General features: G+C 71.2%; 54 protein-coding genes and 1 riboswitch (1 of these 55 cut by a window edge). Of the genes, 25 read left to right on the top strand and 29 right to left on the bottom strand.

Annotated features, from left to right (window positions below):
* Positions 1-81: 81 nt before the first annotated feature.
* Together AC3EO4_RS47480 and AC3EO4_RS47485 are read right to left on the bottom strand one after the other, a co-directional pair.
* On the bottom strand, positions 82-1,206 hold the full coding sequence (locus AC3EO4_RS47480; protein ID WP_379573996.1) for an ATP-dependent DNA ligase: 1,125 nt from the start codon (positions 1,204-1,206) through the stop codon (positions 82-84).
* Between the two features lie 5 nt (positions 1,207-1,211).
* Positions 1,212-1,931, bottom strand: coding sequence for a pyrimidine reductase family protein (locus tag AC3EO4_RS47485; protein WP_431902621.1), 720 nt, complete (start codon positions 1,929-1,931; stop codon positions 1,212-1,214).
* Between the two features lie 130 nt (positions 1,932-2,061).
* On the opposite strand from AC3EO4_RS47485, the gene AC3EO4_RS47490 reads away from it, so the two are divergent.
* Entirely contained in the window at positions 2,062-2,460 is a 399-nt protein-coding gene (locus tag AC3EO4_RS47490) for a hypothetical protein (RefSeq protein ID WP_431902622.1), read from the top strand.
* Here the strand turns inward: AC3EO4_RS47490 and AC3EO4_RS47495 are convergent.
* Complete coding sequence (locus tag AC3EO4_RS47495) at positions 2,453-3,340, bottom strand: LysR family transcriptional regulator (RefSeq protein WP_431902624.1); 888 nt, start codon at positions 3,338-3,340, stop codon at positions 2,453-2,455. The two genes, AC3EO4_RS47490 and AC3EO4_RS47495, sit on opposite strands and share 8 nt — an antisense overlap.
* Positions 3,341-3,413: 73 nt before the next feature.
* Here AC3EO4_RS47495 and AC3EO4_RS47500 point away from each other — a divergent pair, with 73 nt between their 5' ends.
* Positions 3,414-3,797: a RidA family protein gene (locus tag AC3EO4_RS47500; RefSeq protein WP_379574000.1), complete on the top strand. Its 384-nt coding sequence runs from the start codon at positions 3,414-3,416 to the stop codon at positions 3,795-3,797.
* Here the strand turns inward: AC3EO4_RS47500 and glgX are convergent.
* From glgX to AC3EO4_RS47520, 4 genes are all read right to left on the bottom strand, one after another.
* Entirely contained in the window at positions 3,794-5,935 is a 2,142-nt protein-coding gene (gene glgX, locus AC3EO4_RS47505; protein ID WP_431902626.1) for a glycogen debranching protein GlgX, read from the bottom strand. The genes AC3EO4_RS47500 and glgX overlap by 4 nt on opposite strands.
* Positions 5,936-6,110: 175 nt before the next feature.
* On the bottom strand, positions 6,111-6,539 hold the full coding sequence (locus tag AC3EO4_RS47510; RefSeq protein WP_379574003.1) for an OsmC family protein: 429 nt from the start codon (positions 6,537-6,539) through the stop codon (positions 6,111-6,113).
* 100 nt (positions 6,540-6,639) lie between these two features.
* On the bottom strand, positions 6,640-7,167 hold the full coding sequence (locus AC3EO4_RS47515) for a hypothetical protein (RefSeq protein WP_379574004.1): 528 nt from the start codon (positions 7,165-7,167) through the stop codon (positions 6,640-6,642).
* A gap of 163 nt (positions 7,168-7,330) precedes the next feature.
* On the bottom strand, positions 7,331-8,737 hold the full coding sequence (locus tag AC3EO4_RS47520) for an ankyrin repeat domain-containing protein (RefSeq protein ID WP_431902629.1): 1,407 nt from the start codon (positions 8,735-8,737) through the stop codon (positions 7,331-7,333).
* Between the two features lie 95 nt (positions 8,738-8,832).
* Between AC3EO4_RS47520 and AC3EO4_RS47525 the strand changes: the two genes are divergently transcribed.
* Entirely contained in the window at positions 8,833-9,492 is a 660-nt protein-coding gene (locus AC3EO4_RS47525) for a DUF1707 SHOCT-like domain-containing protein (RefSeq protein ID WP_431902630.1), read from the top strand.
* 85 nt (positions 9,493-9,577) lie between these two features.
* Here the strand turns inward: AC3EO4_RS47525 and AC3EO4_RS47530 are convergent, their stop codons facing one another.
* From AC3EO4_RS47530 to AC3EO4_RS47550, 5 genes are all read right to left on the bottom strand, one after another.
* Positions 9,578-10,384, bottom strand: coding sequence for a sirohydrochlorin chelatase (locus AC3EO4_RS47530; RefSeq protein WP_431902631.1), 807 nt, complete (start codon positions 10,382-10,384; stop codon positions 9,578-9,580).
* Positions 10,366-11,094, bottom strand: a complete 729-nt coding sequence (locus AC3EO4_RS47535; protein ID WP_379574008.1) for a phosphoadenylyl-sulfate reductase — start codon at positions 11,092-11,094, stop codon at positions 10,366-10,368. Before AC3EO4_RS47535 ends, AC3EO4_RS47530 begins: the two co-directional genes overlap by 19 nt.
* 64 nt (positions 11,095-11,158) lie before the next feature.
* The gene (locus AC3EO4_RS47540) at positions 11,159-11,302 is read right to left on the bottom strand and encodes an Insertion element protein (RefSeq protein WP_185077756.1); all 144 of its coding nucleotides are present in this window, start codon (positions 11,300-11,302) and stop codon (positions 11,159-11,161) included.
* A complete protein-coding gene (locus AC3EO4_RS47545; RefSeq protein ID WP_379574009.1) occupies positions 11,299-12,972 on the bottom strand; it encodes a nitrite/sulfite reductase in 1,674 nt (557 codons plus the stop codon). The genes AC3EO4_RS47540 and AC3EO4_RS47545 overlap by 4 nt, the downstream gene beginning before the upstream one ends.
* Positions 12,973-13,086: 114 nt before the next feature.
* The gene (locus AC3EO4_RS47550) at positions 13,087-13,200 is read right to left on the bottom strand and encodes a putative leader peptide (RefSeq protein ID WP_379574563.1); all 114 of its coding nucleotides are present in this window, start codon (positions 13,198-13,200) and stop codon (positions 13,087-13,089) included.
* Between the two features lie 172 nt (positions 13,201-13,372).
* On the opposite strand from AC3EO4_RS47550, the gene AC3EO4_RS47555 reads away from it, so the two are divergent.
* The 4 genes from AC3EO4_RS47555 (at position 13,373) to glyA (ending at position 16,954) form a co-directional block, all read left to right on the top strand.
* Positions 13,373-14,152 (top strand): TIGR03084 family metal-binding protein, encoded by a 780-nt coding sequence (locus AC3EO4_RS47555; RefSeq protein ID WP_431902633.1) that lies wholly within the window; start codon positions 13,373-13,375, stop codon positions 14,150-14,152.
* A gap of 33 nt (positions 14,153-14,185) precedes the next feature.
* Positions 14,186-14,557, top strand: coding sequence for a YccF domain-containing protein (locus AC3EO4_RS47560; RefSeq protein WP_379574011.1), 372 nt, complete (start codon positions 14,186-14,188; stop codon positions 14,555-14,557).
* A 67-nt stretch (positions 14,558-14,624) separates the two neighbouring features.
* The gene (locus AC3EO4_RS47565; protein WP_379574012.1) at positions 14,625-15,581 is read left to right on the top strand and encodes a YihY/virulence factor BrkB family protein; all 957 of its coding nucleotides are present in this window, start codon (positions 14,625-14,627) and stop codon (positions 15,579-15,581) included.
* A gap of 13 nt (positions 15,582-15,594) precedes the next feature.
* Positions 15,595-15,675: riboswitch (ZMP/ZTP riboswitch) on the top strand.
* A gap of 25 nt (positions 15,676-15,700) precedes the next feature.
* A complete protein-coding gene (gene glyA, locus AC3EO4_RS47570; RefSeq protein ID WP_379574013.1) occupies positions 15,701-16,954 on the top strand; it encodes a serine hydroxymethyltransferase in 1,254 nt (417 codons plus the stop codon).
* A 60-nt stretch (positions 16,955-17,014) separates the two neighbouring features.
* On the opposite strand, the gene AC3EO4_RS47575 is transcribed toward glyA, so the two are convergent.
* The gene (locus tag AC3EO4_RS47575) at positions 17,015-18,010 is read right to left on the bottom strand and encodes a LacI family DNA-binding transcriptional regulator (protein WP_431902635.1); all 996 of its coding nucleotides are present in this window, start codon (positions 18,008-18,010) and stop codon (positions 17,015-17,017) included.
* 106 nt (positions 18,011-18,116) lie between these two features.
* Between AC3EO4_RS47575 and AC3EO4_RS47580 the strand changes: the two genes are divergently transcribed.
* From AC3EO4_RS47580 to AC3EO4_RS47595, 4 genes are read left to right on the top strand one after another with little or no spacing between them, the layout of a single operon-like run.
* On the top strand, positions 18,117-18,992 hold the full coding sequence (locus AC3EO4_RS47580) for an ABC transporter substrate-binding protein (RefSeq protein WP_431902637.1): 876 nt from the start codon (positions 18,117-18,119) through the stop codon (positions 18,990-18,992).
* On the top strand, positions 18,989-20,089 hold the full coding sequence (locus tag AC3EO4_RS47585) for an amino acid ABC transporter permease (RefSeq protein WP_431902638.1): 1,101 nt from the start codon (positions 18,989-18,991) through the stop codon (positions 20,087-20,089). Before AC3EO4_RS47580 ends, AC3EO4_RS47585 begins: the two co-directional genes overlap by 4 nt.
* Entirely contained in the window at positions 20,089-20,832 is a 744-nt protein-coding gene (locus AC3EO4_RS47590) for an amino acid ABC transporter ATP-binding protein (RefSeq protein ID WP_431902639.1), read from the top strand. The genes AC3EO4_RS47585 and AC3EO4_RS47590 overlap by 1 nt, the downstream gene beginning before the upstream one ends.
* On the top strand, positions 20,829-21,536 hold the full coding sequence (locus tag AC3EO4_RS47595) for a type 1 glutamine amidotransferase (protein ID WP_431902641.1): 708 nt from the start codon (positions 20,829-20,831) through the stop codon (positions 21,534-21,536). Before AC3EO4_RS47590 ends, AC3EO4_RS47595 begins: the two co-directional genes overlap by 4 nt.
* 119 nt (positions 21,537-21,655) lie before the next feature.
* Here the strand turns inward: AC3EO4_RS47595 and AC3EO4_RS47600 are convergent, their stop codons facing one another.
* The 4 genes from AC3EO4_RS47600 to AC3EO4_RS47615 form a co-directional block, all read right to left on the bottom strand.
* Positions 21,656-22,966: a CHRD domain-containing protein gene (locus AC3EO4_RS47600; RefSeq protein WP_431902643.1), complete on the bottom strand. Its 1,311-nt coding sequence runs from the start codon at positions 22,964-22,966 to the stop codon at positions 21,656-21,658.
* 168 nt (positions 22,967-23,134) lie between these two features.
* On the bottom strand, positions 23,135-23,533 hold the full coding sequence (locus AC3EO4_RS47605; protein WP_431902645.1) for a hypothetical protein: 399 nt from the start codon (positions 23,531-23,533) through the stop codon (positions 23,135-23,137).
* A gap of 2 nt (positions 23,534-23,535) precedes the next feature.
* On the bottom strand, positions 23,536-23,835 hold the full coding sequence (locus AC3EO4_RS47610; protein ID WP_431902646.1) for an anti-sigma factor family protein: 300 nt from the start codon (positions 23,833-23,835) through the stop codon (positions 23,536-23,538).
* A complete protein-coding gene (locus tag AC3EO4_RS47615) occupies positions 23,832-24,386 on the bottom strand; it encodes a sigma-70 family RNA polymerase sigma factor (RefSeq protein WP_431902648.1) in 555 nt (184 codons plus the stop codon). The genes AC3EO4_RS47610 and AC3EO4_RS47615 overlap by 4 nt, the downstream gene beginning before the upstream one ends.
* 461 nt (positions 24,387-24,847) lie before the next feature.
* Here AC3EO4_RS47615 and rsgA point away from each other — a divergent pair, with 461 nt between their 5' ends.
* Positions 24,848-25,948 (top strand): ribosome small subunit-dependent GTPase A, encoded by a 1,101-nt coding sequence (rsgA, locus tag AC3EO4_RS47620; protein ID WP_379574021.1) that lies wholly within the window; start codon positions 24,848-24,850, stop codon positions 25,946-25,948.
* Between the two features lie 58 nt (positions 25,949-26,006).
* Positions 26,007-26,636 carry a phosphoribosyltransferase gene (locus tag AC3EO4_RS47625; RefSeq protein ID WP_379574022.1) on the top strand — a complete coding sequence of 210 codons (630 nt, stop codon included), beginning with the start codon at positions 26,007-26,009 and terminating at the stop codon, positions 26,634-26,636.
* Positions 26,637-26,647: 11 nt separating this feature from the next.
* Here AC3EO4_RS47625 and AC3EO4_RS47630 read toward each other — a convergent pair whose 3' ends face one another.
* Complete coding sequence (locus tag AC3EO4_RS47630; protein WP_431902650.1) at positions 26,648-27,112, bottom strand: ATP-binding protein; 465 nt, start codon at positions 27,110-27,112, stop codon at positions 26,648-26,650.
* Between the two features lie 178 nt (positions 27,113-27,290).
* On the opposite strand from AC3EO4_RS47630, the gene AC3EO4_RS47635 reads away from it, so the two are divergent.
* Positions 27,291-28,181 carry a helix-turn-helix domain-containing protein gene (locus tag AC3EO4_RS47635; RefSeq protein ID WP_431902652.1) on the top strand — a complete coding sequence of 297 codons (891 nt, stop codon included), beginning with the start codon at positions 27,291-27,293 and terminating at the stop codon, positions 28,179-28,181.
* Between the two features lie 64 nt (positions 28,182-28,245).
* On the top strand, positions 28,246-28,479 hold the full coding sequence (locus AC3EO4_RS47640) for a DUF397 domain-containing protein (RefSeq protein WP_192773818.1): 234 nt from the start codon (positions 28,246-28,248) through the stop codon (positions 28,477-28,479).
* Between the two features lie 152 nt (positions 28,480-28,631).
* On the opposite strand, the gene AC3EO4_RS47645 is transcribed toward AC3EO4_RS47640, so the two are convergent.
* From AC3EO4_RS47645 to AC3EO4_RS47660, 4 genes are all read right to left on the bottom strand, one after another.
* Complete coding sequence (locus AC3EO4_RS47645; RefSeq protein ID WP_192773819.1) at positions 28,632-28,943, bottom strand: WhiB family transcriptional regulator; 312 nt, start codon at positions 28,941-28,943, stop codon at positions 28,632-28,634.
* A gap of 101 nt (positions 28,944-29,044) precedes the next feature.
* Positions 29,045-29,959: a sucrase ferredoxin gene (locus AC3EO4_RS47650; protein WP_379574025.1), complete on the bottom strand. Its 915-nt coding sequence runs from the start codon at positions 29,957-29,959 to the stop codon at positions 29,045-29,047.
* A gap of 78 nt (positions 29,960-30,037) precedes the next feature.
* Positions 30,038-31,519, bottom strand: a complete 1,482-nt coding sequence (locus AC3EO4_RS47655) for a glycerol-3-phosphate dehydrogenase/oxidase (protein WP_431902654.1) — start codon at positions 31,517-31,519, stop codon at positions 30,038-30,040.
* On the bottom strand, positions 31,516-32,013 hold the full coding sequence (locus AC3EO4_RS47660; protein WP_431902656.1) for a TetR/AcrR family transcriptional regulator: 498 nt from the start codon (positions 32,011-32,013) through the stop codon (positions 31,516-31,518). The genes AC3EO4_RS47655 and AC3EO4_RS47660 overlap by 4 nt, the downstream gene beginning before the upstream one ends.
* Positions 32,014-32,045: 32 nt before the next feature.
* Here AC3EO4_RS47660 and AC3EO4_RS47665 point away from each other — a divergent pair, with 32 nt between their 5' ends.
* A complete protein-coding gene (locus AC3EO4_RS47665) occupies positions 32,046-33,584 on the top strand; it encodes an FAD-binding oxidoreductase (protein ID WP_431902684.1) in 1,539 nt (512 codons plus the stop codon).
* On the opposite strand, the gene AC3EO4_RS47670 is transcribed toward AC3EO4_RS47665, so the two are convergent.
* The gene (locus AC3EO4_RS47670) at positions 33,553-33,936 is read right to left on the bottom strand and encodes a hypothetical protein (RefSeq protein ID WP_379574028.1); all 384 of its coding nucleotides are present in this window, start codon (positions 33,934-33,936) and stop codon (positions 33,553-33,555) included. The two genes, AC3EO4_RS47665 and AC3EO4_RS47670, sit on opposite strands and share 32 nt — an antisense overlap.
* A 101-nt stretch (positions 33,937-34,037) precedes the next feature.
* Between AC3EO4_RS47670 and AC3EO4_RS47675 the strand changes: the two genes are divergently transcribed.
* Both AC3EO4_RS47675 and AC3EO4_RS47680 read left to right on the top strand, forming a co-directional pair.
* Positions 34,038-35,528: a metallophosphoesterase family protein gene (locus AC3EO4_RS47675; protein ID WP_379574029.1), complete on the top strand. Its 1,491-nt coding sequence runs from the start codon at positions 34,038-34,040 to the stop codon at positions 35,526-35,528.
* Between the two features lie 303 nt (positions 35,529-35,831).
* On the top strand, positions 35,832-37,427 hold the full coding sequence (locus AC3EO4_RS47680; RefSeq protein ID WP_431902657.1) for a bifunctional 3'-5' exonuclease/DNA polymerase: 1,596 nt from the start codon (positions 35,832-35,834) through the stop codon (positions 37,425-37,427).
* Positions 37,428-37,814: 387 nt separating this feature from the next.
* Here the strand turns inward: AC3EO4_RS47680 and AC3EO4_RS47685 are convergent, their stop codons facing one another.
* From AC3EO4_RS47685 to AC3EO4_RS47710, 6 genes are all read right to left on the bottom strand, one after another.
* Positions 37,815-39,089: an MFS transporter gene (locus AC3EO4_RS47685; protein WP_431902658.1), complete on the bottom strand. Its 1,275-nt coding sequence runs from the start codon at positions 39,087-39,089 to the stop codon at positions 37,815-37,817.
* A 270-nt stretch (positions 39,090-39,359) separates the two neighbouring features.
* Positions 39,360-40,175, bottom strand: coding sequence for an MOSC domain-containing protein (locus AC3EO4_RS47690; RefSeq protein WP_379574032.1), 816 nt, complete (start codon positions 40,173-40,175; stop codon positions 39,360-39,362).
* Positions 40,176-40,532: 357 nt separating this feature from the next.
* A complete protein-coding gene (locus AC3EO4_RS47695) occupies positions 40,533-43,070 on the bottom strand; it encodes a serine/threonine-protein kinase (RefSeq protein WP_431902660.1) in 2,538 nt (845 codons plus the stop codon).
* 147 nt (positions 43,071-43,217) lie between these two features.
* Entirely contained in the window at positions 43,218-44,597 is a 1,380-nt protein-coding gene (locus tag AC3EO4_RS47700; protein ID WP_431902661.1) for a YlbE family protein, read from the bottom strand.
* A complete protein-coding gene (locus AC3EO4_RS47705) occupies positions 44,594-45,943 on the bottom strand; it encodes an AllF/FdrA family protein (protein ID WP_431902663.1) in 1,350 nt (449 codons plus the stop codon). Before AC3EO4_RS47705 ends, AC3EO4_RS47700 begins: the two co-directional genes overlap by 4 nt.
* Complete coding sequence (locus AC3EO4_RS47710) at positions 45,940-46,803, bottom strand: oxamate carbamoyltransferase subunit AllH family protein (RefSeq protein ID WP_431902664.1); 864 nt, start codon at positions 46,801-46,803, stop codon at positions 45,940-45,942. Before AC3EO4_RS47710 ends, AC3EO4_RS47705 begins: the two co-directional genes overlap by 4 nt.
* A gap of 110 nt (positions 46,804-46,913) precedes the next feature.
* Between AC3EO4_RS47710 and AC3EO4_RS47715 the strand changes: the two genes are divergently transcribed.
* From AC3EO4_RS47715 to cutA, 7 genes are all read left to right on the top strand, one after another.
* A complete protein-coding gene (locus tag AC3EO4_RS47715) occupies positions 46,914-48,494 on the top strand; it encodes a PucR family transcriptional regulator ligand-binding domain-containing protein (RefSeq protein WP_379574037.1) in 1,581 nt (526 codons plus the stop codon).
* A gap of 10 nt (positions 48,495-48,504) precedes the next feature.
* Positions 48,505-48,714 (top strand): RNA-binding S4 domain-containing protein, encoded by a 210-nt coding sequence (locus tag AC3EO4_RS47720; RefSeq protein WP_379574038.1) that lies wholly within the window; start codon positions 48,505-48,507, stop codon positions 48,712-48,714.
* An 82-nt stretch (positions 48,715-48,796) separates the two neighbouring features.
* Positions 48,797-50,107 carry a uracil-xanthine permease family protein gene (locus AC3EO4_RS47725; RefSeq protein ID WP_431902666.1) on the top strand — a complete coding sequence of 437 codons (1,311 nt, stop codon included), beginning with the start codon at positions 48,797-48,799 and terminating at the stop codon, positions 50,105-50,107.
* 206 nt (positions 50,108-50,313) lie between these two features.
* A complete protein-coding gene (locus tag AC3EO4_RS47730) occupies positions 50,314-51,672 on the top strand; it encodes a uracil-xanthine permease family protein (RefSeq protein ID WP_431902667.1) in 1,359 nt (452 codons plus the stop codon).
* Positions 51,669-52,532: an FAD binding domain-containing protein gene (locus tag AC3EO4_RS47735; RefSeq protein WP_379574041.1), complete on the top strand. Its 864-nt coding sequence runs from the start codon at positions 51,669-51,671 to the stop codon at positions 52,530-52,532. Before AC3EO4_RS47730 ends, AC3EO4_RS47735 begins: the two co-directional genes overlap by 4 nt.
* Positions 52,522-53,004, top strand: coding sequence for a (2Fe-2S)-binding protein (locus AC3EO4_RS47740; RefSeq protein WP_379574042.1), 483 nt, complete (start codon positions 52,522-52,524; stop codon positions 53,002-53,004). The genes AC3EO4_RS47735 and AC3EO4_RS47740 overlap by 11 nt, the downstream gene beginning before the upstream one ends.
* On the top strand, positions 53,001-55,159 hold the 5' portion of the coding sequence (cutA, locus tag AC3EO4_RS47745) for an aerobic carbon-monoxide dehydrogenase large subunit (RefSeq protein ID WP_379574043.1). 196 nt of this gene lie beyond the right edge of the window; the window shows 2,159 of its 2,355 coding nt (coding positions 1-2,159); it begins with the start codon at positions 53,001-53,003; its stop codon lies off the right edge, out of view. The genes AC3EO4_RS47740 and cutA overlap by 4 nt, the downstream gene beginning before the upstream one ends.

Consider the following 55,159-nt stretch of genomic DNA (forward strand, 5'->3'; position numbering starts at 1 on the left):
GCTCCCGACCCCCCCCCCCCGCGGCGCGCAGCTCATCGTCGTGGGGTGACGTCATAGGTCGAGATATAACGCATCTTCCGGTCAGCGGGCAAGAATGTCATCAAGGTTGTAGGAAATCGGCTTTTCAAGCTGGTCATAGGTGCACGATTCGGGCGTCCGATCGGGCCGCCACCGCCGGAAGTGCGCGGTGTGCCGGAACCTGTCGCCCTCCATGCTGTCGTAGGCCACCTCGATCACCAGCTCGGGCCTGAGCGGGATGAACGACAGGTCCTTCTTGGCGTTCCAGCGCGACACCGCCCCCGGCATCCGCTGGCCGCCGGTCGCCGGGGTCGCCGCGGGCAGCCCGGTCCGCAGCAGCGCCTGGTCGGCCCACTCGCCCCACGGGTGCTCGCCCAGCTGGGCGAGGTACGGCTTGAGCTCCTCGACCAGCTCGGCCCTGCGCGCCATCGGGAAGGACGCGGCGACGCCGACGTGGTGGAGCCTGCCGTCGGAGCCGTACAGACCGAGCAGCAGCGACCCCACGATCGGCCCCGTCTTGTGCTCGCGGTAGCCCGCGATCACCACGTCGGCGGTGCGCTCGTGCTTGACCTTGAACATCGTCCGCTTGTCCGGGACGTACGGCTGGTCGCCGGGCTTGACGATGATGCCGTCGAGCCCCGCCCCCTCGAACATCTCGAACCACTCGGCCGCCCGCTCGTCGCTGTCGGTCACGGGGGTGAGCCTGATGGAGCCGCCCGCCTCGGGGAAGAGCCCCTCGAGCCGGGCCCGCCGCTCGGCGAACGGCGTCTCCATCAGCGATTCGGACCCCAGCGCCAGCAGGTCGAAGGCGACGAACGAGGCGGGGGTCTGCTCGGAGAGCATCTTCACCCTGGAGGCGGCCGGATGGATGCGCTGCTGCAGCGCCTCGAAGTCGAGCTCCTGTCCTCTGCGCAGCACGATCTCGCCGTCCACCACACACTTGTCGGGCAGCTCGGCCTTGACCGCCTCGACCAGCTCGGGGAAGTAGCGTGTGAAGGGCCGCTCGTTGCGGCTGCCGAGGAAGACCTCGTCGCCGTCGCGGAAGATGATGCAGCGGAAGCCGTCCCACTTCGGCTCGTAGAACAGCGAGCCGTCCTGCTTGGGCATGCCCTTGACCGCCTTGGCCAGCATCGGCGCCACCGGCGGCAGCACCGGAAGGTCAAGCTGGAGCTCGAGCTCGTCGTCCATGGTTGCTACTCCCTGATGTATCTGCAGAAGAGGAAGCCCTCCTCCTCCAGCACGTGCGCCAGGCTCAGGCCGATCTGGGCCGCCTCGCCGTTCAGGACGCGCGCCGCGCCGCCGCCGATCAGCATCGGGCTCACCGACAGGCACAGCTCGTCGATCAGGCCTGCGGCGGCGAGCTGGCCGTTGAGCCGCGGGCCGCCCTCGCACAGGATCCGGTCGAGCCCCCTTTCGCGCAGCGCCTCGATCGCCAGGCCGAGCTCGACCCTGTCGTCGCCCGCCACGATCACGTCGGCGCGCTCGGCCGCCTCTGCGCGGCGATCCAGCGGCGCCGCCGCGCACGTGATCACGATCGTCCGCGCGTAGGGCTCGGCGTCGGTGAACAGCGGGCTGCCCAGGTCGAGGTCGAGGCGCCGGGTCACCACGGCGATGGGCGGCGCGGCGGGGCGGCCCTCGCGCAGCGGCCCCCACGACTCCCGCGGCTTGGCGGGGCCGTACCCCTCGGTCCTGACGGTGGCGGCGCCCGCCATGACGACGTCGGACAGGCCGCGCAGGACTCCGAAGATCCGCCGGTCGCCCTTGCTGGACAGGCCCCCTGACAGGCCCTTGACCCAGGTGCCGCCGTCGGCGCTGGCGACCATGTTGACCCGCAGCCATGGCCGCCGCTCGGGGTAGGCGTAGGCCTGGGGGATGTCGGGATCGTCTGCTGTGTCGGGATGGATGCGACGCACTCCTCTACCTTGGCACACGCCACCGACGATCCGGGGTGAGGGGCGTTATACGCAGTTTGATGTATCCGAAGACGTACGTGGCCGTTTGTGCATAGCGTGGCGGCAGGGATGGGGACACAGGGGAGGCCGGGTGGATCTCGTCACGGTCGCGGCATGGGTGCTCAACGCTCTGATCGGCTTCTATCTGCTGTACCTGTGGCTGTCGGGCGGCGGCCTGCGACAACAGGCGACGAAGGTCACCCGCTTCCCCGCGACGTTGATCTTCTCTCATCCCGTGCTGGCCGTCTCCGCGCTGGCATGCTGGGTGGGGCACCTGGTGACCGGGCAGCGGCTGCTGGCCTGGCTGGCCTTCGCCGTGCTGGCGGTCTCCGCGCTCCTGGGATTCACGATGTTCACCCGGTGGCTCGGCGCCGGACGCCACGCGAAGGGGGCCGAGCAGCGCTTTCCGCTGCTGGCCGTACTGGCCCACGGGGTGGTGGGCGTGACCACGTTCGTCCTGGTGCTGCTGGCCGCCTCGTCGATCAGCTGAGCGCCTTCCCGACGGCGACGGCCAGGCGGGCGAAGGCGCTCACCAGCGGGTCGCCGGTGCCGCGCCGCCAGGCCAGCGCCACCGTCGTCGTCGGCGCGCCCTTCAGCGGCCGGTAGACCACACCGGCGGGCCGTACCGCGCCCACCCCCGCGGGGGCGAGGCTCACGCCGAGACCGGCCGCGACCAGACCGGCCACCGTCTGCCACTCCACCGCCCGCTGCGTCACCCTCGGCTCGAACCCCGCCGCCCTGGCCGGCGCCAGCAGCCTGTCGTGGAAGCCCGCGCCGTGCTCGCGGGGGAAGAACACGAACGGCTCGCCCGCCAGGTCGGCCACCTCGACCCGTCGCCGCGACGCGAGGCGGTGGGCCGACGGCAGCACCGCGACCACCTCCTCGGCCAGCAGCGGGACCACCTCCAGCCCCTCAGCCTCCTCCGTCTCGCGCAGCAGTCCGACGTCGATCTCCTCCCCGCGCAGCGCCTGGAGCTGCCGGGAGGTCGTCAGCTCCCGCATCTCCACCCGCACCCCCGGTCGCTCCCGCGCGAAAGCGGCGATCACGACGGTCAGCGCGAGCGAGGCGGCGAACCCGACGCGCAGCCGTCCCGCCTCGCCGCGGCCCGCCCGCCTGGCCGCCTCCAGCCCGCCCGCCACCTCCTCGAGCGCCAGCCTCGCGGCCGGCAGCAGCCGCGCGCCCGCGGCCGTCAGCTCGCGAGCCGCCCGGTCGAACAGCGGATGTCCCACCCGCTCCTCCAGCCGCCTGATCTGCTGGCTGAAGGGCGGCTGCGCGACGCCGAGGCGCTCGGCGGCCCTGCCGAAGTGCAGCTCCTCGGCCAGCACCAGGAAGGCGTGCAGTTGCCTGAGATCCAGCTCGGGGCGTTCCATATCTCAAGAGATATCAGGGTGACCTGTGCGACGTCTTGGACATATCGCCCGCCGTCCTGTGAGGATGCACGCCATGACAGCACGCACGCTCATCTCCAGCGACTCGACGTTCGAGCACGCCATCGGCTACTCCCGCGCGGTCGTCGAGGACGGCTGGGTCTTCGTCTCCGGCACCACCGGCTTCGACTACCGGACGATGACCATCTCCGACGACGTGGCCGAGCAGGCCGCCCAGTGCCTGCGCAACATCGGCGAGGCCCTCGACAGGGCCGGCGCGTCACTGGCCGACGTCGTCAGGGTCACCTACATGCTGCCGGAACCGGCAGACTTCGAGCCCTGCTGGCCGGTGCTCCGCCAGGCCTTCGACAAGGTACGGCCGGCCGCCACGATGATCGGCTGCCGCCTCGCCGACCCGCGCATGCGCATCGAGATCGAGGTCACCGCCCGGCTGCGCTAGAGGCTCGCCTGCTGGGGAGCCCGCATCGGGTGGCGGAGCACCTGGATGCTGCGCGCCGTGACCGCCACCACCGAGCCGGGCGACCACCGGTCGTCGGAGTAGAACTCCTCGCCCTGCCCCTCGTCGTTGGTGTCGAGCACGGTGATCCACGAGTCGGCGAACTCCTCACCGGGCAGCGTGAACGCCATGTCCTCGTGATGGGCGTTGATCAGCAGCAGGAACGAGTCGTCCACGATGCGCTCGCCGCGCGGTCCCGGCTCGGTGATGGCCTCGCCGTTGAGATAGACGCCCATCGACTTGGCGTACCCGGTGTGCCAGTCGCCGGCCGTCATCTCCGCGCCGGCCGGGGTGAGCCAGACCAGGTCCCGCTTGCCGTCGTCCGGTGTGCGGCCGCGGAAGAAGCGGCGGCGCTGGAAGACCGGATGCTCGCGGCGCAGCCTCGACAGCGAGCGGACGAAGTCGAGCAGGTTCTCCTCGGTGTGGGCCATCGACCAGTCGACCCAGGAGATCTCGTTGTCCTGGCAGTAGGCGTTGTTGTTGCCGCGCTGCGTGCGACCCAGCTCGTCGCCGTGGGAGAGCATGGGCACGCCCTGCGACAGGAAGAGCGTGGTCAGGAAGTTGCGTCGCTGGCGGTGGCGCAACCGTACGATCTCGGGGTCCTCGACGGGGCCCTCGACGCCGCAGTTCCACGAGCGGTTGTCGTCGGTGCCGTCGCGGTTGTCCTCGCCGTTCTCCTCGTTGTGCTTGCGGTTGTAGGAGACCAGGTCACTGAGGGTGAAGCCGTCGTGGCAGGTCACGAAGTTGATGGAGGCCACGGGGCGGCGGCCGGAGGAGGCGTACAGGTCGGCGGAGCCGGCCAGGCGGGAGGCGAACTCGGGCAGCGCCGACCCGGTGCCGCGCCAGAAGTCGCGCACCGAGTCGCGGTACTTGCCGTTCCACTCCGTCCACAAGGGCGGGAAGTTGCCCACCTGGTAGCCGCCGGGGCCGACGTCCCACGGCTCGGCGATCAGCTTGACCTGGGAGATCACCGGGTCCTGCTGGATGAGGTCGAAGAAGGCGCTCAGCCGGTCGACGTCGTGCAGCTCGCGGGCCAGCGCGGCGGCCAGGTCGAAGCGGAACCCGTCGACGTGCATGTCGAGCACCCAGTAGCGCAGGGAGTCCATGATGAGCTGCAGCGCGTGCGGTGAGCGCACGTTGAGACTGTTGCCGCAGCCGGTGTAGTCGAGGTAGTAGCGCCTGTCGCCGTCGTGCAGGCGGTAGTAGGCGCTGTTGTCGATCCCCCGGAAGCCGAGGGTCGGACCCATGTGGTCACCCTCGGCGGTGTGGTTGTAGACGACGTCGAGGATCACCTCGATACCCGCCTCGTGCAGCGCCTTCACCATCGCCTTGAACTCGAGCACCTGCTCGCCGCGCTGGCCGGCGCTGGAGTAGGCGCCGTGCGGGGCCAGGTAGGCCATCGTGTTGTAGCCCCAGTAGTTGGTCAGCCCGCGGGCCACGAGGAAGTGCTCGGGCACGAAGTGGTGCACGGGCATCAGCTCGACCGCGGTGACGCCGAGCGAGAGCAGATGGTCGATGACCGCGGGGTGCCCGATGCCCGCGTAGGTGCCGCGCTGCTCCTCGGGGACGGCGGGGTGCCGCATGGTCAGCCCGCGCACGTGGGCCTCGTAGATCACCGTCTGGTGGTACGGCGTGTGCGGCGGCCGGTCGTTGCCCCATTCGAAGAACGGGTTGATGACCACGTTCTTCGGCATGTAGGGGGCGCTGTCGACGGTGTTGACCTTGGAGGGGTCGGTGAAGTGGTAGGGGAAGACCGCCTCGTTCCAGCGCAGCTCGCCCTCGATCGCCTTGGCGTAGGGGTCGAGCAACAGCTTGGCGGGGTTGGCGCGGTAGCCGTGCGACGGGTCGTAGGGGCCGTGGACGCGATAGCCGTACCGCTGGCCTGGTGCGATGCCCGGCAGGTAGCCGTGCCAGACGAAGCCGTCGACCTCGGGCAGGTCGAGGCGCTCCTCGTTGCCGTCGTCGTCAAACAGGCACAGCTCGACCCGCTCGGCGACCTCGGAGAACACCGCGAAGCTGGTGCCAACGCCGTCCCAGGTGCCGCCGAGTGGATAGGGCTCGCCCGGCCAGACCTCTCGCATGTGGCCCAATTGTCGCACGTGTCCGCCTTTCCGTCGCTATGGCGACGACACGAACCAACCTGGAGCCCCCGCTCCAGGAGTGCCGTCGCCGTTCCGCTCGGGGGATCGGGACGATCCCCGCGCTCCGAACCCCGCGCCCGAGCGGCGGCGCGGGGTCGACGTCGACAGGAAGACGTCAGCCGAGCAGTTCGGCGTTGAGCGAGATGGTGGTGCCGGCCAGCGCCTTGCTCACCGGGCAGTTGGCCTTCGCCGTCTCGGCGGCCTCCTGGAACTGCTCGGGGGTGATGCCGGGCACCTGCGCGCGCACGGTGAGCACGATGCCCGTGATGCCCTCGCCCGGCTGGAACGTCACGTCGGCCTTGGTCTCCACCGTCTGCGGCGGGGTGCCCGCCTGCGCGAGCCCGTGGGACAGGGCCATCGAGAAGCACGAGGAGTGCGCGGCCGCGATGAGCTCCTCGGGAGAGGTCTTGCCGTTGGCCGCCTCGGCCCTCGACGGCCAGGAGACGTCGAAAGTACCGACGCCGGAGGTGTCGAGCGAGACCTGGCCAGAACCGTCGAGCAGGGCGCCCTTCCACTGCGTGGTGGCGGTACGAGTGGTCGCCATGGCGATGTCCTTTCGCTGGAAAGCCCCAACATATCCCGCTGGTGTCCGATGATCGTCCGCACCCGGCGAGGTCGGCGTGGGCGCGGCGCGCGGGGAACGGTCAGGCGCAGCCGCGCGAGGCCCGCGCGCGCAGACAGGCCCAGCCGAGCCCGCCGACCGGGCCGCGCGCGCCCCGCCGCAGCGTGTCGGCGCTGCCGGTGTCGGGCCCGTAGACCTTCACGGTCGCCCCGTCGCGGGTGCCGCGCAGCAGCAGGTCGCCCGTGTGGTTGTTGTGCGCCGAGCCGAACCGGCCGGCGCGCAGCTCGACCCACCTGTCCTTGCCGCTGAGCACCCACTGGGTGCCCTGGTAGCGCGAGCGCGCCCAGAAGCAGGCCACGCCCGAGTCGCAGTCGCCGAGCCCGTCGAAGCTCTCGCATGACGCGGGGAACACGTTGACGCTCAGCGCGCCGTCGTCGTAGGCGACGGTGTTGGAGTCGACCCTGGTGCCGCCGGGATGGCGGGCCAGCTGCGCCGCGAGCGCCCTGTCGCTGTCGACCGCACACTGGTCGGGCGGCGCCGACGCGTGGCCCGCGGGGGCCGGCAGGCAGGTGACGAGCAGCGCGGTCGCCGCGGCGAGTCGGATGCGCACACACGATCCTTACGTCGAGTGACAGGTGGCCACCGGAACGTTAGCGCGCGATCGCTCTCCGTGACATCCGCTCGGAAAAACTCGCGTGCCGTGACTCCACGACGCCCCGGCGCACCGCTCCGAGGCGTGGGGAAGTCGCGGCACGCGTCATCTGCCCGCGCGCTCAGCCCTCCAGGGTCCTGCGCGCCTCGTCGGCGACCTCGCGGGCGTAGTCGTCGTCGCTTCCCGCCAGCACCCGCTCGATCCCCGCCCTGGCCCTGTCGTCCTTGCGCAGCGCGAGCCCGCGGGCCGCCTCCGCCACGGTGTGCAGGTCGCCGTCGTCCAGCCTGGCCGCGAGCGCCTCGCGGATCTCCGGGGTGTCGGCGTCGAGATTGGCGATGCCGGTGGTCGCCCAGTCGCGGACCTCCTCCTCGTCGTCTCTCGACATCTCCACCAGCAGGGCGAGCCCCTCGCCCCAGAGGTCGCGTTCGCCGCCGCCCTCCGCCTCGGCGCGCAGCAGTCCCGGATCGCCCGGCAGCACGTCGGCCAGCGCGATCGCGTCCGTCATCGTCCGCCTGTGCTCGGGACGGCCGATGATGTCGAGCACCTGGGGCAGCGCCCTGTGATCGCCTTGGTGGCCGAGCGCGGCCAGCACCGAGCGCAGCACCTGCGGGTTGCCCTCGGTCGTGGCCATCTTGCGCAGCAGGGGCAGCGTGCGCTCCAGGTACGGCTTGTCGCCCTCCTCGGTGATCCCGTACTGGGCGATGGCGTCCACGCCGAACTCGCGCTCCCTGGCGTCCTCGCTGACGCACAACCTGGACAGCGCCTCGTAGGTCTCCTCGTCGGCGCGCTTGCCGAGGGTGTCGGCGACGATCCACCAGGTCTCGGCGTCCTCGTCGGTGTCGCGGTGCGCCAGCGCCCTGGCGACGAGCTGCTCGACGGGGGTGTAGACGCCGTCGGCCTCCTCCAGGAGCGTGGCGATCGCCGCGTGGCCGCGCTGCGCCTGGATCTGCTCGCGCTGCTCGCCGTCGGGCGACTGTCCCGCCACCGTGACCAGTTCGGTGCCGTCCTTGGCGTACTGCCGGGCGACGACGTACTCCCATCCCTCCTGCCCGATCTGGTCGAGCAGCGCACTCTCCAGGTGAACGCCCACCCAGTCGACCGCGATGTCCAGCGGGGTGTCGCCGTCGGCGTCGAACTTCTCGATGTCGGCGCCCGCCTCCAGCAGCACCCGCACCACGCCGAGCGCGCCACGCCGCGCGGCCAGCGTCAGCGGCGTGTCACCGTCGTCGTTGGCCGCGTCGACCTCCGCGCCCGCCTCGATGAGCGCCTGGGCGGTCTCGGCGTGGCCGTTGGCCGCCGCCCACGCCAGCGCCCGCCAGCCGCCGCCCTCCTGGCCGTTGACGTCGGCGCCCCCGGCCAGCAGCGCCCCGGCCACGGCCACCCGGTCCCACGCGGCCGCCGCGCACAGCGGGAGTCCCTCCTCCTCGCCCTGGCTCACCACGTTCGGGTCGGCCCCGGCCGCCAGCAGCTGGTCCACGGTCTCCAGGTCGCCGTTCAACGCCGCCCGGTAGAGCTGTTCCTCATGCATGACAGGACCCTAGCGTCTCCGCTCCGGGGGACGGCTCCAGCGGCACGGGGATGTCGGTCCTCCGCAAGTATGACAAAACGCGATATGTTGCGACTATGAGTGATCCGGGCGGACTGCGTGCTTCAGACGTCGAGCGGGAGGCCGTCGTCGAGCGGCTGCGGGTGGCCTCGGTCGAGGGCAGGCTGACGCTGGTCGAGCTGACCGACAGGACGGAGGCCGCCTACAAGGCGACCACGCACGCCGAGCTGGCCCTGATCACCCAGGACCTGCCCGCCGAGGGCACGATGGCGCCCGCACCCTCCGAGGCGCCGTCGCGCAGGCGGCGCTGGTTCGTGGCGATCATGGGTGACACCAAGCGCCGCGGCAAGTGGCGGGTCGACCAGGAGCTCGGCGCGGTGGCGGTGATGGGCGACGTCGTGCTCGACCTGCGCGAGGCGGAGGTCCGCACGAACGCCATCGACGTCACCGCGGTCTCCGTCATGGGCGACGTCAAGATCATCGTCCCCGACGGCGTCGACGTGGACCTCGATGGCGTGGCCGTCATGGGCGACAAGAAGGTCGACGTGCTGGAGGCCGCGCCCGGCATGAACGTCCCCGTGGTGCGGGTGCACGCCTACGCCTTCATGGGAGACGTGAAGGTCATCGGCGACTCGCGGGCCAAGCCGATCAAGCGCGGGTGGGCGGCGTGGCGCGAGCACCTCGGGCTCACCCACGAGCAGATGTGGAGCGAGCAGCGGCGGCTGGGCCGCGACTGACGCCCGGCACGGCGCCTCCGCCGCGCCGGATCAGGGCCAGATCGGGGCCGGATCAGCGCCGGATCAGGTTCGCGTCAGGCCCCCATCACGCCGAGGCCATGACGGTCTCGGCCGCCAGAGCGAGCTCGTAGCGTTCCAGCAGCACCTCGACCAGCTCGGGCGCGGGGCCGAGCACGTCCGCGACGACGTCGGCACCTGAGCTCTGCCGTACCTTGTCGGCGAAGAACCCGGGAGCCAGCAGGTACGGCGCGACGGCGACCCGCGGCGCTCCCGCGGCGCGCAGGGCCGCGACCGCCTCGGCCGGGGTGGGCCCCGCGGCGGAGGCGTAGGCGGGCGCCACGGCCCACCAGCCCGCCCGCTCGCCCCACGACCGCGCGAGGTCGGCGACGACGGCGTTGGCGCGGGCGTCGCTCGAACCCGCGGAGACGAGCACGACGGCCGTGTCGCGGGCGCCGGGAGCGACCCCCGCCTCGGCCATGCGGCGCTCGAGCGCGTCCAGCAGCAGCGGGTGAGGGCCGAGCGTCGTGCCGTAGCGCATGCGCAGGCGCGCGTCACGGGCGCGCGCCTCGGCGAGCGCGGCGGGCAGGTCCACCCTGCTGTGATAGGCCTCGGTCAGCAGCAGCGGCAGCACGACCGCCTCGCGCAACCCGTGCAGCGCCTGAGCGAGTGTGGGCGGTCCGTGGTCGAGGAAGGCCGAGCGGACGGGCAGCCAGGGACGGGCCTGCCTGACCCGCTCGAGCAGCGCCTCCACGGTCGCGGCGGCGCGCGGGTCTCGCGACCCGTGCGCCACCGCGACCAACGGGATCGCGCCCCTGCCAAGGCGCGCCCCCTCAGCCGCCGGATGCCGGCCGGCGGTGGCCACGGATGCGGACGTCAGAGGTGAATGCCGCATTCGGTCTTCCCCATGCCCGCCCAGCGGCCGCTGCGCGGGTCCTCGCCGTCGGCGACCTGGCGGGTGCAGGGAGCGCAGCCGATCGACGGGTAGTTGTCGTAGTGCAGCGGATTGATCAGGACGCCGTTGTCGGCCATGTAGTTGTCGACGTCGTCCTGCGTCCACCTGGCGATCGGGTTGACCTTGACCATCTGGCGCTTGGCGTCCCACTCCACGACCTTCGTGCCCGTGCGCGTGGGCGACTCGTCGCGGCGGATGCCGGAGATCCAGGCCAGGTACGGCTCGAGCGCCCTGTTCAACGGCTCGACCTTGCGCAGGTAGCAGCACAGGTCGGGGTTACGGCCGAACAGGCGGGGGCCGAGGTCGCGCTCCTGTTCCTCGACCGTCCGCGACGGCTGCACATTGATCACATTGACGTCATAGACCTGCTGGACCGCGTCACGGGTGCCGATCGTCTCGGCGAAGTGATACCCCGTGTCGATGAACAGGACGTCGACGCCCGGCTTCACCCTGCTCACCAGATCGATCAGCAGCGCGTCGCTCATGGAGGAGGTCAGGCACAACCGGTCGCCGAACGTCGCTGCCGCCCAGCGGATGATCTCCCTGGCGGGCGCGTCCTCCAGGAACACGGCGGCGGACTCGACAATGGACTGCAGGTCGAGCGTGCCGCGCTGTTCTCTTAACGTCACCTCGATGTCGACCAGCGTCATGAGGCCTCCTTCGTCGGCCCCATGACGAGCGTGCTGCGTCTACTGATGCCCTCACTGCGTTCGGTCATATCTTCACTCCGATCCCGAGAAACTTCAGCTTGAAGGCGCGGGCGCACGCCCTGCAGTACCAGCCGCCGTCGCCCTCGTACGGCTCCAGGTCCTCGTCACCGCAGTAGGGGCAGTGGAAGGGGACCGCGCGTTCGCTCATTTGAGGTCCCCCTCGTCTGCTCGCTGGACCCAGTCGGAGAACGACTCGCCGTCCTTCTTCTGGTCCTCGAAGTGGGTCAGGACCCGCTCCACGTAGTCGGGCAGCTCCTCGGCCGTGGTCTTCAGGCCACGGACCTTGCGGCCGAAACCGGGGTTGACGCCGAGCGACCCGCCCAGGTGGATCTGGAAGCCCTCGACCTGCTCGCCCTGGTCGTTGACGACCAGCTGGCCCTTCAGGCCGATGTCGGCGACCTGGATGCGGGCGCAGGAGTTCGGGCAGCCGTTGACGTTGATGGTCAGCGGCTCGGCGAAGGTCGGCAGCCGCTTCTCCAGCTCGTCGATCAGGTGCGAGGCGGTGGCCTTGGTCTCGACGATCGCCAGCTTGCAGTACTCGATGCCGGTGCACGCCATCGTCTGGCGGCGGAAGGTGGAGGGGGTGACCTGCAGGTCGTTGGCCTCCAGCGCGGCCACGAGCGAGTCGACCTGGTCCGGCGCGACGTCGAGGATGACCATCTTCTGCTCGACGGTCGTGCGGACCCTGGCCGAGCCGTGCCGCTCGGCGAGATCGGCGATCACGTGGAGCGTGTCGCCGTCGAGCCGGCCGACCCGCGGCGCGAAGCCGACGTAGAAGTTGCCGTCGTTCTGCGGGTGGACGCCCACGTGGTCGCGGCGGCTGTCGCGCGGCTGCTCGGGCGCGGGCCCGTCGGGCAGGTCCTCCTTGAGGTACTCCGTCTGGAGCACGTCGCGGAACTTCTCCGCACCCCAGTCGTTGACCAGGAACTTGATCCTGGCCCTGTGCCTGAGCCTGCGGTAGCCGTAGTCGCGGAAGATGCCGATCACGCCGCCGTAGACGTCGGCCACCTGGTCGGGGCGGACGAACACGCCGATGCGCTTGCCGAACATCGGGTTGGTGGACAGGCCGCCGCCCACCCACAGGTCGTAGCCCTTCTCGCCCTGCTCGTTGACGACCCCGACGAAGGCCACGTCGTTGATCTCGTGCACCGTGCAGTGCGCGGGGCACCCGGAGATCGCCGTCTTGAACTTGCGGGGCAGGTTGGAGTAGGCCGGGTCGCCGATGAAGCGGTCGTGCACCTCGCGGATCTGCTCGGTGGCGTCGAGCAATTCCTCGGTGTCGATGCCGGCCAGCGGGCAGCCGAGGATCACGCGCGGCGTGTCGCCGCAGGCCTCGGTCGTCGACAGGCCGACCGCCTCCAGGCGCTCCCAGATGTCGGGCACCGACTCGATCTCGATCCAGTGGTACTGGATGTTCTGCCGGTCGGTGAGGTCGGCGGTGCCCCTGCCGTACAGGTTGGAGATGTCGGCGAGCACCCGCAGCTGCTCGAGGCTCAGCTGGCCCCCGTCGATGCGGACGCGCAGCATGAAGTAGCGGTCGTCCAGCTCCTCCGGCTCGAGGATGGCGGTCTTGCCGCCGTCGATGCCGGGCTTGCGCTGGGTGTACAGGCCGTACCACCGCATGCGTCCACGCAGGTCGGCCGGGTCGATGGAGTCGAAGCCACGCTTGGAGTAGATGTCGATGATGCGCTGGCGAACGTTCAGCCCGTCATCGTTCTTCTTGTTCTCCTCGTTCTTGTTCAGCGGCTCGCGATAACCGAGAGCCCACTGACCTTCGCCGCGCGGGCGCTTGTGATGCCGGCTGGCAGGGGTGGTCATAGCGCGTCCTTTGAGTCGTGGGCGCGCGCCAGCCTCCTCCTGCCTCATCGTCGAGTGCAGGGGAACCGGGGTGTGCGACGCGCGCGGTCGTTTCAGAGAGAAAACGGGGAAGAATTAGCGGGCGTCGCTACAGATGGCACTACGGACACGCTGAAGGTCGACGTGACGTCGCACGACGAGCATCGGGTCCGCTGGCATACCTCGAACCATACCTTGGCCGTCTGGCATGTCCAAGACCGGGTCCACACTCTGGACGATCTAGCCCTGCCTCGGCCAGTCGAGCTCCGACTCCTTGGGAGTCTCGCTGTTCTGATGCTGGCAGTCGCACCATGATCCGCCAGGGCACTCCTGGTGAAGTTTGTCCTTGCACTTCTCGCAAATCACCTCTTGATTATTCATCGTGGACTTCTATCCGGCCCTGCTCACCGACCTGCGCGCCGAGACCGCCGACCTGGAGTCGCTCCTGGACGGCGCCGACTGGGAACTCCCCACGCCCGCGCAGGGGTGGTCGGTCCGCGACCAGGTCAGCCACCTGGCGTGGTTCGACGAGGCGGCCGTCAGAGCCGTCACCGACCCCGGCTCCCTGCGAGCCGGGGTGACCGAGACCTTCGTCGACGACCTGGTGGCCGAGGCGCGCTCGCTGTCCGTCGCCGAGGTGCACGCGTGGTTCCGCGCGGCACGCGCCCGCATGCTCGACCTCTTCGCCACGCTCGATCCGCGGCAGCGCGTCCCCTGGTACGGCCCGCCCATGTCGGCCGCCTCCTTCGCCACCGCCAGGCTCATGGAGACATGGGCGCACGGGCAGGACGTCGCCGACGCGCTCGCCGTCGTCAGGACGCCCACCGCCAGGCTCAGGCACGTCGCCACGCTCGGCGTGCGCGCCATGCCGTACGGCTTCGCGGTCAGGGGCAGGCCCGCGCCCGCCGACCCCGTGCGGGTGGAGCTGACGATGCCGGACGGCACGCCGTGGACGGCCGGCGCCCCCGGGGCGGCGGACGTGGTCCGCGGGCCGATGCTCGACTTCTGCCTGCTGGTCACCCAGCGGCGGCACCTGCACGACCTGCGTCTGGAGGTTCAGGGCGAGACCGCGCGGGCGTGGACGGAGGTCGCGCAGGCGTTCGCTGGCCCGCCGGGGAAGGGCAGGGATCCCTCAGGGGCGATTCAGGGCAATTCCGGATGATCTCTTTAGATATGCGCTGACATGCTTTGAACTATGCGGACCATTCTGAACGTCATCTGGCTGGTTCTCGCCGGAGTGTGGCTGGCGATCGGATACGTGATCGCCGGCATCATCTGCTGCATCCTGATCGTCACGATCCCCTTCGGCATCGCCTCGTTCAGGATCGCCGCCTACGCGCTGTGGCCGTTCGGCAGAACCGTCGAGCGCGACCCCGACGCGGGCGCGCTGTCCACCATCGGCAACGTCATCTGGCTCGTCTTCGCAGGCTGGTGGCTCGCGATCGGCCACGTGCTCACCGCCATCCCGCTGTTCGTCTCGATCATCGGGATCCCGCTGGGCGTGGCCAACATCAAGATGATTCCGGTCTCGCTGCTCCCCCTCGGCGCGCGTATCGTCGAAACCTGACACGAGATCGGATTGTCACAGGTCATGCGGGGAAGTGACCGGTGACAGCGCATACCCTTTGGTTGCCATGACCTCCACCGACGCACCGCCTCGCGCCAAACGGCGCGGGCCGCGGCTCAGCATGAGCCGCGCGAGGGAGCGGCTCAGCTGGGTGCTGGACACCCGGTCGTGGGCCATCGTCCGCGCGTCCGTGGACGCCGGCGTCAACTACAGGGTCACCGGTCTCGCGGGCGAGGCCGCGTTCTTCGCCCTGCTGTCGCTCCCGCCGTTCGTGCTCGGTCTCATCGCCGTGCTGGCCCAGCTCAGCTCGGTGCTCGGGCCCGACACCGTCGAGACCGTACGGGTGGAGGTGGAGAAGCAGGCGCACTTCATCTTCACCAACAACGCCGTCGACCAGGTCATCAAGCCGCTGCTGAACGACGTGCTCAACAGCAACAACAAGGTGCCGCTGATCTCGGTCGGCTTCCTGCTCGCGCTCTGGTCGGGGTCGCGGGCCCTGTACGTCTACGTGGACCTCATCTCGGTGGCCTACGGCCTCGGCGAGGAGCGGGGCATCATCCGCACCAGGCTGATGTCCTTCGGCCTCTACGTCGTCTCCCTGCTCATCGGCGTCATCGTCATGCCGGTCATGCTGATCGGGCCCGACCTGCTCCGGGCCGCGATCAAGGACTACGCGGTGCTGGTCGACATCCTCTACTGGCCCGTCGTGATCATCGGCTCCGTGCTGTTCCTGACCATGCTCTACCACGTCAGCGTCCCCGTGCGGACCAAGTGGTACAGGGAACTGCCCGGCGCGGTGCTCGCCCTGTTCCTGTGGCTGCTGTGCGCCATGGTGCTGCGGGCGGTCTTCGCCTCGTGGTTCTCTCCCGTCTCGGTGTACGGCTCGCTCGCCGCGCCCATCGCCGTGCTGCTGTGGCTGTACATCACCGCGCTCGCCGTGCTCATCGGCGCCATCCTCAACGCCGAGGTCGACCGGCTGTGGCCGGGGGAGGGGGCGACGAGGGCCAGCCGTACGGCGGCCTGACATCCGATATCGTCTAGGACGTCGCGACTGGCGCATTAGGTGGTTGACCACCGGGGAGCGGAAGGGGCGAAGGCCGAGCGCCTGGGTCTTCGCACAATGTCAATGACGACAGGGGAGTCATGAGTTCTCTCGCCACGGTCGACCCGCAGCTCGCCGAGCTCATCAAGGCCGAGGAACGCCGCCAGGCCGACACCGTCAAGCTGATCGCGTCCGAGAACTACGTGTCCAAGGCGGTCCTCGAGGCCACCGGCACCGTTCTCACCAACAAGTACTCCGAGGGGTACGCGGGCAAGCGCTACTACGAGGGCCAGCAGGTCATCGACCAGATCGAGACCCTGGCGATCGACCGTGCCAAGTCGCTGTTCGGCGTCGGGCACGCCAACGTCCAGCCGTACTCGGGCTCGCCCGCCAACCTCGCCATCTACATGGCCTTCCTCAACCCGGGCGACACCGTCATGGGCATGGGCCTGCCGTTCGGCGGCCACCTGACCCACGGCTGGTCGGTCAGCGCCACCGGCAAGTGGTTCAACCCGGTCCGCTACGGCGTGCGCCAGGACACCGGCCGCATCGACCTCGACGAGGTCCGCGCGCTGGCCCTGGAGCACCGGCCCAAGCTGATCTTCTGCGGCGGCACCGCGATCCCGCGCACGATCGACTTCGAGGGCTTCGCCTCGATCGCCAAGGAGGTCGGCGCGGTCCTGGCCGCCGACATCGCGCACATCGCCGGCCTCGTGGCGGGCGGCGCGCACCCGTCGCCGGTGGGCCACGCGGACGTGATCTCCACGACCACGCACAAGACGCTGCGCGGTCCGCGCGGGGCGATGCTGATGGCCTCCGCCGACGAGCACGCCGCCGCGCTGAACAAGGCCGTCTTCCCCGGTCTGCAGGGCGGCCCGCACAACCACACCACCGCCGCGATCGCCGTCGCCCTGCACGAGGCGGCCCAGCCGTCCTTCCGCGAGTACGCCGCGCAGGTCGTCGCCAACGCCAAGGCGCTGGCCGAGGAGCTGTCGAGCCGCGGGTTCGACCTGGTCTCCGGCGGCACGGACAACCACCTGATCCTGCTCGACCTGACGCCCAAGGGCATCGGCGGCAAGCCGGCCGCCCAGGCCCTGGACAGGGCGGGCCTGGAGACCAACTACAACACGGTGCCGTTCGACACCCGCAAGCCGTTCGACCCGTCCGGCATCCGCATCGGCACGCCCTCGGTCACCTCGCGTGGCATGAAGGAGGCCGAGATGCGACAGATCGGCGCGTGGATGGACGAGGTCGTCACGGCGCTGGCCAAGGGCGACGCCGAGGACGTGATCACCCGCGTGCACCACGAGGTCTCCGAGCTGACCGCGCAGTTCCCCGCGCCCGGTCTCTCCTAGAGATCCACCCCGAGCCCCGTCGCACATGGTGCGGCGGGGCTTCGCCGTGCCCGTCCCCGCTCAGTCGCCGGTCGAGGCGCGGAACACCAGGCGGGTGGGGACGTGCAGCCGGCCCACCTCGTTTCCCGCGAGCAGGTCGATCAGCGCGCCCGCCGCGACCGCTCCCCGTGCGGCGGCCTCGAGACTGACCACGGTGAGCGGCACCTCCCAGTGCTTGTCCTCTGAGGTCTCGCACATCATCGTCACCCGCAGGTCGCCGGGGATGGACAGCCCGAGCCTCCTGGCCGCCGCGAGCAGCGCCTCGCCGTAGGTCTCGTTGAGGCCGTGGACCGCGTCGGGGCGGGCGGCGCCCGACAGGAGCCGCTGCGCGGCCACCTCGGGGACCTCGTCCGGCTGGAGCGCCTCGACGATGGGCGGGTTGCCCGTGGTCGCGCACCACTCGCGGTAGGCGGCGCCCGTGTCGAGCGTGTAGGAGTCGGCCTCGGTGCCGGTGAGCAGCGCGACGCGCCGCGATCCCGTGGCGCGCAGCCGGTCGAGCAGCGCGCGCAGTGCGTCCTCCGCGTCACTGTGGACGACGGGAACGCCGCCGTTCCCCGGGTCGAGCGGCGCGCCGTCGGCGACCACGGGGATGCCCCTGCGCAGGCAGTCGGCCAGGATCGCGTCGTTCGGCTCGGGATCCACCACGATCATGCCGTCCAGCGGGACTCGGCGGATCATCCCGGAACCGGGCGCCGCGGGAACGACGACCAGGGCGTGCTCGCGTTCGACGGCCAGCATGGTGGCGCCGCCGGTGAAGGCGGCGTAGTAGGGGCGGTAGGTGTGGCCCCAGTGCCGCGAGTCGAGATGCACGACGGGGACGCCGATCACGCCGACCCTGCCGGAGGCCAGACCGGCGGCGATCGGGTCGGGCTGGTAGCCGAGCTCCTGGGCGGCGGCCAGGACGATCGCCCTTGTCTTCTCGGAGACCCGGCCCTTGCCGCTGAGGGCGTGCGACACCGTGGTGATCGACAGCCCTGTGGCGGTGGCGACGTCGCGGATACCGGCGCGTGAGCTCATGGCTTGATCCTAACCACGATTGAGAAAACGTTTTGGCAACGCCCATTGACGTAGCCAAAGCGTTTTTGCAACCGTGACGTACCCCAGAACCACTCAGGAGTGCGCCATGACCAGAACCCGCTCCGGCCTCGCCGCCGTGGGCCTCGCCGCCCTGCTCCTCGCGGTAGGCTGCGGATCCTCCACCTCGAGCACCACCGAGTCCAGCGGCACCGGCTACGGCGCCTGCGCCGTGACCGGCAAGCGCGGCGAGTTCACACTCGCGACCGTGACGGACGACACGCTCACGGTGCAGGGGGACCTGCCCTCGAAGGGCTGGTGGAACGGCGACACGGTGGCCGACATCAAGGACGGTTTCGAGTACTGCATGGCCGCCACCATCGCCTACCGCGCGGGGCTGTCCAAGCTCGCCATCGAGAACGCGCCCTTCGACGCCCTGGTCGCCGGCCACACCAAGGACTTCGACCTGGCCCTGGCCGAGATCTCCATCACCGACGCCCGCAAGAAGGTGGTCACCTTCTCCGAGCCCTACTTCGCCTCCAACATCGGGGTGATGACCAAGAAGGGCGCGGCCGTGACCGGGGACAACCTGCGGACGCTGCGCCTCGGCGTCAAGCAGGGGACGACCGGCGCCGACTTCGTGGCCAACGTGCTCAAGCCCGAGCAGCAGCCCAAGGTCTTCCCCAACGACCCCGAGATGGCGGCCGCCGTCAAGGCGGGGCAGATCGACGCCGCGCTCCAGGACGTGGCCATCATGCTCGGCACCGCGGCCAACTCGCAGGGCGCGCTGACCGTGGTCGGCCAGTACTCGACGGGCGAGTCGTACGGCGCGCTCTACCCCAAGGGCTCGCCCAACGCGGACACCCTGAACGCGATCATCAAGCAGATGGAGGTCGACGGGACGTACGCCAGGCTGTCGGCCCAGTACCTGGCCAAGGTGTTCGGCGGCGACCCTGCCGCGGTCCCGATCTGGCAGGCGTCGTGACCACCGGGCACGCCCTCCTCGAGGGCGAGGCGGTCCCGCCCTCCCGCTCCCAGCCCCTTCCCGCTCCGGGACGCGGTTTCGCGCTGACCGGCCTGGCGGCGGCGGCGCTCGCGACGCTCGCGACCTGGGCGGTGGCGGCCGAGCTGGTCGCGACGGCCGCCTCCGGGCCCTGGCTCTGGGTGCTCGGCGCGGTCGCGGTCGCGGGCGCGCCGGCCGTCCTGGCCGTGTTCAGGCCCGCGTGGGACGCCTGGCGGGCCGCTCGGGCCTGCGCCGCCGCGCTGGCGGCTCCCGACGTCGTGGCCGCGCGCCGCCTGGCCGCGCGCGGCAGGGAGTCGGCCTGGACCGCGCTGGGCGCGGCGTTCGCCGTGCTGTGCGCGCTGGCCGTGGTCGTGTTCGTGCTCGCCAACGACGCCGCCGTCCAGAAGACCTTCCTCGACGGCCCGCTCATGTGGGCGAGTGTCCCTGACATCGCGCGCGCCTTCGCGACGAACCTGCTCATCGCCGTGGTCGCGCAGGTCCTGGTGCTCGTCTGGGCCCTCGTCCTGGCCCTGGCCAGGCTCGCGCCGGGACGGGCGGGACGGCCGATCAGGATGCTCGCGACCTTCTACATCGACGCGATCCGCGCCATCCCCGCGATCATCGTGATCTACCTGATCGGCTTCGGCCTCCCGCTGGCCCAGGTCCCGCTGCTGAGCGGGCTCGACCAGACGTGGTACGCGATCCTGGCCCTCACCGTGGTCTACGGCGCCTACGTCGCCGAGGTCTTCCGCGCCGGAATCGAGAGCATCCACCCCAGCCAGATCGCGGCCTCTCGATCGCTCGGCTTCTCCTACCTGGCCACCATGCGCCACGTGGTGGTGCCGCAGGCGACGCGCAGGGTGATTCCGCCGCTGCTGAACGACTTCATCAGCCTGCAGAAGGACACCGCGCTGGTGAACGTCATCGGCAGCATCGACGCCTTCAACCAGGCGAAGATCCTCGCCTCCAACAACTTCAACCTGTCGTCGGTCACGGTCGTGGCGGGGCTGTTCATCCTCATCACCATCCCGCAGGCGCGCCTCGTCGACCGGCTCGTCACCCGCGATCGGAGCAAGTGATGGCCTTCCTGGAGCTCGAAGGGCTGCGCAAGAGCTACGGCGGCCACGAGGTGCTCAAGGGCATCGACCTGTCCGTCGCGCGGCACGAGGTGATCTGCCTCATCGGCGCCTCGGGCAGCGGCAAGTCCACGCTGCTGCGCTGCGTCAACGCGCTGGAGTCCATCGACGCGGGCGCGGTCCGCCTGGACGGCGAGGTGGTGTCGGGTGCGGGTGTGGACGTGAACCTGCTGCGCAGGGACGTCGGCATGGTCTTCCAGAGCTACAACCTCTTCCCGCACATGAGCGTGCTGGACAACATCACGCTCGCGCCGGTCAGGCTCGGCGGGCTCCCACGGGACAGGGCCCGTGAGCGCGCGCTGGAGCTGCTGCGCAGGGTGGGGCTGGAGGAGCGGGCCGACGCCTACCCCGACCGGCTCTCCGGCGGCCAGCAGCAGCGGGTCGCGATCGTGCGGACCCTCGCCATGGGGCCCCGCGTGCTGCTGCTTGACGAGATCACCTCGGCGCTCGATCCCGAACTGGTCGCCGAGGTCCTCGGCATCGTCCGAGACCTGGCCGCCGAAGGGATGACCATGCTGCTGGCCACCCACGAGATGGGCTTCGCCCGCGAGGTGGCGAGCCGGGTCTGTTTCCTGCACCAAGGGTGCCTGCTGGAGCAGGGGCCACCCGAGCAGATCTTCACCGAACCACGCGAGGAGCGTACGCGGATGTTCCTGAAGTCCATCATCGAGGCGGGCCGCCTGTGATCCTCGGCATCCAGCACGAACACGGCACGGGCCCCGGCCTGATCGGGGAGCGGATCGAGGAGGCCGGGCTCAAGCTCGACCTGCGGCATCCCTACCAGGGAGAGCCGCTGCCCGCTGACCTGTCGGGTCACAGCGGCCTGATCGTCCTCGGCGGCACCCCCGGCGCCGGCGACGTCGCCCTCGCCCCGTGGCTGCCCGCGGTGGAGGAACTGCTGCGCGAGGCCGTCCGTGACGAGGTCCCGGTCCTCGGGGTCTGCCTGGGCGGCCAGCTGCTGGCCACAGCCTGCGGGGGTACGGTCACCGTCGCCCCCGCGGCCCAGGTCGGCCTGCACCCCCTCGGGCCCTATCCCGCGGCGTCGGACGACGAGCTGTTCGCCGGGTTCCCGGACGACGGGCGGGCCGTCCAGTGGCACTGGGACGAGATCACTACGCTGCCGCCCGGAGCCGTCCCGCTCCTGCGCGACGGCGCCTTCCCGCACCAGGCCTTCCGCCTGGGCCGCAGGGCCTGGGGGGTGCAGTTCCATCCCGAGGTGCTGCTCGGGTCGGCCTCGGAGTGGGCCTCAGGAGACTCGCCCCAGCTGGCGGCCCTCGGCCTGGACGTGCCCGCCATGCTCGGCCGCATCGCCGAGGCCGAACCGTCGCTGCGCGCCCTGTGGGGCGGGATCACCGACCGCTGGCTCGCTCTGGTTCGCGAACCGGCGTGACCGTCGCCCTCCCCCCGGAAGGCCGCCGCCCGCGAGGGCGCGACCTCATCTCCCGGCAAGGTCAGGTCCCCGCGGCCCTGGGGGAGGGGCGGCGGGGACCTGTGGGGAGGAACGAACGGTCAGCCGAGGAAGAGATAGTCCGAGCCGTACGGCACCTGGATCCTGGGCTGCCTGCGCGGGTCGCACGCCCCGGCGGGAGCCGCGCCGCCGACGGTGTTCAGGCGCAGGATCTGCGTCGCGTGTGCCAGCAGCCCCTGCCGCGCGCCCGCCTGCGTGGCGTCGAGGACCAGCTCGGGGATGACGCCCTCACCGTTCGGGCGCCTGCTCGCCACCTTGCCGCGAACCGCGCTGCCGTCGGGGGCGATCCACTGGGGAGGCCCCGCCGCGGGCTTCACGAACGAGTGCCTGATGCCGCGCTGCAGCTTGGCGGTGACGCCCAGCTGGGTGAAGGCGTGGCCGCCGCCCGGCTGCTCGGTGCAGGCGTAGATCTGGGCGCCCTTGGCGACCGCGGCGGTGACCGCGCGCGGGTGGTCGAACCGGCCGCCGGACAGCTGGCCGCGCACCGCGCCGCCGGAGAACTCGACGGTGTGCAGGTTGGAGTAGTAGCGCGAGGGGTCGGCGGCGATCCGCCTGACGATCGCCCGCTTCACGGGGGTCTCGCCTGCGATGCCCGTGAGGTTGGCGGGCAGCCCCTTCTCCGCGGCGAACAGGTCGGCCACCACGTCGCCGTTCCTGCCCTTGACGCCCTTGTGGAGGTGGCCGTTCGTCGGGGCGGCGACGCCCGTCCAGGTCGCGGTGTAGGCGATGGCCGCGCCGTTCGGCCGCAGCCACCAGGTGGCCTTGCCGTCGGCGTCGCCGCGCTTCTTGCCGTCGGGCGCCTGGACCTCCTGGGCGCCGTCGGCGCGGGAGGAAAGGACCGCCTGGTTGCTGCCGTGCAGGACGCCGTCGAGGTCGACGGGCCTGGCGAGGCGGTGGAACTGGCCGCGCACGGCCCCCTTGGGGAAGGCGGCGTTGTGCAGGTTGGCGTAGAAGCCTCCAGGGTCGTCGATCAGGGACCGCAGCACGGCCTGGTCCTCGACGGCCACCGTGCCGGTGACCCCCAGCACGCCCGCGGGCAGCGGCTTGGTGAAGAACTCGAGCTTGACGTCGCCGTTGACGCCTTTGGCGCCGAGGTGGACGTGGGCGGCGCGGGGAGCCTCCACGCCGTTCCACCGGATGGCGAAGGAGACCTGGTCGCCGCTGATCCGCAGCACGACGGTCGAACGGCCGTCGGCGTCGCCCTTGACGCCCACCTCGTTGGCACCGCGCAGCCCGGCGGCGAGGTAGACGTCGTCGTCGGAGCGGCGGGCGTCGGCGTGGGCGCCGAGGGCGGGCAGCACGGGCAGCACGGCGGCGGTGAGGAGGCCGGTGGCGAGAATGCGCTTGACCATGATGGTGAACCTCTCAGGGGAGTCGTTCCGTCAGTCGGGCAGTAGTACGGGGCCCTGCCGACGGCGGGTTCACCACGTGGACCGGTAAAAGTACACACAAGAGAAAAGCGCCTCTGACCTGGGGAGAGGGCACGACAAAGCCCCCTCCCGTGCGGCGAGGGGGCTCTGTCAGATGTCGAAGGTAAGTAAGGTCTTACCTGCTGTCGTGACGACCTCGAACCTGTCGATCCCGGCGCGCGGGAACGGGCTGCCGCCGTGCATGTAGAGCGGCGTGGGCGAACCCGGCACGCCGTACCCCGACGGCGGCACCGACCAGCCGGTCATGACCCTGCGCTCGCCCGTGGTGGAGACGGCGAGCAGCTCGCACTCCAGCGGGCCCTTCACCCCGGCCAGCATGAGCGCGGCGTGCGTGCCCCAGCCCTTGTCCTCCAGCACCAGGCCACCGCTGGCGCCCGCCGTGCTCGTGCCGCGGATGGGGGTGCCCATCGCGTAGAACTGCTCGGCGGGGCCCATGTCATGGCCCGCGTGCGCGGCGGGCGCGCCCGAGCCGCCGATCGCCGAGCCCACCGTCACTCCGCCGGCGACCAGCGTGATCGCCGCGGCGACGCCGATGGCCAGCGTGCCCGCCTCGTCCGCAGGTCGCGCGCCTTCTTCCTGCTGAGCAGGTCGGCGATCTCCTGGTGGGACGGCTCCTCCTCCCCGACGGGGTCCACCCCGGTCAGCGCGCTGGCCACGCCCGAAAGGTCGGTGAGCTCCGCCGTACACGAGGGGCATGAGGACAGGTGCGCCTCGAAGGCGCGCCTGTCGTCCTCCTCCAGCAGGCCGAGAGCGTAGGCGCCCACGTCGGTGTGCTCGATCCTCGAGGTCACGCCGTCACCCCTCTCTCCTCCAGAGCGACCCGCAGCGCGCGGACGGCGTAGTAGACCCGCGACTTGACCGTGCCGACGGGAATGCCGAGGATCTCGGCGGCCTCGTTGACCGAGCGGTCCCTCAGGATGGTCTCGTTGAGGATCTCCCGGTGGGCGGCCGACAGCGACCGCATCGCGTCTGACACGACCACCTGGCGCAGGAGGTCCTCCATCTGGTCGGGAATCGGCACGCTCTCCAGGGGGCCCTCGCCCGTCTCCTGGGGGCGCGCGTCCTTGCGGCGGCGTTCGTCGATCACGATACGCCTGGCGACCGTGGCCAGCCAGGGCATGAGCGACACGGCGCCGGGGTCGAGCGTGTCGGCGCTGCGCCACGCCCTGATCATCGTCTCCTGCACGACGTCCTCCGCGAGCTGCTGGTCGCCCGCGGTCAGCCTGAGCACGAACGCGAGCAGCGGACGGTGGTACTCCTCGTAGAGCCTGGCCATGACCAGCTCGTCGTCGGGATCCCTGACCGGGCGTAAGCGCCTGAGCCAGGAGCGCGGGCCTGTCACGGTATCGGCTCCCTGAGGGGGACAGGTGGTCTGTCGCGTCATCGCCCGATCCCTGGGTCGCGGATGGTCCTACGGCAGGCAGTACGCGCCCCGCTCGGCCGCGGGTTCAACCGTTCCCGGAATCCTTCCACGGCGTACGCCGTACCCGCCTCCAGGATGAGGCGCCCATGACGCACGAGGACGGCGACCACGGGGCGACGACTTCGAGTTCGGACTCCAGCGCGTTCTCGACGCAATCGCCGCCATGATCGGCGGGACGGCCCGGTGACCGGGGGAGACGCCGAAAATGATCGATCGTCGCACCGGGTGACGTGATAATGTGCGACGAAGGCAGACGGCCACGACACAAAGGGAGGTGGGGAGCATGCGGGTCTTTCTGAGCTGCTCGCTGTCCGAAAACCTCCGGGTGCCCGCCTGACCGTTCCGCCGCGGGGCCCGGCTTTCCGAAGGGTACCCAAAGCGTGACTTCGCACGATCTTTCTCTGCTCGGCTGGACCGATTCGCTGGCGGCCGAGCTACCCACCGACACGATCCCCGGGCGGGTGGCGCGGGTCGACCGCGGCGCCGCCGAGGTGATCGCCGCCGATGGGCACCACCACGTCAAGTACGGCGCGCGTGTCCGGCGCGCCTCGGCCGACGACCCGGTCGCGCTGCCGTGCGTGGGCGACTGGGTGGCGCTCAGAGCGCTGCCCGAAGGACGCTACGAGCTCGACGAGGTGCTGCCCCGCCGTACCGCGTTCGTCAGGGGCGGCGTCAGCCGCGTCTCTCGCGGCGGGCTGTCGGGCGACGGCCAGGGGCAGGTGCTCGCGGCCAACGTCGACCTCGTCTTCGTGGCCGAGCCATCCATGCACGCCACCGACTTCGCCGACCTCGGCCGTATCGAGCGACTGGTCGCCCTGGCGTGGGAGAGCGGCGGCACGCCCGTCGTGCTCATCACCAAGTCCGACCTGTTCGACCAGGGGCTGGACGAGCTGCTGGCCGACGTCGCGGCGGCGGCGCCCGGCGTGCCCGTGCACGCCGTCTCCTCGATGCTGGGCGAGGGCGTCTCGCTGGTGCGCGAGCACATCGCGGGATCCCGCACCGCCGTGGTGCTCGGCCCGTCGGGCGCGGGCAAGTCCACCTTGGTCAACGCGCTGGTCGAGGAGGGGGTCATGGAGACCCAGCAGGTCCGCGCGGCCGACGGCAGGGGACGGCACACCACCGTGCACAGGGAGCTCATCCCGCTGCCCGGCGGCGGGCTGATCATCGACACGCCGGGCATCAGGCGGGTCGGCCTGTACGAGATGACCGACGGCGTCGACCTGGTCTTCGCCGACATCGAGGAGCTGGCGAGGTCGTGCAGGTTCGGCGACTGCGGACACGACGGCGAGCCCGGCTGCGCCGTGCGCGCGGCGATGGAGTCGGGCGAGCTGCCCGAGCGCAGGCTGGAGAGCTGGTTCAAGCTCCAGCGCGAGGCCGCGTGGATGGCGGGCAGGACCGACGCCAGGCTGCGCAAGGAACAGCAGCAGAAGTGGAAGATCATTCACAAGGAGATGCGCAGGTCAGGCCGCAACCGCCCCTAGCCGATACCCGGGTGCGCTCACGGCGCTAGGAGGCGCCGGGTGCGGGTATCACTCGGGCATGGGGCATCTGTTCACCGACAGAGCCGAGGCAGGCGCCCTGCTGGCCGAGCGTCTGCGCGGGCTGAAGGACCCCGTCGTGCTGGCACTGCCGCGCGGCGGGGTGGCCGTGGCGGTGCCCGTGGTGCGACGGCTCGGCGGCGTGCTCGACGTCCTGGTCACCAGGAAGATCGGCTACCCGGCCCAGCCGGAGCTGGGCGTCGGCGCCATGGCGGAGGACGGGGAGCCGGTGTTCGACGAGCGGCTGATGACCAGTCTCGGCCTGACGCGCGCGGCCCTGGAGAAGGTGGTCGAGAGCGAGCGGGCCGAACTGGCGCGCAGGGTCCGGGTCTACAGGGGGAACAGGCCGCTGCCCTCGCTGACGGGCCGCGACATCGTGGTCGTCGACGACGGTCTTGCCACGGGTGGTACGGCGAGGGCGGCACTCAGGTTCGTGGACGCGGCCAAGCCGGGCAGGCTCACCCTCGCCGTGCCCGTCGGGGCGCCGCAGACGGTCAGGGCGTTGCGGGCCGAGGCCGACGAGGTGGTGGTGCTGGCCACGCCCCCGGACTTCCACGCGGTCGGGCAGTGGTACGGGAGCTTCGAGCAGCTGAGCGACGCCGACGTGCTGGCGCTGCTGGCGAAGGAGTGACGCGCGCCGCCTCAGCTGAGCGCGGCCCAGACGAGCTTGCCGCCCCCGGCCGGATAAAGCCACCCCCAGGCGGTCGTCAGCGCCTCGATGAGCGGCAGCCCCCTGCCGAACTCGGCCAGGAAGCCGGACGTCGCGGTCACCGGTACCGCGCCGCTGAAGTCGCGCACCGCGCACCCGAGCCGGCGCCGGGAACAGACCAGCCTCAGCGACCTGGCGCCCCCGCCGTGTCTGATGGCGTTGGTCACCAGCTCGGAGACGACGAGCTGCGCGTCGAACACCGCGTCATCGGAGTCCCAGCCGGTGAAGGTGGTGCGCACGAAGGACCTGGCCACCCCCACGACGGCCGGGTCCGCCGGCATGGGGAAGTCGAGCACCGCCGCCTCGTCGCCTGGCGGGCTGCCTGACAGCAGGGCGCCGAGCCAGTCGGGCGGTGCGGTGCCCGTGGCGGCGTGCCATGGTGCTGCGGAAGTGGTCATGGAGATCCCCGGGGCTCGGATACTTCGCGCGGTCCAAGTGACCATATTTACGGCGGGGGCTTACAGATGCAAGACTTTTCGTGTTTTACGGATGCAAGTCGCAAATGCACGTGCGGCATGGCCGATTCTCCCCACGATCCGTGTCACACTGTGATCTTTCCCTGAAAGGAGTAGGCGCGTGGAAACCGCGGAGAACGTGCGACCCCTGAGCTCCACCCAGGGCGGCGGCCCGACGGTTCTGCGCATCCTGCTCGGCGCCCAGCTCAGGAGGCTGCGCACCGCGAAGGGAATCTCCAGGGAGGACGCGGGCTACGCGATCAGGGCCTCGCACGCCAAGATCAGTCGTCTGGAGCTCGGCCAGGTCAGCTTCAAGGAGCGCGACGTCGCCGACCTGCTCACCATGTACGGCGTGAGCGACCCCGACGACCGGGCGAGGTTGCTCGACCTGGCGAGGCAGGCCAACCAGCCCGGCTGGTGGCACAAGTACAGCGACCTGCTGCCGAACTGGTTCGAGGTCTACATCGGCCTGGAGGGCGCGGCCTCGATCATCCGTACTTACGAGAACCAGTTCGTCCCCGGCCTGCTGCAGACGCCGGAGTACGCCAGGGCGGTGATCTCGCTCGCGCACGACAAGGCGCCCAAGAGCGAGATGGAGCGCAGGATCACGCTGAGGACCACCAGGCAGGAGCGGTTGAGGGGGGACCGGCCTGTCGCGCTGTGGGCGGTGCTCGACGAGGCGGTGCTGCGCCGCATGATGGGCGGGGCCGAGGTCATGCGCGGCCAGATCGACCGCCTCATCGAGGCCTCCGAGCTGCCGAACGTGACGGTGCAGGTCATGCCGTTCGACAGGGGTGGCCACGCCGCGGCGGGCGGGCCCTTCTCGATCCTGCGCTTCCCCGAGCCCGAACTGCCCGACGTGGTCTACATGGAGCAGCTGTCGAGCGCGCTCTATCTGGACAAGCTGGGTGAGTCCGAGCACTACATGAAGGTCATGGACCGTCTCAGCGTGCAAGCGGACACTCCCGCAGAAAGCAAGCGTTTTCTGGAGCGATTGCGCAAGATCTTCTAGTTCGTCGTATCCTCGTGCCCTGCAAGCACCGATGCACGTGCATCCGCACGCACGAGGAGGAACCATGGGGGAGATTCCCAACGGCATCACCGCGAGCAGCCTCGCGGTGGCCTGGCGCAAGGGCAGGCGCAGTAATCCGAACGGCAACTGCGTGGAGGTGGCCGCCCTGCCGACGGGTCAGTACGCGGTGCGCAACTCCCGCTTCCCCGACGATCCCGCACTCATCTACACCAAGGCGGAGATCACCGCGTTCGTGCTCGGTGCGAAGGACGGGGAGTTCGACGACCTGATCGCCTGAAGACTTCGGGCATCGCGGTCGGCCCCCTCAGGAGGCGCGGGACTCAGCGGATGCCGATGGTGCTTGATCAGGCAGTTGTCCCGACCGGGTTCGAGTTGGTCATCGGGACAACTGCGTGATCACGCTGTTGCTGGACGCTGCCGGGGTGGAACTCAGGCGGCGGAGATGCCGGCGCTGGCCGCGCGGCGCATACGACGGCGACGCTCGGAGGCGCGCTCGTCCTCGTTCAGACCGCCCCACGTGCCGTACTTCTCGGGCCGGGACAGCGCGTAGTCAAGGCACTCGGCGCGAACGGGGCACTGGGCGCAGATCGCCTTGGCCTTCCGCTCGCGGACGTCACGCTCGGGCTGCCGCTCGCCATCGGGACCGAAGAAGAGCACGAGGTCCTCACCTCGGCACGCGGCATCATCCTGCCAACCCCAGCTGGGGCGCGGGCGGGCGATCTGCCGACGTACCTGAGACATGAGAAAACCACCTTCGTGAGAGGTATTTCAGTGTTTGAGCCGCATTGGACGCTTTCGGCGTCACTGGTCCAACGCAGGAGTACGCCGTGATGTTCCCGTGATCAGGCGAGGGCGGGCGTGGCGTACCGCACAGGCGCGAGCCTGTCCAGCGAGACCAGCCGGTAGGTGGTGATCGTCTCGGCGCAAGCCGTACCACACGGTGTTTGGAACACCGATGGCTCAACCACAACCTGGAACCGGACATCACCGCAGCGCACGATGGCTTCGGTGACGTCGCCGTCCGACCTTGAGGATTCCACGGCCACTCCGCCTACCGACAGCTCACCCGTGTGGGCACGGGCGAAATGTTCGGCGGCCTGCAATGGCTCAGGGATGCCTGCGCGTCCCCGGAAACGGTCGAGAATCACCTCGCCGGACCGGTACGCGTTGGCCGCTGCGATCGCAGCAGCCTGAGACATGCTGCCGTAGAAAATTCCGTGTGGCAAGCACACGAGGTTGGCGGCGTAGCGATCGCCGCCAACATGTGAGGTTTCCCACACTCTGCCCGGCAAAACTTCTGCCAGGCGGCGAGCGAGGGGTAGTCCAATGCGGGCGCAGCACGCATTGCGCTTGGCGTGCGTGCAGACCAGAAATACCGGCTCGTCTTCAAGTATGCAGGACTCTGGGACCACTCCGGCCACCACGGCGTCCAAGTCAAGATCGTCGGGACCTGCGATGACACCGCTGGCCAACCAGGGGTTCTCGCCCGCCGCGTAGCCGACTAGCACACGGATGCCCTGGTCCCGCGGACGGGTCCGCCTGCCGGGGCGGCGGATCAGCTGGGGCCTGATACCGCGTTCCGAGGCTCTTCGCACGAGTTCCGCGATCTCTTCAGGAAGTTCGCAGTTTTCCAGGTGCGAGGCCCACGGGCCCTCGTGCTCGATGAGCAGCCACAGGCGGGCGCCGACCGTCGCGCTGGCGAGGGTCGGCACGTCACCGGTGTGACAGCCGACCGGATGGTCGCACCCCTTGGCCATGCGTCACCTTTCCCCGAACGCCTTATTAGGTAAGACTAACCTAACGGTTCGGGTAGGGTGCGCGGGGCCGACACGCGCTCAGAGCGTGAGGGCCAGGCGGGCCGCCGCCAGCGCCGCGTCCCTGTCCTCGGGGATCAGCCCGATCCTGGTCCGCCGGTCGAGCAGGTCCGCCTCGTCGAGCGCGCCCTCATGCCTGACCGCCCACACCAGCTCGCCGAGCGAGCGGCCGGCCCCGACCGGCTCCGGGTGCAGCTTCACCAGCTCGTGGACGCCGGCGGCCTCGCCGCCGTACCGCTCCACGAGCTCCGGGGGACCTCCCCGCTGGTCGGCGCCGACCAGCGGGACCCGATGCGTCACGCAGGGCCCCGCGTGCAGGCCCCGCAGCCGGACGGCCGCGTCCACGGCGTCCTGAGCCATCCGCCGGTAGGTGGTCAGCTTCCCGCCGGTGACGGTGATCACCTCGTCGGGCGACGTCAGCACCGCATGCCTGCGCGACAGGTCGGCCGTGCGTCCCTCGGCCTCCAGGAGCGGCCTCAGGCCGGCGTAGGCGCCCGCCACCTGGCTCCGGTCCACCGCGGCCTCCAGGACCGTGTTGAGCACCGCCAGCAGCGCGCTCACGTCCTCCTCGGGAACCTCGGGCACGTCGGGTACGGGCCCGTCCACCGGCTCGTCGGTCAGGCCGACATAGACCCGCCCGTCGTGCTGGGGCAGGACCAGCGCGAACCGGTTGCTCTCCCCTGGAATCGGCACGTGGAGCCCGGCGCGCAGCCCGGGAAGCGCCTGTCCGCGCAGAACCAGGTGGGTGCCGCGCGAGGGTCGCAGCCTGATCTCGCGGCTCAGCTGCCCCGCCCACACGCCTGCCGCGTTGACCACGACGCTGGCCCTGATCGTGAAGGACTCGCCGGTCAGCTCGTCACGCACCTGGGCGCCGTCGCGGTGCAGCTCCAGCGCCCTGCATCTGGTCAGGATCCGCGCGCCGTGGCCGGCCGCCGTACGGGCGATCGCCACGACGAGGCGGGCGTCGTCGACCAGCCGCCCGTCCCATGACAGCAGGGCCCCGCGCAGGCCGTCCCCGCGCAGCGGCGGTGCCAGCTCCCTGGCCTTGCCCGCGGGCAGGCGCGAGGGCCCCGGCAGCAGCCTGCGCGGCGTGCGCGCGGCGGCGCGCAGCCCGTCGCCCATGCGGTAGCCGGTCATGACCAGCGCCGCCTGCCCGCGCGTGACGGCAGGGGTGAGCGGCAGCAGGTACGGCGCGGCCCTGACCAGGTGGGGGGCGGTGCGGGTGAGCAGGATGCCGCGCTCGACCGCGCTCTCGTGGGCCACTCCCACCTGGCCCTTGGCGAGGTACCTCAGCCCGCCGTGGATCATCTTGGAGCTCCACCTCGAGGTGCCGAAAGCCAGGTCGTGCGCGTCGATCGCGGCCACCGTGAGCCCGCGCGACGCGGCGTCGAGTGCCACGCCCGCTCCTGTCGCGCCCAGTCCCACGACCAGCACGTCGACGGTCTCGTGGCGGACCCTCTCCAGCTCGGCGAGCCTGCGGGCGGCGTTCAGCGAGGTGTTCATGCCAGGTACCTCTCCAGGAGGGTCGCCAGTTCGGCGTCGAGGGTCGAGGGGTCGTCCATGGTGTGGGCCGACAGCAGGAACGACTGGGCGGTCAGCAGCACGGCGCGCGCCCGCGCCGGGCTCATGCTCCGCTCGAGCACCGCGAGGATCGCGTCGTGGCTCGTGCCCCTGCGCATGGTCAGGTACGGCAGCAGCAGTTCGGGGTCGACGTCGACGATCTTCCGCCACAACGGATGCTCCCTGAGCGTCCGCACGCCCTGGACCACCGCCGCGACGGGGTCGGACAGGTCGAGACCCTCCACCACGGCCAGCCACTCGCGGGTCATCAGATCCGCGACCAGGCTGCCCACGTCCGGCCAGCCGCGGTAGATGGTCATCCGCGACACCCCGGCCCGCCGCGCCACGTCGGTCAGCGTCGTACGCCTGACCCCGTAGGCCAGCACGCATGCACGCGCGGCATCCAGAACGACGTCATTGTGACGAATTGCCGTCATGTGTCACAGTGTAAGGCGTGGAGAACGAACCGATGCTGTGGAGCGGCTGGGGCGACCCCGCCAAGGCCCGCGAGCTGCCCGAACAGATCCGCACGCTCCTGCACGACCTCATGGGGGTGAGCGAGCCGTCGGCGGCCGCGGCCTTCGACGAGGTGCGGCTCCCTTCCCTCTCCCTGCCCGACGCGGCGGCGGCCGAGTTGCGCGACGTGGTGGGCGAGGCCCACGTGCGCTCCGACCACGGGTCCAGAGTCAGGCACACCCGCGGCAAGTCCACGCCCGACCTGTTGCGCATGCGCGCCGGCGACGGCTCGGAGGCCCCCGACGCGGTCGTGCTGCCCGGGTCGCACGAGGAGGTGCTGCGCGTCCTCGAGGTGTGCGGGCGGCACGGCGTGGCGGTCGTCCCCTTCGGCGGCGGCACCTCGGTCGTGGGCGGCCTCGTCGCAGGGAGCGGCGTGATCGCCCTTGACCTGGCGCGGCTCGACCGGCTGGTCTCGGTCGACACCGAGTCGATGGTCGCCGTGCTGGAGCCAGGACTGCGCGCGCCCGACGCCGAACGGCTGCTGGGCGAGCACGGGCTCACGCTCGGCCACTTCCCCCAGTCCTACGAGTACGCCACGCTCGGCGGCTTCGCGGCGGCGAGGTCGAGCGGCCAGGCCTCCGCGGGATACGGGCGATTCGACGACATCGTCGTAGGCATGACCGTGGCCACTCCCACGGGAACGCTCGACCTCGGCCGGGCGCCCAAATCCGGCGCGGGACCCGACCTGCGGCAACTCGTCCTCGGCTCCGAGGGCGCCTTCGGAGTCATCACCTCCCTGCGCCTGCGGGTGCGCAGGATCCCCGCGGAGACGGTCTACGAGGGATGGCGCTTCGAGTCGTTCGCGGCGGGCACGGCGGCGATGCGCACGCTCGCGCAGTCGGGACTGCTGCCCACCGTGCTGCGGCTGTCGGACGAGACCGAGACGATGATCGGCCTGGCCAAGCCCGAGGCCATCGGCTCGGGTGACTCAGGCTGCCTGCTGATCGCGGGCCACGAGAAGGACCGCCACGGCGCGGCCGCCGCCCTGGCCCAGGCGGGCGGCACCTACCTGGGCGCCGAGCCGGGACAGGCGTGGGAGCACGGCAGGTTCGCCGCGCCGTACCTGCGTGACTCCCTGCTCGCCGCGGGCGCCACCGTCGAGACGCTGGAGACCGCGGGCTTCTGGGCGAACCTGCCCAGGCTCTACGACGCGGTACGGCTGTCCCTGCTCGGCGAACTGGGCACGCCGCTGGTCATGTGCCACATCTCGCACGTCTACGAGACCGGCGCGTCCCTGTACTTCACCGTGGTGACCGAGCGGGGTCTCGCCGAGTGGGAGAACGCCAAGCGGGCGGTCAACGCCGCGATCGTCGCCGCGGGCGGCACGATCTCGCACCACCACGGCGTCGGCAGGGACCACAGGGAGGCCTACGCCGAGGAGATCGGCCCGCTCGGCGTCGAGATCCTGCGCGCGGTCAAGGAACGCCTCGACCCTGCGGGGATCATGAACCCGGGCGTGCTCATTCCTTCTCCGCCTCCGCCAGCAGCATGAACGCCTCCTCCTTGCGGCCGAGGGCGGTCAGCACCTCCGCCGTGCAGCCGAGCGCCATGACCAGCGGCGCGCCGCCGATGCTCCTGGCCAGCCCGAGCGCCTCCTCCGCCAGCGGCAGCGCCATGGCGGGGCTGCCGCGCGACATCAGATGTCTGGCGCCCGTCCGCAGTGCCCTGGCCAGCAACCCCGCGTACGCGACAGGATCGCGGGCCGCCAGCACGCGGGCGTCCGCGATCGCCCTCTCCACGCTCCTCATCGCCCCGCCGCCGAACCCCCGCTGCGTCGCGGCATAGGCGAGCAGCCCCTCGACGGCGTCGGCGCTGATCCCATCCCCTGAACCGGTGCGGGCCATCCCCAGCCCCCCGCAGCATCGACAACCGCTTGCTTGGGGGTGAAGGCTACCGCACGTGGTCGCTCGATGACAGGGGCGAGAGATCAGGTAAAGATATGGTCATGGTCGAAGTCGCCGCGGAACGTGGAAAGCGGGTCTCCTCCCGCACCTCGGAGGAGGGCGCCGGATGGCGCTGCCAGCAGATCGGGACCTTCAAGGAACTGCGGCCCGACCGCGACTCCTTCTCCTGGTTCCACCCTCGCACGCTCTGGCGCTCCCGCAACGAGGTCCTTTCCGGCCTGTTCGGCGACCCCTCGGGAGAGGTACGGCGGCGCTGGGTCGAGGCGCAGCGCGACCGTGGTGTGGACGGCGACTTCAGGATCAGGCAGGGGCTCGGCAAGAGCTACAGCTTCCTGCTCATGGGCGACCCGGGCGAGGGCGACGCCTCACAGTACGCCGTGGTGCCGGGGCTGCTGGCGATCGGCGAGGACACCTCGTTCGCGGTGATCGCCAGCGACGTGATCTACCCGACGGGAGCGGGCAACGACTACCCCCACAAGTTCTTCCGGCCGTACAAGGACTACCGGGCGCCCATCTACGCCGTCCCCGGCAACCACGACTGGTACGACGGGCTCGGCGGGTTCATGCGGGTCTTCTGCGACGCGCCCCCGCTCAGACCCAGGCCCGACAGGGGGCTGCGCGGCCTGCTGTGGCGCAAACCCGAGCCGATCGACGAGGCGGCGCTCGCCGAGGCCCGCACGTTACGGGGCGCCCCTGCGCAGCAGGGCGTGCAGCCCGCCCCCTACTGGGCGATCGAGAGCGAGAGCCTGCTGATCGTCGGCGTCGACACCGGCATCGACGGCCTGATCGACAGGGAACAGGCCGCGTGGCTGCGCCGTACCTCGCTCGACCCACGGCCCAAGATCCTCGTCACCGGCAAGCCGATCTACACGCGCAACGTCTACAAGCCCTCGCCGCTGGAAGGCGGAGGGACGATCGACGACATCGTCCGCGACCCCGCGCACCGCTACGTCGCGGCGATCGGCGGCGACGTGCACAACTACCAGCGCTACCCGGTCAGGGTCGGCGACCGCGTCATCCAGTACGTGGTCGCGGGAGGGGCGGGCGCCTTCATGCACGCCACGCACACGATCGAGCGGGTGGACGTGGCAGGCGTGCACGAGGACGACTTCAAGTGCTACCCGCTGCGCGGCGACTCGCTGTCGTTCTACAGCCAGTTGTACGCCAAGCGGCTGCGGATGCGGTGGCTGTACCTGACGCCGAGCGAGGCGGCCTGCATCATGGCCGACCGCGTCAAGAACACTCCTGTGCGGCAGGTCGACCCCAACGTGACGATCACGCGCAGGATGAGGTGGGCGGCGCGTGTGCTCGGCGCGTGGCCCATGCCGCTGCGGCTGCCGGTGGGCAGGGTCTTCCACCGGTATCTGTCGGAACTGTCGGACTGGGACACGCCGCCGTTCTTCAAGAGCTTCCTGCACCTGAAGGTGACGCCCGCGGCGCTGACCCTCCGGTGCTTCGCGGCGACGGGATGCCTGCCGCAGGAGCTCGACCCGCCGCTGGAGGACGAGGTGACCATCTCCCTGACCCCGTGAGCCCGCCCCGCCCCGTTCCGGCCCGCCCCGCCCCGTTCCGGCCCGCCCCGCTCCGTTCCGGCCCGGCGGCCACGGCGACAGCAGGTCCCTGCGGGCCCTCCGGCCCTCTCCCCGGCGCCGCAGGCTTCGCCTGCCACGCGAGCCCTCCGCCTGCCACGCGAGCCCTCCGCCCGGGCACGCAGGCTCCGGCCGCCCAGGCACGCGAGCTCCTCGGCCGGGGGCTCATGGACCGGGGGCTCATGGGCCGGGCAGCCAGGGTCGCCATCCGGGGGAAATGTCGGTGCGGCCTGGCAGGCTGGAGGCGTGTACGTCGCCCTGACCTCAGACTCCTCGGGCGGCGGGACGCTGCGCCCGGTCGAGGGCCAGGCCCGCCGCGTCGACGACCTGGCCGCCGCCGTACGGGAGCTGGAGCCGCGCCGTCCCCGCTGGGTGTGGGCCGACGCACGACAGGTCTACCCGGCGCTGCTGGCGGCGGGCGTGCGGGTGGCGCGCTGCCACGACCTGACGCTCACGGAGGCGCTGCTGCTCGCCCACGAGGGCAGGTACGGCGAGCCGCGCTCGGCCGAGGCCGCCCACGCCAGGCTCCACGGGCTTCCCGTGCCCGAGGACGGTGACGAGCCCACCGCCAGGCAGGACACGCTGTTCGAGCCCGAGAGGGCCGAACTGGGCGCCGACGCGCTGGCCGAGATCCTGGCCGACCAGCTCGCCAGGATCGAGGCGCTGCCCGACCCCGGCAGGTTCAGGCTGCTCGTCGCCGCCGAGTCGGCGGGCGCGCTGATCGCCGCCGAGATGGGCCACGACGGCATGCCGTGGCGGCGTGACGTCCATGAGGAGCTGCTCGCCGAACTGCTCGGCCCGCGGCCCGTCCACGGCATGCGGCCCGCCAAGCTGCAGGCGCTGGCCGACCAGGTGTCGGCGGCGTTCGGCCACCCCGTCAACCCCGACTCCGTGCAGCAACTGGTCAAGGCGTTCAAGTCGGCCGGCGTGGCGCTGAAGACCACCAGGTCGAGTGAGCTCAAGCAGGTCGACCACCCCGCCGTCGCCCCGCTGCTGGCCTACAAGGAGCTGGCCCGGCTCTACAGCTTCCACGGCTGGGTATGGGCCGACCAGTGGGTGCGGGAGGGGCGCTTCAGAGCGGAGTACGTCGTGGGCGGCGTCGTCTCGGGCCGCTGGGCGACCAGCGGCGGAGGGGCGCTGCAGATCCCGAAGGTGATGCGCAAGGTCGTGGTGGCCGACGAGGGCTGGGCGTTGATCGTGGCCGACGCCGCCCAGCTGGAACCGAGGGTGCTGGCCGCCATGGCGGGCGACAGGGGCTTGGCCACCGCGGCGGGCGAGATCGACCTCTACTCCGCGCTGGCCAAGGCCTTCGGCGGCGAACGCGACAACGCCAAGATCGCGATGCTGTCCGCCATGTACGGCGGGACCAGCGGCGACGCGCCCAAGCTGCTGGCCGTGATGCGGGAGCGCTTCCCCCGCGCCTACCGGTTCGTCGAGGACGCGGCCAAGGCGGGGGAGGAGGGCAAGCTCGTCAGGTCGTGGCTCGGCCGTACCAGCCCGCCGCCGTCGCAACGCTGGAAGGATCTGGTCTCCGGGCCCGACGGGGCTCGGGCGGCCCGCGACAGGGGGCGCTTCACCCGCAACTTCGTCGTCCAGGCCACGGCCGCGGAATGGGCGCTGGCGCTGATGGCCGTGCTGCGCGGGCTGCTGCCCGAGCCCGCCAGGCTGGTGTTCTTCCAGCACGACGAGGTGATGGTGCACTGCCCGCTCGACCAGGCCGAGCAGGTGACCGCCGCGGTCGCGACGGCGGCGACGGAGGCGACCCGGCTGCTGTTCGGGGCGACGCCGGTGCGCTTCCCGATGGAGGCGGTCACCGTCTCCTGCTACGCCGACGCCAAGTGACCCCCGGTCGTCCCACCCGCTCTTCCCGGACGCCAAGTGACCCCCGGTCGTCCCACCCGCTCTTCCCGGACGCCAAGTGACCCCCGGTCGTCCCACTCGCCCTTCCCGTTGGACCGCCCACCTCGATCCCGGGTGTCCTGCCACGGCCGGCCCGCGGACTCCCAGCCCCTACCCTTGCGTCCCCATCACCGCGCCCCCGACTTCGTGGCCACCGCTTCGTGGCCACCGCGCCGCCGACCCTCTGAGCGCCGCCAGTAGGCCTCTGGGGGCCGGTGGGCGGGCGAGGCGGCGACGCGTGTGATCGGTTCCACGGGCGGGGCGATCTTCACGCTGTGGTGTGGACGGGGCCAGGGCCTGGAGCCGATGGGTTCGTGGGGTCGGAGCCGGTCAGGCGGCCGGTGCGATCCGGCCCGATCGCCCTCTGAGGGCCAGCCACAGCCCCGTGATCGTGACCATGGCGCCCACGACCAGGCCGAGCATGCCGTAGGACAGCGCACCCACGATCGCGCCCGCCACGATGGTGCCCGTCGCGCCGCAGACGTTCATCAGCAGGTCCGACAGGCCCTGTACGGCGGGGCGGCGCTCGATGGCGACCGACTCCGACAGCATGGCCGAGCCCGCGACCAGGCCGCAGGACCAGCCGACGCCCAGCAGCACCAGTCCTGCCGTCACCTGCCCGACGTGGTGCTCGCCCGCCGTACCGGCGAGCGTCGCGGCGGCCAGCAGCAGCGCCATGCCGAGGACCAGTACGGGCAGCTTCCCGAGCTTGTCGGCGATCCACCCGACCAACGGCGACAGCACGAACATGCCCGCGATGTGCAGGCTGAGCACCAGCCCGATGACCTCCAGATGGGCGCCCTCGTGGTGCAGGTGGACGGGGGTCATCGACATGACCGACACCATCGCGGTGTGGCTGACGGCGATCGCCAGCAGCGCCATGCGGGCGGCGGGGGTGGCGCGGAGGGTGTCCCAGGCGTCCCTGATCGTCCTGGACCCGGCCGCGGCGGGGGCCGCTGTGCCGCTGAGCCGCCTGGCGAGGACGAGCGGGTCGGGCCGCAGGCCCACCATGATGATGAGGAGCGCGACGGCGAAGGAGATCGCGGCGAACGCGAAGGGGCCCGCCGTGGGCACCAATCCCAGGTCGATGCCGAGCCCGTCGGCGGGCGCGGCCAGGTTCGGCCCGGCCACCGAGCCGATGGTCGCGGCCCACACCACCAGCGACAGATGCCTGGCGGCGTGACCCGGCGGTGACAGGTCCGTGGCCGAGTAGCGGGCGGCCAGGTTGCCCGCGCTGCCGCCGCCGACCAGCACCAGTCCCGCCAGCAACAGCGGCCACGAGGCGATCGTGATCGCCAGCACCGAGATCAGGCATCCGGTCAGCGCCGCCAGGTACGTCAGGCCGAGGCCCGCCCTGCGCCCGCCCTTGCCCGAGACCTTCGCGGCGGGCAGCGCCAGGATCGCCGCCCCCAGCACGGTCGCCGTGCCGGCCAGGCCGCTGACGGCCTCGGAGCCCGACAGCTTGAAGACCACGAGGGAGCTGAGCGCCAGGCCCACGGCCACGCCGACGCCGCCGGTGATCTGGGCGCCCGAAAGGACGGCGAGCGTGCGGCGCTGCACACCCTCGACTGACGGAGTTTCGGGCTTGGTGGGGCTGGTGGTCACCGGTGAAGTGTCGCATAGCCCTCAACATCACCCCAAAGCGGACGAAGATCGCTCCCGTGAGTCCCCCGAGAGCCGGGCCCCACGCGTGCGGGACGGCTCCACGTGGATGGGACGGCCGACCTCACGCACGCGGGACCACGGTCAGGAGCGCATGCGGGATGGCAGCCGGGAGAGCGTGCGGGTCGCCGGTCGGGTGGAGGTGTGCGATGGCCTGGAGGGCGTGCGGGACAGAGGCCCCACGTCTGCGGGACCCCCATCGGCCTGCGGGTGTCAGGGGGCGGTTACGGGGTCGCCGACGCGGATCGTGCCGGGGCCGTCCGGGATGAGGTTGACGGCGAACAGCAGCTTCTTGTCGATCCTGCGGTGCCTGCCGAGCGTGCGCAGCGGCTCCTTGCCCTTCTGCAGGGTGTCGGGGTCGATGGTGGTCAGCACGCACCTGGCGCACGGCTTGGTCATGCGGAAGCTCACCTCGCCGATGCGCACCCGCTTCCAGCCGTCCTCGACGAACGGCGTCGCGGCCCCCGAGACGACCACGTTCGGGCGGAACCTGCGCATGGGCAGCGGCTCGGGCAGTTCCTCGCCGCGTTCGACGGCGCCCTCGGCGATCCAGTCGTTCAGCTGGTCGAGGGAGGTGGTGGAGGCGAGCAGCAGCGGATAGCCGTCGGCGAGCGACACCCGGTCCTGCGGCGTGCCGTGTTCGGGGTTGACGGGACGGCGCGTCGGATCGTCGAGCCACATCAGCCGGACGGGCCTGTCCACCAGCGCGGACAGCCACTCGGCCGCGTCGTCGCCGCAGTCGGTGAGCTTCACCCGGGTGCGCCACACCTGGGTGTCGCTCAGCTGGGAGGTGGGGGTCACGAGGAGCGGCGGGCGGTGCGGACCGGCGAGAGTGAGGCGTCCGCCGGACACCTCCGCCCTGCAGGCCAGCAGCTTGGGCTCCTCCCTCGCCGTCAGCATCTCGCCGTCGGGGGTGGCGACCAGGTAGCGGCGATCGTCCTTCAGCCCCCACGGCTCCACCTCGGCCTCGGTGACGTCGTGACCCGCGGTGGACTTGACCGGATAGAAATGGATGCTCGCCAACCTCATGGCGTGACGGTAGCGCACGCGAGGGGCTCGCCGGATCCCGGCCCCATCCCCGTCCTGGAGGCCGAACGGCGAGCGGCCCCGCCCTTGAGGGCGGCAGGGGATGGGTCGGCGGGCCGCCAGAAGCCGTACCTGACAGGCCAGGCGGCAAGGTGTCTGCGGTCGCGCCCGACAGTGGTTGAGCCTTGGGGGAGGGGGCACAGGGCGAGCGGCCGCGTAGCGACGGCCGGGGGCTGGGCTCCGGGCCGGGGCGGGGCGGCTTCAGGACGTGGGCACGGGCCTCGAGAGGTGGGTGGGAACGGGCTTCAGGGGTGGGAGGGGCGTCAGGTGGTGGGCACGGGCTTCAGCGGTGGGGGAGTGTCAGGTGGTGGGGCGGAAGGTGTCCAGGAAGACCTTGCGGGTCTCGGCCTGGTCGTCCCATCGCAACTGCGGCGTCGTGAACGTGATCTGGAAGGCGTCCCTGTCGTCCAGCGTGACGTAACGGGTCAGCACCTGCATCGGCACGCCGTTGGACTGCGTGTACTGGTACTCCCAGTCCGCGGCCTTCCACGAGCGGTACCTGACCTCCTGGAGCTGGACCTGGATGTACCCCTCGACCCCGCCGTCGGCCTCCCTGCCGGTCAGTTCGGCCAGCCCGCCGTCCTTCTGCGGTGAGGCCTGCTCCACGGTGATCTTCATTCCGGAGTCCTTGGGGCCCGTGAAGATCGCCTCCCCGCCGGACGCCGACAGCTTCCACTCCGCAGGGACGGCCGCGGTGAAGCCCTCCGGGGTGTGCTCCTTGAACCCCTCGGGTACGGCGACGGCGGCCAGCGGTTGCTTGACCGGCGCAGGGGAGGCCGCGGTGGTGGCGCTGACGCTCGGCTCGGAAGGGGAACCGCCCGAGGTGAGGACGACGATCGCGGCCGCCGCCGCGCCGATGACGGCGACCAGGGTGACGATCAGGCGCGGGGTGGGGCGGCCGTCGCGTGTCCAGCCGCCGCCCGTGTTCCGCCTGCGGCCGTGTCCCGCGAGGTCGTCACGGGTGGCGGAACGAGGCTCGTCACCCGGGGTCAGCGGCCACGGGGCCGCGGCGGGGGAGCCGCCGCGCAGGCTGTCGGTCAGCGGCAGGATCGGCTGCGGCTCGGGCACGCCCCGCCCGCCGGGGGCCGGTGGGGGAGAGGCGGGGAAGGAGTTCGCGCCCGTACGGCCGGAGCCTGGCCCCGCGGGAGGCGGGGAGGCGCCGGGTCCGCCGGGGAAGGCGCCGGAGCGCCCGGGCGCGGGTCCCGCCGGGTCGGAGGGAAAGCCGCGAGGGTCGGAGGAGCTACGGAGGGCATCGTAACCGCGGGGGTCGAAGGAGCCGCGGGAGTCCGAGGAACCGCGGGGATCCGAGGAACTGCGGGGGTCGAAGGAGCCGCGGGAGTCCGAGGAACCGCGGGGATCCGAGGAACTGCGGGGGTCGAAGGAGCCGCGGGGGTCGGAGGAACTGCGGAGCGCGTCGTAACCCCGGGGGTCCGACGAGCTGTGCAGGGCGTCGTAGCCATGCGGTCCCGATGGGCCGCCCAAGGAGTCGTAGCCGCCTGCGGAGTGGTAGCCGCCCGCGGAGTCGCGACCTCCGACGGAGTCGTAGCCCCCCGTCGAGTCGTAGCCGCCTGCGGAGTGGTAGCCGCCCGCGGGGTCATGACCTCCGACGGAGTTGTGGCCCCCCGTCGAGTCGTAGCCGCGGGGGCCGCCGAGTGAGTCGTAACCGCCAGGGTCGCTCATCGCGTCGAATCCGCCCTTCGCATCGGGAACAGGACCAGTCGAGCCCCCCGAAGAGCTACCGAAAGCGTCGAACCCCTGCGGGTGCGCGTGGGCGCCGGATGGGGTCCCCGTCCCCTCCGAAGGGCCGGCCTGCGGGTCGTACGGCACGCGGACCGGCCCGGATGGCGTCTCCACGATCCGCGTGGGCAGCGGCCCCGACGGCGGGTCGAGCGGCGGCAGCAGGTGCGCGGGCGTCGAGTTCGACGGCGTCGGAATCGGCCCCTGCGAGCGCGGCGAGCCGCCCCCGTGGCTGGCCAGAACCCGTTCGAGCAGGTCGGCGACCTGGCCCGCGTTCATCCGCTCGGCCGGGTTCTTGCGCAGCAGTCCCTCGATGACCGGCAGCATGGCGCCGGCCCGCTGCGGCCTGACCGGGTCCTGCGTCAGCACCGCGCCGAGCACGGCGATCGCGTCGGGCCCCTCGTACGGCGGCCGCCCCTCCACGGCCGCGTAGAGGGTCGCCCCGAAGGACCACAGGTCGGCCGCCTGGGTGATGGGCTGTCCGGACAGCCGCTCCGGTGGGACGTAGGCCGGCGAGCCCATCAGCAGCCCGGTCTGGGTGATCGTGACGTCGCCCTCGATGGCCGCGATGCCGAAGTCGGTCAGGACGACCCTGTCGGCGGTGAGCAGGACGTTGCCCGGCTTGACGTCACGGTGGAGTATGCCCGCCGCGTGCGCGTGCCTGAGCGCGTCGAGCACCCTGATGCCGATCTCGGCGGCCTGGATGACGGGCAGGGGCCCGCTCTGCCGTACGGCCTGCTCCAGGGACCATGCCCTGACCAGCTCCATCACGATCCACGGCCGCCCGTCCTCCTCGACGACGTCGTGGACGGTCACGATCCCGGGGTGGCCGAGGCGCGCGGCCGAGCGGGCCTCGCGCATCATGCGGCGGTGCGCCACCTGCTTGCCCGCGTGGTCGAGGCCGTAGGGAAGGATCAGCTCCTTCACCGCTACGGGCCGGTCGAGCAACACGTCGTGCGCGTGCCACACCATGCCCATGCCGCCCCTGCCGACGGGGGACAGCAACTTGTACCTGCGACCGACCAGACGACCCTGGCTCTCCGTGCCCCCCGGCACGCCAGGTCCCTCGGCAGGGACCTGTCCGAGCAAGCGGTCAGACATCTCCCGCCCCCTATTCCCTACGCCGAATTGCGAGGTTCGACACCATATCGGCATGCGATTAGTAAACGGAAGTCGACGCGCGGCCAACGTAATCGAACGGACGGCAATCCGGGTTTGACGTGCGGGAACGCCGAAACTGCTAATTGATCACTTATCGAATGCGAGCGCGTTGAGTGCGGCAATGAAGGCCTCGGCGGGCGGACTCACCAGTCCCGCACCTACTTGTCCTGTTCCTGGGATCTTGCCTGCTATGCCGGTGTTGACGACGGGAAGCAGGCCCGTCCTGGCGACGAGCGCCACGTCGATGCCGACGGGCGTGCCGCGGAATCCGAGCCCGGGAATCTGGTAGGCGGGATGCTCGGCGAGCGTGATCTCGTACATCGAGCGCGTGGCCGTGACCGCGTCGCCGACCTCGCCGCCGACGAACCTGACGATGGCGGGCGCCGCGGCCATGGCGAAGCCGCCCAGGCCCGAGGTCTCGGTGATGGTCGAGTCGCCGATGTCGGGATTGGCGTCGGCGGGGCCGTACGCGCCGAGGTAGAGGCCGTCGGGGACGCCCGCGGGCCCGGTGAACCAGCGGTCGCCCAGACCGGAGACCTGCACGCCGAAGTCGGTGCCGTTGCGGGCCATGGCCACGACCAGCGAGGAGCCGGGCACGCCCCGGGCGGCGTCGGTGCTGACCTTGCCCGCGGCCATGGCGGGGTTGAGGAAGAAGTGGTCGTTGCCTCCCGCGAAGCGCAGAACCTCCGCCGCGCGGGCGGGGGCGGCCTCGACCAGCGCGGGGGCCAGTTCGCGCAGGAACAGCGAGGTGGCGGCCCTGTTGCGGTTGTGGAGCTCGTCGCCCATCTGCAGCGCCTGCGCGATGAGCGCGCGCAGGTCGATCGGGCCGCTGATCCGCAGCGCGTCGCGCAGGGCGGGCCCCAGCACCTCGCCCATCCAGCGCAGCCGGTCCAGCACCTCGGGGCCGTAGGCGCCGTAGCGCAGCACCTTGCCGAGGCCCTCGTTGAGCGAGCAGTAGGCGGTGCCGCCGTGCTCGGCGTCGCGCACCTCGAACAGCCACATGGAGGGGCTGACCACGCCCGCCATCGGGCCGACCGTGCGGTGGTGGTGGCAGGAGTCGAGCGTGACCTCGCCCGCCGCCAGGCCGCGCTCGGCCTCCTCGACCGTGGCGGCCATGCCTTCCAGCAGCATCGCGCCGATCAGCGCGCCGCGCATGGGGCCCGACGCCCGCTCCCAGGTGATCGGCGGCCCCGCGTGCAGGAACGTCCCCCTGTCGAGGCCGAGCGCGTCGGCGGCCGGCCGTACGTCGACGAGCTGCGGGCGGGCGCTCAGCAGGCGGCCGACGGCCACCTCGTTGGCGGCGGTCCTGCGCGGGTCGGCCAGCACCGCGGCAAGCGCGGCGGCCGTGCCGGGCAGCGGGGGCCGCCAGTCGACCGCGGTCCTGGTGACCGCCTGGGCGTCCAGCGCCTCGCCGAGCAGGTCGGCGCCGACCGTGACGACGTGCGGATCGACGGGCAGAAGGCTCACGTGGCGCTCCCTGCGGCGTGACGGGCGGCGTGGGCGTTGGAGGTGAAGACCGCGGCGCCCGCCTCGTGCAACGTCGCGGCCTGGCGGCGCAGCCCCTGCGGGTCGCCCTCCGTGCCGATCAGGGCGATCACCACCTGGACGCCCCTGCCGGCCGCCGCCTCGATCGCGGGGGCCAGCCGAAGCGCGGGATCGGGGTCGGCGCCGTGGCCCAGCACCACGTCCATCAGCGCCACCTCGCCTGGCTCGACCTTGGCGAGGGCTTCGAGCCTGAGGGTCGGGTCGATCATCGGATGTGCCCTGCCCCTGGTGAAGACGTCGTCGCCGTAGTCGACGAAGCCGCCCGGCGTGATCAGCGACGCCTCGGTGCAGAGGGTGCCGCCCGAGTACAGGCCGCGGACGGAGCCGCGCGCGATCGGCCTGCTCCACGAGGGCCACGCGGGCGGTTCGAGACCGAGCCTGCCCAGCGCGCTCTCCGCGGCCGCGGTCAGGTCGCCGCCCGAGGTGCCCAGCAGCGCGGACACCACGGGCGTCCGCAGCTTGTCCACGACCTCCTGTACCGCCCGCGCCACCTCGGGCGCGGGCGGCTTGGAGATCAGCACGATCAGCTCGGTCCCCGGATCGTCGTCGAGCCAGCGCAGCGCCCGTATCGCCGACAGGCCGCCCACCTGGGCGGACAGATCCCTGCTCCCGACGCCCAGCACATGGCTCACGCCGACGCCTGCCAGGTCGAGCAGCGAGGTCACGTGCTGCGCCCCCGTGCCCGAGGCGGCGACCACGCCGACGGGTCCAGGTCGCAGCACGTTGGCGAACCCCAGTCCCGCCCCGCCGATCACCGCGGTCCCGCAGTCGGGGCCCATGACGAGGCCGCCGCGCTCCTCGGCCAGCCGCTTGAGCAGCACTTCCTGTTCCACGGGCACGTTGTCACTGAAGATCATCACGGGCAGGCCCGCCTCGACGGCGTCGAGCGCCTCGGCGAAGGCGTGCTCGCCCGGCACCGAGACCAGCACCAGGTTGGCCGCTCCCGCCCTGACCGCCGAGCGGGTGGTGCGCGGAGGGAAGTCGGCCGCCTCGGCGGGCGAGCGGCTCGACAGCTCGCCCAGCAGCCGGTCGAGCTCGTCCGTCGCGGCCGTCACGTCCCGCGCCCGCACCGCCACCAGCAGCTCGGACCCGGAGGACGCGGCGGGAGGGTCGAAGCCCAGCTCCCTGGCCAGATCGAGGTTGAGCGGCGTGGCCATCGCGATGACGGCCACCTCCACGCCCGGCATCGCGGACAGCGCCTGGCTGACCCGCATCAGGCTCACCGAGTCGTGATAGACGCCGGGGACCAGTTTCACCAGGGAGTTCATGAGCCCGCTCCGAGGGCCAGCACCGAGTCGAGGCCGATGCGCAGGCCTTGCGCGAGATCGGCGCCGGAGGTGTGCCCGAGTTGTAGCAGCCGTCTCAGGGCGGGCTCGATCGGCTGCGCGCCCGCGATGCCGCGCAGCACGCCCGCCACCTCGGGGCTCGCCTCTCCTCTGGCCGCGCAGTGCAGGAGCGTCGCCGAGATCGGGGTGGTGCGCGTACGCGCGTCGAAGGTGACGGCGGCGGACAGCCAGTCGGCCAGCCACACCGCGCGGGCGACCCGCGCGGCCGACCCCAGGTGACGCAGCGCCACGAGCAGGCCCGCGAGCACGTCGTCGCCGCTCGGGGTCAGCCCGGGTCCGAGCCCCACCAGCTGTTCGGCGGCGCTCACGGCGCGCACCAGCGACGCCTCGGCGCATCCGGCCGCCAGCAGGGAGATGGCGCCGTTGCCTTCGAGGCCAGGCCGCCTGGACGTCTGCGACGACATCGCCGGAACGGCGCGGGCCAGCCGTTCGAGACCCACGGAGGGCAGCGCGGGCGAGGGGTCCCACCAGCGGCGCGCCTTCACCCGGTAGCGGCCGACCTCGATGACCCCGTCGCCCACGGCGGCCTCGTCGCCGACGCTCACCCGCGGCAGCTCGCCCGCCAGCAGCACCGAGTTGGGCAGCCTGGTCGCCTCGCCGGTGATCATCGCGATCACCGATGGCTCCAGCTGCGTCCGCACCTCCAGATACACGCCCACGGACACCGTCGCCAGCACCCGCGCCGGCATCCTGGCCGACTCCAGCACCGGGCGGACGGCCGCGCTCGCCGCTCCCGTGAGGTGGGTGCGCGGCTGGACCCTTCTCTGCGTGCCGAGCGTCATGGACCCGACGGTAGAGCGGCCCTTCACACCTCCGTACGGAGAAATGTGCCAACAGTCGGTCAAAAGGTTGGCTCTTCCTGACACACAGGTTCATCAGTCACAATCGCCTCATGGAGCCCCCTGTCCGCCTGGCCAGCACCGGAACGATCATCCACGGCGTTTCGGTGGGCGAAGTGCTCGGCGTCTCCACGCTCGCGAAGGCCGAGCTGATCGCGGGAGAGTCCGGTCTCGACCGGATCGTCCAGCGACTCAACGTGATGGAGGTCCCCGACATCCTCGCCTGGGTGAAGCCGCACGAGCTGCTGCTCACCACGGGCTACCCGCTGCGCAACACCCCGCAGTCGCTCGACCGCCTGGTCGCCGACCTCGACGAACGCGGCCTGGCCGCGCTCGCCATCAAACTCGGCCGCTACGTCGACGCGCTGCCCGACGAGATGGTCGCCCAGGCCGACCGGCTGGGCTTCCCGCTGATCCTGCTGCCCAACGACGTGGGCTTCGACGACATCCTCAACCAGGTGCTCACCGACATCCTCAACAGGCAGGCGGCCGTGCTCGTCCGTGCGGAGGAGGCGCACCGGGCGCTGGTCCAGGTGGTGCTGGCCGGAGGCGGGCTCGGCGAGGTCACCGCCGAGGTGGCCGGGCTGCTGGACGTGGCCGTCGCCGCCGTCGACGGCGCGGGCAGGGTTCTGGCCTCCGCAGGCCCGCCCGAGCACGTCGCCGCCCTCCGCCAGCTGTCCGGTACGGCGGGCCGTACGGGGAACTTCGCCGCCGTTCCCGTCGTCGCGGGCGGCCACCATCACGGCAGGATCCTCGCCCACAGCCCCGCGGGGACGATCCGCGACAGCGACATCGGCATCCTCGAACGCGCCGCCACAGTCGCGGCGCTCGTCATCACCAGGCAGGACGCGGTCAACGCGGTCGAGAGCAAGTACCGTGCCGACTTCCTGCGGGATGTGCTGACCGGCAGGGCGGGCTCGGCCGAGCGGATCGCCAACAGGTCGCGCGCCTTCGGCTGGGACCTCGAACGCCCCGTCACCGTCCTGGTCGCCGAACTCGATCCCGAGTGCGACGAGCGCACCGCGCAGGACCGCCTGGTCGCCTCGTGGACCTCCGCCATGCGCCGCCACGACCCGCGTGGCGCGGTCGCCGGCTTCTCCCATGAGGTGGTCGCCGTGGTCGACGCCGGCGTCGACAGCTCGAAGGTCGCCCGCGACGCGGCGGCCGCCTTCGCCGACGCCTCCTCCGTCGGCACCTTCTCCACCGGCACGAGCCGCTCCTGTCCCGGCGCCGAGGGCCTGCCCGAGGCGTACGGCCAGGCGCTGAAGGCGGCCAGGGTGGGCAGGCAGCTGCACGGGCCAGGCGCGGTCGCGCACTTCGACCAGCTCGGCGTCTACCGGCTGCTGTCGCTGGTCAACGACACCGCGGAGCTGCACGCCTTCGTCCGCGAGACGCTCGGTCCGCTGGCCGGCGACGACGACAGCGAGAACGCCGACCTGCGCAGGACGCTGCAGGTGCTGCTGGAGACGAACCTGAACGTCGCCGAGACGGCCAGGCGGCTGCACTTCCACTACAACACGCTGCGCTACCGCATCGGCAAGCTCGAACGGCTCCTCGGCAACTTCACCGAGGACCCCCACCTGCGGCTCAACCTGACCCTGGCCCTGCACGTGCTGCGCATGCGGGGCATCTAGGCTGTGGTCCGTGGACCTGGACTTCGAGCTCAACTCCGACTACATCCCGCTGTGCGACCTGCTGAAGTACTGCGGCGTCACCGAGACGGGCGGCATGGCCAAGCACCTGATCGCCGAGGGGATGGTGCTGGTCGACGGGCAGGTCGAGCTCCGCAAGACCTGCAAGATCAGGTCGGGCCAGGTCGTCAGCGGTGACGGGTTCACCATCCACATCGCCTGATGAACGGTCCCGCCCGCCCAGCCTCTAAGGTTCTCTCCGGCATCAAGTAGGAGACGTAACCGCAGGTTGGGAAGTGGTTTGGATGGCACTCGGGTGGAAGCTGCACGGTGAAGGGAAGTCGCCGGCTCCCGGCGAGCTGGTCAGGCCCGACGAAAGACTGACGTGGCCGCGCATGGTGGGCTTCGGCGCGCAGCACGTGATCGCGATGTTCGGCGCCACGTTCGTCTTCCCCTTGGTGATGGGCCTGGACGCCAACCTCGCGGTGATGATGTCGGGTGTGGCGACGATCATCTTCCTGCTGATCGTGAAGGGGAGAATCCCCAGCTACGTCGGGTCGAGCGCGTCGTTCGTCGGCGCGGTCGTGGCGATCAGGGCCGCGGGCGGCGGCGACGCCACCGTGACCGGCGCGCTGCTGGCGGTCGGCGTCGTGCTCGCGCTGGCCGGCCTGGCGATCCACCTGCTGGGCGTGCGGATCATCCACAGGGTCTTCCCGCCGATCGTCACCGGCGGCGTCGTCATGCTGATCGGATTCGGCATGGCCTACGTGGCGGCCGACGTCTACTGGCCGCAGGATCCATGGGTGGCGCTCATCACCATGGCCGCGACGTTCGTCTTCGTCGGCGTCCTGCGCGGCTTCCTCGGCAGGATCGGCGTGCTGCTCGGCCTGGTCTTCGGGTTCGTCCTGTCCTGGGTGTGGGACAGGACGGGCGGGACGATCACCTCGCCGGGAGGCGACGGCAAGGTCACCGAGCACTTCAGGGTGAACTTCGACGCGGTCGCCCAGGCCGACTGGATCGGGCTGCCGACCCTGCACGGCCCGGTCTTCGAGGCGTCGGCGATCGTGCTGGTGCTGCCGGTGGTCATCGCGCTGATCGCGGAGAACGTCGGCCACGTCAAAGCGGTCGGCGAGATGACGGGCGCCGACGTCGACGGGTACATGGGACGGGCGGTCATGGCCGACGGCGTCGGCACGGTCGTCTCGACCGCGGTCGGGGGCCCCGCGACCACGACGTACGCGGAGAACATCGGCGTCATGGCCGCCACCAGGGTCTACTCCACGGCCGCCTACTACGTGGCGGCGGTGATCGCGATCCTGTTCGGGCTCTGCCCGAAGTTCGGCGCGCTGGTGGCGGCCACGCCCGGCGGAGTGCTCGGCGGCGTGACGACCATCCTGTACGGCATGATCGGCCTGCTCGGGGCCAAGATCTGGATCGAGAACAAGGTCGACCTCAACGACCCCGTCAACCTGGTGCCGGTCGGCGCGGGCATCATCTGCGCCATCGGGCCCGTGGCCTTCCCTGTGACGGGCACCTTCGCGCTCAGCGGCATCGCTCTCGGCACGCTCGTCCTGCTGGCCGGCTACCACGGGCTGCGCGCCGTCAACAGGAACTGACGGCCCTGGTGGGGGTGGGCGTCCTCGAGGAAGGGTACGGCGTGCGGTAACGGTTGGTCACCGACGGCGCATGACCCGGCTTGCCGTACGGGATGAAGAAAGTTGGCAGAACATGCCGGTGAACGCCCGCCGGAGACGTCCTAATGTGCCCGCAACGGCCTGCGGGGCGGCCACCGAACCGATGGAGCGCGAACAGAGGGGCTCTCATGGTTTTGGGTTGGACCAAACACGGAGACGGCAAACACCTGGCCCCCGGAGAGGTCGTCAAGCCTGACGAGCGCCTCTCCTGGCCCCGCATGGTGGGGTTCGGCGCGCAGCACGTGATCGCGATGTTCGGCGCGACGTTCGTGTTCCCGCTGGTCATGGGCCTTGATCCGAATACCGCGATCATGATGTCGGGTGTCGCGACGATCCTGTTCCTGCTGATCGTCAAGGGGAAGATCCCCAGCTATCTCGGCACCAGCGCCTCCTTCGTCGGCGGCGTGCTGGCGATCAGGGCGGCGTTCGGCGGTGACACGGCGGGCGTCGACGCGATCGTCACGGGCGCCATCCTCGTCGCCGGGTTCGTCCTGTTCCTGGCGGGTGTGGCGATTCACGTGCTGGGCGTGCAGATCATCCACAAGATCTTCCCGCCGGTCGTCACCGGCGCGGTGGTCATGCTGATCGGCTTCGGCCTCGCGTTCGTCGTCGCCGACGTCTACTGGCCGCAGGACCAGTGGATGGCGCTGGTCACGATGGTGATCACGTTCGTGGTGATCGTGGCGTTCAAGGGATTCCTCGGCCGCATCGGCATCCTCATCGGGCTGGTCGCCGGGTTCGTGCTGTCCTGGGCGGCCGACAAGGTCTTCGGGAACATCACCGCCTTCAACGCCGGCGCCGGCAAGATCGACACGCATCCGCGGGTGAACCTCGACGCGGTCGCGCAGGCCGACTGGATCGGACTGCCGAGCATGCACCTACCCGACTTCAGGATCTCCGCCTCGCTGCTGGTACTGCCCGCCGTGATCGCGCTGATCGCCGAGAACATCGGGCACGTCAAGGCGGTGGGCCAGATGACCGGCACCGACGTGGACCCGTACATGGGCCGCGCCGTCGCCGCCGACGGCATCGGCACGATGATCACCAGCGCGGTCGGCGGCTCGCCCACCACCACCTACGCCGAGAACATCGGCGTCATGGCCGCCACCCGCGTCTACTCCACCGCCGCCTACTACATCGCCGGCGTCATCGCGATCCTGTTCGGCCTGTGCCCGAAGTTCGGGGCGCTGGTCGCCGCCACGCCGGGCGGCGTGCTCGGCGGGGTCACCGTCATCCTCTACGGCATGATCGGTCTCCTGGGCGCGAAGATCTGGATCGAGAACAGGGTGGACTTCTCCGACCCCGTCAACATGGTCCCGATCGGCGCGGGCATCATCATGGCCATCGGACCGGTCAAACACGTGATCAGCAGCGACTTCACCCTGGAGGGCATCGCGCTCGGCACCATCGTGGTGGTGGCCGGCTACCACCTGCTGCGCTGGATCGCGGGAACGAGGGCCCCTGCAGTGAGGGAGACCACCGGGTGAAACCCGCCCCGTTCGTCTACCACGCGCCCCGCGACCTCGGCGAGGCCATCGAGGCCCTCGCCGAGGCAGGGGCGCACGGCAAGGTGCTGGCCGGGGGCCAGAGCCTGATCCCGCTGCTCAACATGCGCCTGGCCGCGCCCGAGCAGCTGATCGACATCAACAGGATCGAGGCCCTTGAACCCTTCGGGATCGAAGGGGCGGGCGTGCGCGTCGGCGCGCTGGCCCGCCACTCCCAGGTGGAGCGCTCGGCCGAGGTCGCGCGGGCGCAGCCGCTGCTGCGCCAGGCGCTCAAGCTGGTGGCGCACCCGGTGATCCGCAACCGCGGCACCGTCGTCGGCAGCCTCGTGCACGCCGACCCCGCCGCCGAACTGCCCGCCGTGCTGGCGCTGCTCGACGGCAGCGTACGGCTGGCCCGCGTCGACGTCGTGCGCGACGTGCCCGCGGGCGAGTTCTTCACCGGGCCGCTGGAGTCGGCGCTGGAGCCGGGCGAGCTGGCCGTCTCGGCCTACTTCCCCGCGCTGCCCGAGCGGACGGGCACCGCCTTCGCCGAGGTGGCCAGGCGCCACGGCGACTACGCGCTCGCGGGCGTCGCCGCGCTCGTCGGGCTCGACGACGACCTGAGGGTGGCGGTGGCGAAGGTGGCGTGCGTCGGCGTCGGGCACGTCCCGATCACGGCCGACGTGAGCGAGGAGTGCGAGCACCGGCCCGCCTCGACCGTCGACTGGGCGGGCGTGGCGCGGGCCGTACAGGACAGGACCGAACCGGAGGCGGACATCCACGCGACCGCCGAGTACCGCAGGCACCTGGTCGGGGTGCTGGCCGTGCGGGCGCTGACAGAGGCGGCGAGAAATGCGGCATGAGATCACGCTGATCGTCAACGGTGTCGCCGAGCGGGTCAGCGTGCCCGCGCGACGGCTGCTGTCGGACTGCCTGCGCCAGGACCTCGGGCTGACCGGCACCCACGTGGGGTGCGAGCACGGCGTCTGCGGCTGCTGCACGGTGCTGCTCGACGGCGAGCCCGTGCGCTCGTGCCTGACGTTCGCGGTGACCGTCGACGGCAGGCAGATCACCACGGTCGAGGGCCTGGCGGGGCCAGGAGGGATGTCGCCCGTGCAGCGGGCCTTCGCCGAGTGCCACGGGCTGCAGTGCGGCTTCTGCACGCCCGGCTTCCTCTGCACGGTCACCGCGCTGCTGAGGGACAACCCTGCGCCCACCGACGAGGAGGTCGTGGAGGGCATCTCGGGGAACCTGTGCAGGTGCACCGGCTACCAGAACATCGTCAAGTCCGTCCACCGGGCGGCCGAGCTGATCGCCGAGGAGGAGGGCCGATGACGACGCGGCTGTTCGGCGAGCGGGTCCAGCGCAAGGAGGACCCCCGCCTGCTCACCGGGCAGGGCCGCTTCCTCGACGATCTCGGTCGTGACGCGCTGGCCGTGGCCTTCGTCCGCTCCCCGCACGCGCACGCCCGCATCCTCGACATCGACGTCTCAGGCGCGCTCGACGTCGAAGGACTGGTCGCCGTCTACACATGGGAGGACCTGCCGGGGCGCGTCGCCGAGCCGCTCCCGCTGCTCATCCCGCACCCCGCGCTCACCCACGGCCGCACGGCCTACGCCCTCGCCAAGGAGTTCGTCAGGCACGTCGGCGAGCCCGTCGTCATGGTCGTCGCCGAGGACCGCTACCTCGCAGAGGACGCCTGCGCGCGCATCCACGTCCACTACGAGCTGCTCAAGGCGGTCGTCGGCATCGAGGAGGCCGCCCAGGGCGCCGCGCTCGTCCACGACGACGTGCCGGGCAACATCGGCGCGCACCTGGTGCAGGAGGTGCCCTCCAGGGAGGGGCGGAACGCCCGCGAGGCCATCGAGACCGCCCCGCACACGCTGGCCTTCAGGCTCGACATCGAGCGCAGCGCGTGCACGCCGCTGGAGGGGCGTGGCGTGCACGCCCGATGGGACGGCACCGATCTGCGCGTCCACTCCTCCACCCAGACCTCCACCAGCGTCAGGATGGCCATCGCCGCCAAGCTCGACCTGCCGCTCCCGCACGTCGAGGTGATCGCCCCCGACGTCGGCGGCGGGTTCGGTGTCAAGATCGTGCACCCGTGGCCCGAGGAGATCCTCGTGCCGTGGGCGGCGATGCTGCTGAACCGCGAGCTGAAATGGACCGAGGACAGGCGCGAGCACTTCATCTCCTCCGCGCACGAGCGCGGCCAGGTGCAGTACGTGCGGGTCGGCTTCGACGACGAGGGCCGCGTCCTCGGCCTCGACGTGACGATCATGCACGACCACGGCGCGTACACGCCCTACGGGATCATCGTGCCGATCGTCACCTCGACGCAGCTCCTCGGCCCGTACAAGATCGGCGCCTACCGGGTCGAGTTCACCTCGATCTACACCAACACCGTGCAGGTCACGCCGTACCGGGGCGCGGGCCGCCCGCAGGGCGTGTTCTGCATGGAGCGGACGATGGACAAGATCGCCCGGTATCTCGGCAAGGACCGCACCGAGGTGCGGGCCGCCAACTTCATCCAGCCCGAGGACTTCCCCTACGACCAGGGCATGATCTTCCAGGACGGCCGCCCGCTGATCTACGACAGCGGCGACTACCCGGCGATGCTCGCCCTGCTGAAGCGCCTCATCGGCTGGGACACCTTCGAGAGGCGGCCCGGGCTCGGCATCGGCATCGGCTGCTACGTCGAGGGCACCGGAGTAGGGCCCTACGAGGGCGGGCACGTGCAGGTCACCTCCGACGGACGGGTGCACGTGTCCACGGGCCTCACCTCGCAGGGTCAGGGCCACGAGACGGTGTTCGCGCAGATCGCGGCAACGGAGCTCGGCGTGCCGATCGAGCGGGTGTCCGTCGTCACGGGCGACACCCGCAGGTTCGGGTACGCCGTGGGCACCTTCGCCTCGCGCGCGGCCGTGGTCAGCGGCAACGCGATCGCCCTGGCCTGCAGGAAGGTGCGGGAGAAGGCGCTGCGGATCGCGGCCGAAGCCCTGGAGGCCGACCCGGGCGACCTGGAGATCACCGACGGGCTCGTCCACGTGGTCGGCGCGCCGTCCGCCTCCATCCCGCTGTCCACGGTCGCGGTCCTGTCCAACCCGCTGCGCTACTCCTTCGACGCCGAGACCGCGAAGGCGACGCAGTTCTCCGGCGCCGCCTCCTACGACAAGCCGCCCGTCGCCGAGGGCGACGAGCCGGGGCTGGAGGGCCGCGACTACTACTCGCCGCTGCGCTCCACCTTCGCCGCGGGCATGCACGCCGCGATCGTGGAGACCGACAAGGACACCGCGGAGATCCGCATCCTGCGCTACGCCGTCGTCCACGACTGCGGCAGGCTCATCAACCCGATGATCGTCGAAGGGCAGATCCACGGCGGCGTCGCGCAGGGCGTGGGCGGCGCGCTCTACGAGCGGATGGTCTACGACTCGCACGGCCAGCTGCTCAACGCCTCGTTCATGGACTTCCTGATGCCGTACGCCACCGA

Source organism: Nonomuraea sp. bgisy101 (assembly GCF_057708945.1).

Excerpts from the sequence above, each read along its gene's own strand:
- AC3EO4_RS47480 (WP_379573996.1), bottom strand. The coding sequence starts at position 1,206 with ATGGACGACGAGCTCGAGCTCCAGCTTGACCTTCCGGTGCTGCCGCCG.
- AC3EO4_RS47495 (WP_431902624.1), bottom strand. The coding sequence starts at position 3,340 with ATGGAACGCCCCGAGCTGGATCTCAGGCAACTGCACGCCTTCCTGGTG.
- AC3EO4_RS47500 (WP_379574000.1), top strand. The coding sequence starts at position 3,414 with ATGACAGCACGCACGCTCATCTCCAGCGACTCGACGTTCGAGCACGCC.
- glgX (WP_431902626.1), bottom strand. The coding sequence starts at position 5,935 with ATGCGAGAGGTCTGGCCGGGCGAGCCCTATCCACTCGGCGGCACCTGG.
- AC3EO4_RS47510 (WP_379574003.1), bottom strand. The coding sequence starts at position 6,539 with ATGGCGACCACTCGTACCGCCACCACGCAGTGGAAGGGCGCCCTGCTC.
- AC3EO4_RS47520 (WP_431902629.1), bottom strand. The coding sequence starts at position 8,737 with ATGCATGAGGAACAGCTCTACCGGGCGGCGTTGAACGGCGACCTGGAG.
- AC3EO4_RS47525 (WP_431902630.1), top strand. The coding sequence starts at position 8,833 with ATGAGTGATCCGGGCGGACTGCGTGCTTCAGACGTCGAGCGGGAGGCC.
- AC3EO4_RS47530 (WP_431902631.1), bottom strand. The coding sequence starts at position 10,384 with ATGCGGCATTCACCTCTGACGTCCGCATCCGTGGCCACCGCCGGCCGG.
- AC3EO4_RS47535 (WP_379574008.1), bottom strand. The coding sequence starts at position 11,094 with ATGACGCTGGTCGACATCGAGGTGACGTTAAGAGAACAGCGCGGCACG.
- AC3EO4_RS47540 (WP_185077756.1), bottom strand. The coding sequence starts at position 11,302 with ATGAGCGAACGCGCGGTCCCCTTCCACTGCCCCTACTGCGGTGACGAG.
- AC3EO4_RS47545 (WP_379574009.1), bottom strand. The coding sequence starts at position 12,972 with ATGACCACCCCTGCCAGCCGGCATCACAAGCGCCCGCGCGGCGAAGGT.
- AC3EO4_RS47550 (WP_379574563.1), bottom strand. The coding sequence starts at position 13,200 with ATGCCAGACGGCCAAGGTATGGTTCGAGGTATGCCAGCGGACCCGATG.
- AC3EO4_RS47560 (WP_379574011.1), top strand. The coding sequence starts at position 14,186 with ATGCGGACCATTCTGAACGTCATCTGGCTGGTTCTCGCCGGAGTGTGG.
- AC3EO4_RS47565 (WP_379574012.1), top strand. The coding sequence starts at position 14,625 with ATGACCTCCACCGACGCACCGCCTCGCGCCAAACGGCGCGGGCCGCGG.
- glyA (WP_379574013.1), top strand. The coding sequence starts at position 15,701 with ATGAGTTCTCTCGCCACGGTCGACCCGCAGCTCGCCGAGCTCATCAAG.
- AC3EO4_RS47575 (WP_431902635.1), bottom strand. The coding sequence starts at position 18,010 with ATGAGCTCACGCGCCGGTATCCGCGACGTCGCCACCGCCACAGGGCTG.
- AC3EO4_RS47580 (WP_431902637.1), top strand. The coding sequence starts at position 18,117 with ATGACCAGAACCCGCTCCGGCCTCGCCGCCGTGGGCCTCGCCGCCCTG.
- AC3EO4_RS47590 (WP_431902639.1), top strand. The coding sequence starts at position 20,089 with ATGGCCTTCCTGGAGCTCGAAGGGCTGCGCAAGAGCTACGGCGGCCAC.
- AC3EO4_RS47600 (WP_431902643.1), bottom strand. The coding sequence starts at position 22,966 with ATGGTCAAGCGCATTCTCGCCACCGGCCTCCTCACCGCCGCCGTGCTG.
- AC3EO4_RS47625 (WP_379574022.1), top strand. The coding sequence starts at position 26,007 with ATGGGGCATCTGTTCACCGACAGAGCCGAGGCAGGCGCCCTGCTGGCC.
- AC3EO4_RS47630 (WP_431902650.1), bottom strand. The coding sequence starts at position 27,112 with ATGACCACTTCCGCAGCACCATGGCACGCCGCCACGGGCACCGCACCG.
- AC3EO4_RS47640 (WP_192773818.1), top strand. The coding sequence starts at position 28,246 with ATGGGGGAGATTCCCAACGGCATCACCGCGAGCAGCCTCGCGGTGGCC.
- AC3EO4_RS47645 (WP_192773819.1), bottom strand. The coding sequence starts at position 28,943 with ATGTCTCAGGTACGTCGGCAGATCGCCCGCCCGCGCCCCAGCTGGGGT.
- AC3EO4_RS47650 (WP_379574025.1), bottom strand. The coding sequence starts at position 29,959 with ATGGCCAAGGGGTGCGACCATCCGGTCGGCTGTCACACCGGTGACGTG.
- AC3EO4_RS47655 (WP_431902654.1), bottom strand. The coding sequence starts at position 31,519 with ATGAACACCTCGCTGAACGCCGCCCGCAGGCTCGCCGAGCTGGAGAGG.
- AC3EO4_RS47660 (WP_431902656.1), bottom strand. The coding sequence starts at position 32,013 with ATGACGGCAATTCGTCACAATGACGTCGTTCTGGATGCCGCGCGTGCA.
- AC3EO4_RS47665 (WP_431902684.1), top strand. The coding sequence starts at position 32,046 with ATGCTGTGGAGCGGCTGGGGCGACCCCGCCAAGGCCCGCGAGCTGCCC.
- AC3EO4_RS47670 (WP_379574028.1), bottom strand. The coding sequence starts at position 33,936 with ATGGCCCGCACCGGTTCAGGGGATGGGATCAGCGCCGACGCCGTCGAG.
- AC3EO4_RS47675 (WP_379574029.1), top strand. The coding sequence starts at position 34,038 with ATGGTCGAAGTCGCCGCGGAACGTGGAAAGCGGGTCTCCTCCCGCACC.
- AC3EO4_RS47690 (WP_379574032.1), bottom strand. The coding sequence starts at position 40,175 with ATGAGGTTGGCGAGCATCCATTTCTATCCGGTCAAGTCCACCGCGGGT.
- AC3EO4_RS47695 (WP_431902660.1), bottom strand. The coding sequence starts at position 43,070 with ATGTCTGACCGCTTGCTCGGACAGGTCCCTGCCGAGGGACCTGGCGTG.
- AC3EO4_RS47705 (WP_431902663.1), bottom strand. The coding sequence starts at position 45,943 with ATGAACTCCCTGGTGAAACTGGTCCCCGGCGTCTATCACGACTCGGTG.
- AC3EO4_RS47710 (WP_431902664.1), bottom strand. The coding sequence starts at position 46,803 with ATGACGCTCGGCACGCAGAGAAGGGTCCAGCCGCGCACCCACCTCACG.
- AC3EO4_RS47715 (WP_379574037.1), top strand. The coding sequence starts at position 46,914 with ATGGAGCCCCCTGTCCGCCTGGCCAGCACCGGAACGATCATCCACGGC.
- AC3EO4_RS47725 (WP_431902666.1), top strand. The coding sequence starts at position 48,797 with ATGGCACTCGGGTGGAAGCTGCACGGTGAAGGGAAGTCGCCGGCTCCC.
- AC3EO4_RS47730 (WP_431902667.1), top strand. The coding sequence starts at position 50,314 with ATGGTTTTGGGTTGGACCAAACACGGAGACGGCAAACACCTGGCCCCC.
- AC3EO4_RS47740 (WP_379574042.1), top strand. The coding sequence starts at position 52,522 with ATGCGGCATGAGATCACGCTGATCGTCAACGGTGTCGCCGAGCGGGTC.